Raw genomic sequence first — 43,046 nt, forward strand, 5'->3', positions numbered from 1 at the left:
ACCGAAAATCTTGAATGTGCCCTTACCGTATGCTGTTTTGTCAATCGGGGTGCCGGTAAATCCAATCAGGGTTGCATTGGGGAGAGCTCCTACCATGTAGTTTCCGAGGTCCCTTCCTAAAGACCGGTGCGCTTCATCCACCAGCACAATAACATTATCCCTGGTACAGATACCCTTATCGATTCTCTCAAACTTATGAATCATGGAGATGATCAGCCCGCGGAAATCTGATACAAGTAACTCCCTCAGACGTGCCTTGCTGGTAGCAGGTTCAATGCTAATATCAAATGATTTTAATTCACCAAGTATCCGCTCCACCCATCCAGAAAGCTGTCCTTCAAGCTCATTGCGGTCAATCATCAGAATAACCGTTGCTTTACCGAAAACCTCCTTGTTTGTAAGAATCTGCCGCGCCGCAGTAATCATGGTAAAGGTTTTCCCTGCCCCCTGGGTATGCCACACTAGCCCGGTCTTCTTGCCCCTATCAGCACACCGCTGCACTACCTTCTCAACCGCCCGGGTCTGATGCTGTCGCAAAATTGTTTTTTTCAGCTCATCATCCTTCACATAAAACAGTATCCACTCTTTCAACATCTTCAGGAACCGTTCCCTGTCAAAAAAGTGTTTAACCTTTTTCTCAAAATTTCCCTTCTCTTCATCTTTCCAGTTAAAGATATCCTTGCGTTCAAGGTTCCATGTGGAGCCGTAATAAAAGTCAATTAAGTGGGTGATGTCAAACACCTGCGGAGCAGTAAGCATCTCCGGTGTTTCATTGTGATATTCCCGTATCTGAATCAAAGCCTCCTCAATAGCATTTGCCTTCTTGGCGCTTTTGGTTTCAACAATGGCAACCGGTATGCCATTAATAAGAAACATGATGTCTGCCCGGTTTGTTTCTCTGCCGTTGGCATACTGCCATTCATCAGTAACCTGAAAAATATTTTTCGTAACATCCTTAAAATCAACCACCGTTATATTCCGGCGCCGCTTCTCTTTTTCATCATAGATACTCTGCTCACCCCGCAACCATGATAGGACCTCTGCATTCCCTTCGATGTTGTTACGCACCGCCTCTATATCTCTAACAATTTCAGGAGCGCTTTCCCCGGTCACCAATCCAGGGTTCAGTTTGATAAGTTTATCTTGAATGACGCGGTAAAACAGTGTCCCGTTTTCCCCCATTCTTAATGTAAGGGCATCGTCGCTTGAAACGATCTGCCAACCGATCTCACTTGCATATTTGATGATCGGCTGCTGAACAGTGGATGTTTCGGTACCAAGGTTTACAGGCATCATGATTTAACTCGAATATCTATGTGGCGTTTGAATGTTTTACAAAGTTTATCCTTGCCTTTTCTTGGCCTTTCCACCGTAGGAAACTCTTTGTTCCTTCACCTCAAAACCAATCCTTTTTCTTGGTTTTTCAGGAGGCTGCATTAAGGCGCGGATGGCATCAAAAACAATTTTAAATTGATCGTCATATTTCTTTTCCAGTTCTTTTATTTTAAATTCAAGGTCTTTGTGTACAGTTAACATCTGTCGGAGACTGACGAATGCTCGCATAATTTCGACATTGACATCTATTGCTCGTTCACTTTTTAGCACACTCGACAGCATTGCCACTCCCTGTTCTGTAAATGCTCTCGGCAGTACAGAAGAGTGTTTGAGTCGCCGTAACCGGTCACAATTTGTGACCAGTTCATCTTTTTCCTTTTTTGTCAGCCGAAACATAAAATCTGCTGGAAATCTTCGCGCGTTTCGTGAGACAGCCTGATTTAGAACTTTTGTTGCCACACTGTAAAGGGTGGCGAGATCAATATCCAATATTACTCTTTGTCCACGAATTAAAAAAATTGCCTGCTCAATTATTTTTACTGGGGCTGTCGTACCTTCCGATAGATAATAATTTCATTTTTATTGTCTGAAATCATAATTTAACTCGAATAGCTACGGGGCTTTTGAATGTTTTGCGAAAGACTATCCATATATTTATCTGGCTGGCGTCAAAGCTCACCTACCGCTATGGAGTTCAAGCGGAATAGCGCTCAGGTGGAGCATTCCGGTCCTATTTTAGTTTAGCCAAGTAAATAAATTCCTGGCAGACAGTTCGGAAATCAGGTATCAGCTTATCAATATCCTCCCTGTGGGCGTTGTATCGACGGCTGTGCGCAGATTGATCACCAATGGACTTCAGGCTTGGTAATGCTCTTTTTGTGTTGCGTCCTAGATTCCATAATGGTTCCTGAAGTGCCTTGGAAATAAGGTCAGAAAGGTAGAGAAAATCACCGGTTTTATGATCTTTGATCTTGTGAGCTAGGTTGTGGGCTTCGAAAGACTCGATGATTAGAGTTTCCAGGAGTCTCCGCATCATAACGGCACAGCCATCGAACCAGCCATTTTCATAACACCCATTGATTTGGTCAACTACCCGCTCGATATACCCTCGGGTATTTGTGAACAGAGCGCGTGGGAGAACGCTCTGACTTCGTGGACGCGTTCCTTCTGAGGGAGGAACGTAGGTTACGGGTGCCTCCGATTGGATCTTCTTTGCTATTTCGAGCACTTGGCGAGCGAGTGATGCCATTGGTCATTATTTCCTGTATATATGTTTTGCAATACTCTCAAATATCTTGTCTATCTGGTCTGGCGTCGCGTCTGACGAGATATGAATCTGCAGGTTGATGTTTACTCCCGGCAAGGCGGGAGTATCACCTAGAGAGGGCACGGGATGGATGGCTTGTGAAGTACTCGATGGAGCGGATTTCTTCTTATCGGCTTTGGCAGTACCCTTCCGTGTGGTGGCACGCTCCTTTTGCCTTTCCTTCTGTAGTTTTTTCGATACGTCGCCTTCAGAGATGACTGTATATATTGCGGCCATGCGTTTGACTGCCGCACTTCCAGCGCCGGTATGGTTGGCAAACCATCGTTCTGCGGCGCTGCGATCTATGGACGGATTTGGCACTGCGGCAATTAACTCATCAGGATAAATTTCCTTACGTATCTTTCGGCAGACCTCAGCATATTGCTCATCGTCACGCCACGCTTTCGCCAATTCCTGAGTTTTTCCTTCGTTGTCAATCAGACCCATATCCTTCAAATATGGAAGCACATTAGTGCGGGCAGACATGGGCTGCGTGCTAAGTGCAGTGGCAAGGTAATTATCCGTTACGACGCCGGGCATGCTCTGCCTGAACCGTTCCCGGAGTGTCCACCAGTGCGCAACCGGGAGCATTGGAAATGATTGCGGTTTCTCTTTTGCCATCTTTTCCTCCTTTAGGACTGCCTGCTGGCAATCCTACGTTAATTAATTTTTCTGTTGTCTCTTCTATTTACCCCGTTAGAAAGGCCCAGTGTGAAAGAAATTCCCTCGCAACCTAAAGGTTGCGGCTACCTACTACTACCAATTTTGTGTACTTATGTTGTTTCCCCAAATATGGTAGCCGCAGGCTTGGTAGCCGCAGGCTTCAGCCTGCGGATTCTTCCGATAAATCAACCTCCAAATCCCTCACCCTAATCTCTCCGGTCATCAGTTTGTTCAGCATGGTTTTGAACAGGTCTTGAAGGGCAGATTTCTTTTCCTCGCAAAGTTGTATCTTTTCCTCAAGTGTTTTAAGAATATGAGCAATTTCCAATTGATCGTTAACGGTCGGAAGAGGAACGGCAAATTTTTTTAAGGAAGCCCATGATGTTCTCGGATGATTTAATCCCCCTGTTGTTTGGATAGCATAGTCAAGAAATTTTTGTAAATGCAATAATCCTACAATGAAGACCGCCGGAACATCTTTCGCCGGAGTTAAAACCAAAATATCCGTTGAACAAATGCCATAATTATTAACAACCACAGCTTTATCCAAATAGGGCCGAAGCTTACCGTAAAGTATGTCATTAGGTGCAAACTGATGTTTAGCGCTCTGAACCTCAGATGGTGAGCCGTGTCGCTTCAAGAAAAATCTCCCAGACTCAATGTGTTCCAAGCCAATATAGACTTTGGTTTGACATTCATTAGGAACACAAGTTTCTTTTTTAAGTACACACAATTTCTCCAAAGTACCAACCTCCCAACTCTCCGGTATCCTACCGATCTCCGTCTCCTTGGTTTTTTCACCTCGCAAGCCATAGGTAAAGACATGCTGCATGGTTGATTTTTTCAGTTCTTGCAGGCGCTCGATAATGGATTCCTGAACCTCAATTGCCTGTTGAATTTTAAAAAGAATGGCAGCGATTTTTTGCTGTTCGGGGAGAGAAGGGAGAAGACATTCAAGCTTGTAAACATCTTCTCTGTTTAAACCCGGAATGGTGCTATGCAAGTTCATCTCGCACAATCCAAAGGTGCTCAAGAAAAAAGCCATAAAGCGCCAATCATGATCTTTCCTTAAAGCAACATAATAAGTGGTGTCTATAGGCCAGAAGTCAGATGTTGAGAAATGCACAGCGCCACAGGAACCTTTCCGGCCAACAATAATGCCTGGGCCATTTACTAACGCTTCATTGTGGAACCCAACAACCCCATTCGAGCCAAAAACAGGATGGTCCCCTGCTAACCTGTCATTCTTTGGCAAAGCCTTGCCATATTGCAGCGATATTTCATTACCTAAATAGGTCTTTATCCAGTCAGATCGCATCTCATTATTTCCCTTGCTTAATTCCAATCTTCATTTTATTCAACTTCCCAATACCCGCCTTTATCCGGGCCGATACGTTTTAACCTTCCTTCCTTTTTTAACTTGGCTATGTGAACCTTTATTGTGTTCGGACTTGTACCCAGCAGCGATGCTATATCATGCCTCGTTACTTTTGGATTATTCTTCATCACCGCTATAATTTTCTCGTCAAATGTCATTTTCTGGGTATCTTTCTGGGTGGCCTTGAACACCGTTACCCTGAACCCCTCGACACCGTTCATCCTGAGGTTTATCGAAGGAATAAATAGTGCTCAGGGCAGGCCAGCTACACAGCCTCCTGTGGGGGTTAAGGTGGTGGTCATAGAGGTATTTAATGCTCCGAGTCATAACTGTGTTACAATTCAGATGGTGGCCATAAGCCCTCCCTTTTTACCCTGATTTCGATAACGTCTGTTGAAATTCCAAAAGGTCTACACAACGTTGGCGAAATTCGTGATAATACTGCGTCAGAATCAGTTTTCATAAAGGTGGTTAAATTATTTTTCTTTATGGTTTCATAGGATTTATTTACTTCTACTGCCAGATGCGCGTGGGGCACCAGCAAGCGTCCTGCAAATTCATTGGCCTGCCATTCAAAGCTGCGATATTCATTTTCCGGCACATTGAGAATAAAGTTTTTCCACTCCTCCGGTGATGTAACATCGAGTCTTGTATAGATATCCCTGTGGAGAAAAAGGTGTCCCAGTTCATGGGCAAATGAAAAACGCATGCGGTTTGCAAATTTCTCACTCATATAACAGTCATAATCTACTACGATTCCCGTTAAGTCCATTTTTAAATAGGCGTCTATATCAATCGTAGACAGAAGGTTATGTATTGGTTCGATATCCAGTCTGAGCCCGAACTCCACAATTTTTTCCGTATTGATCGGTAACTTGTTGTCGTGCCAGTATTCTTCTCGAACCCTATCCGCTTTTTCCCAGAGTTCTTTTGAATCAATCCACCTGCACTTGAACTCACTATAATCCAAATTACTCTTTCCCCTTTTTTATCATCTGAATTAATTTTTCTAAGTCTTCCAGGGTAGGTTTTTCACTCCTGAGCGTTCTGAAAAACATGGGCAAAGAATTTAATGCCTTTGTATCAGATAGAATGTCCTGAGGGATAACGCCAGCAGTGATACTTGCCTTGTCTTTCATTTCCCTCCACAAGACCGATTCGAATTCAATATCCAGCGCCAGAGCAATTTTTTTTAATTTTCCCTCATCCTGAGGAGGTGCAAGCACACCGCGCTCCACTTTACTCCAATTGCTGGCATCTACTTCAATCATTTTGCAAAACTCTCTCAGGCCCAGCCCCTTGCTTAGCCTCTTCTCTTTAATAAATTCTCCAAACATGGCCTTTTCTCCCTTCTTTCCCTTTTATTTCTTTTTTATCCGGGATTGTGGTAAATATTTTACCATGTGGTAAAAGTAACACCACAGGGGAGAAAAGTCAAGCCATTATTTTCCGAACCCCATCTTTCTGAAAATCTCTTGGAGCTCCTCATCTGCTTCATCTGCTTTCTTCTCCAGCCCCACAAGTTCTTCCAAAATTGCCGGAATGCTTCGGTAGGCTTCCTTTTCGGTAATATCAACATATCGTGAGGGTGAAAGGTTATAATCATTGTCTGCTGCCTGCTCTCGCGTGATTACCTTTAAAAACCGTTCAATATCCTCACCTTTAATAAAAGCGTCTGCTATTTTACGGATACTTTCATCAGGAATATAGTTCTTTGGCTGCCCTTTCTTGAATTCCCGGCTGGCATTAACCAGGACAATTTTGCCCTTTCGTGCGGGCGGCTTGGCTTTATTGAATACTATGATTATTCCCGCAGCCGTGGTATTATAGAAAAGGTTATCCGGCAGTAAGATAACCCCTTCGATCAAATCATTATCCACAAACCATTTGCGAATCTTTTTTTCTCGGTCCTCGGTCTTACTCCCGCTGCCCCGGGTAACTGCCCCGGTGTCAATGACAACTGCAGCACGGCCATGATCATTCAACGATGCAACTGTATTTTGCAGCCATGCCCAGTCTGCTTTGCTGGTAGTAATACCGCCCTGGGATTCAAAACGGTCAAAAGGATCATTGTCATATACTGCTGTATTAAAAGGCTGATTCCACATAGGATTTGAAACAACAATATCGAACTTCTTCAGGCTTGAATCAGACTGCTTGAATTTGGGATTGGTCATGGAATTGCCGCGAACGATCTCGCCCTCCATGTCGTGGACCACCATATTCATCCGGGCAATAGCATAGCTCGAGCCGGTAAGCTCCTGTCCGTAGAGCTTTAAAGGACGCCGCACCTTGATTTCCCGTTCCTGTAGCGCAAGCTCGCACTTGATCAGAAGCCCGGCCGACCCGCAGGCATAGTCATAAACTTCCTCACCCTGACGCGGCCGCACAATATAGGCCATGAGCCACCCAACTTCTGTCGGCGTAAAAAACTCACCCGCACTCTGTCCCTGCCCCTCAGCAAATTTTCTCAACAGATATTCATAGGCACGGCCAAGAAAATCCGGCTCTACATCATAGAGGCCAAGACGGTATCGGGGGTCAGAAATTGTTTCGATCACACCGGACAATGCAGCATCGCTGATTTCGCGCTCATTGTTGCGGGTTTCATTATAATCAACAATATCGATTACCCCGCTGAGATTCGGGTTATGCTTTGTAATAGCTCGCATGGTTATGGTTAGCTGTTCGCCAAGAGTTTTGGGCTTTCGGTCCCATGACCAGTCAAACTGCTCCCGGCCACTCACTACCGGCCACCGTGCCTCAGGTGGTATAAAGAAGCGCACCAAGCCGTGGTCAGCTTCAATAATTGAGAGGGCTGTCTCTTTGTCTCCATATCTTTCTGCTAACCGTTCAACCTCATCTTCGAATACATCGGAAAGCCGTTTAATAAATATCAGGGGAAGGATATAATCCTTAAATTTGGGTGCATCCTTTTCCCCCCGAATAGAGCAGGCTGCGCTCCAGAGCATCTGCTCCATGGACTTTGTACTTAAAATATCCTCTTTGGATTTCCGGCGACGTCTAGATTGAAAGGTCTGGTTATTTTCACTATTTGTTAGCGCGCTTTGATCAATGCCCGACTGCTCAATTAAGTCCAAAATAGCTTCTCTGGCTTTTCCCCGGGGGATTATCCTCTCGTTTTCCCAGCGGTTAACCGTCGCGAATGAAACGCCAAGTTTTGCTGCAAGCTCTTCCTGGCTCAAGTTCAGCATGACCCTCAGTTCTTTTACAACTTTACTTATGTCACGTATATCAAGCATACCCACTCCGTAATATATGTTATAATGCTATAGCATATATAAAATATCTTGTCAAGCATTTTCTAACATATTCTTATTCCCTCTCTTTCCAAAAACCTCCTCAAAGCAAAAAACCCCACTCTCATTTTGAGAAGCAGGGTTTCTGCTACCGGTATGCCATCTTTACCCTCTTATGGTACCTTCCATCCTGTAGGTTCTGATCTTTGCCAGATCAAAGGAGTAATCATATAAGTGCAGTCCCTTTGAACTGGCAATTATTTCTCCGTCCTCCACTCCAATCTCAGACGCCATATATTCCTTAAGTATCTGGATGGCAGCCAGATTGGATGGAAATCCTGCCCACAAATCCCATGATCTAAAATACAGGGCAAAGTGGAGTTTTCCATCCTTTACTTTTGTGTCGATCAGGCGGAGGCATGGCGGATCCTCTGTTCCGCAATCCTCCGGTCTCCCGATTTCCATTGCTGCCTGGTTTGTCCCATGCCCTTTCTTATACATCTCTATTACCTTCTCGACCTGCTTAAAACCGAATAGCCTTTGACCATAAGTATAGGTCTCATTTGGCTCTACCTTGTCAGTCATGAGGTATGGAAGGTACTGCTCGACGTATTCCATGGTTGTTGGAGGAGGAATGCCAAGCCCGGGAGGGATATCAGGGATAAGCGGTCTCGCCCCAGGGTGTTTTATATGAACGGTGATGTAATCAAACTCCCTTCTGACAGCCCCTTCATAACTTCCCTTTGTGATTTTGTAATTATTCCCGACTTCAAGTATCCGTGCTATACATTGAAACCAGGCATCGGGCAGATCTCTGGCTTCTATTAATACTGGTTTTAGATTCATTCTGCTTCTCCCATAGAATTCTTGCTTTATTCGTGGTAACTGGTGATCTAACCTTTTGTTTTAACAACTCGCTCCGGGTAGTCTGTAAATACCCCGTCAACCCCAAGCAACTCCATGCGTGCGATGTCTTCGGGGTCATTTACGGTAAACACAAATACTTTTAGCCCGCGTTTGTGGGCATCATTGACAAAAAACTCATCTATGAAGTCAATGGACAGGTGTACCGAATAGCAGCCCAGTCTTTCGGCAAATGCTGCATTATCAACAGGGAGACCTACGATAAGTGCACCGGTAAGTACTTTAGAATCAAGCTTCTTCGCATTAAGCAGCTCGCGGTGATTAAACGACGACACTAATATACTTTCATAGCCCCAACCCTGGTCAAGCTGTTTCCTGATTAAAGAGACTACAGGCTTCGTAGTTTGGAATCCCTTCAGTTCTATATTCAAGCCAGCCCTACCATTGACGATTGCGAATACCTCTTCTAGCGTTGGAATCTTCTGGCCTTTTCCAGCGTTGAGTGAACGCAGATATCCGAATGTCTTATCGTTTATATATCCAGTACCATCAGTTGTGCGTTCGAGCCGATTGTCATGAATAACGATTAAGTGGCCGTCCACAAAGCAGACATCTATCTCTACCCACGATGCCCCCAGGCTGATAGCCTTTTCTATCGAAAGAAGGGTGTTTTCAGGTTCGTGTCCCATGGCACCGCGATGGCCTATGCAGAGCAATTCACCTCTCATAACATATCCTTACATAATTTTCCTGGATAATACCATATAGGTACCTTGGTTTGCAAATACAAGTCGACATTTTAAGTAACAACCTTATGGGTTATGAAGCCTGGAATAGATGTCAACATTTGCAATAGCCCTTGCTGCCCGTTCAAAGGTGGGATAGGCAGGTATCCCTGCGTGGGAGAGTGTCCTTTCGAACTCCAATCTTTCTGCAATGACTGAACCATGGGGGGAGAGCAATACAATAGGTTTGTATTTAGTTTTTTTGAAGTTTGCAATAATCTCAAGTGTATCCTGGAATATCTTCTTTGATGCTAACCCGACGAGAAAATCTACCGGGACCTGGATTATGAGAATATCTATAAGGGGGTCATCTAGTACTAATTCTATCGTATTACTGAGTATCTCAGTAATGCCCCCAACGGAACCCATATCTAGGGGATTTCGCAGTATGCTGCCTGCTTTAGGGATGATAGTCTTGAGCTTAGCCCTTGTCTCATCGGTGAAAGGGGGGACCTCCATACCCTGACTGGTAAAGGCATCGCTGGATGTAACGCTTGCCCCACCACCAGCACCGTAGAGTCCGGCGATGACGGCAACACGATTTCCACAAAATCGAGGAAGGTGTAAAAAGGCTAAGATAGTATCAACCAACTCCTCGTGGCTCTCTACCTTAATTGCACCAGCCTGCTTCAGAGCTGCCTTCCATATTATATCGGAACCGGCAAGTGAGGCACTATGAGATGCTGCTGTCTGAGCACCAGCAGGAGTTTTTCCTCCCTTCCAGATAATCAAAGGCTTGGTTTTTGAGATTTCCTTAATCAGTCTAAAGAGGCGTTGGCTATCTTTTGCTCCCTCTAAATAGGCGCCGATGATTTTCGTCTCCGGATCGAGTGCGAAATACTCCAGATAATCACAGTTATCAAGATCACACCCGTTTCCGAAACTGACCACCTTGCTAAAGCAAATCCCCCGTCTTATCCCTTCGTCAATTAGATTACCAGCAACTCCACCACTGTGGGAGATGAACCCTACTGTGCCGGCCTCTGCCGGGAAGTGCATAGGACCATAAGGCATATGGCATGCAGGGGAATACACTCCGATGCAGTTTGGGCCAATAATCCGGAATCCGTTTTCTCTGGCTTTTCTAGCCATCTCTTTCTCCAACCTGCGTCCCTCTTCCTCTCCGGTTTCGGAAAACCCTGCGGTGAAGATCTGAACAGTCTTTACACCCTTTGTTGCACACTCGTCAAGCAAATCGAGTATAAATCTTGCAGGGATTGAGACAATAACGTAGTCAACGTCAGCCGGGATTGATGTGAGTTTAGGGTAACTTCTAAGCCCAAGTATTTTATTCTCAGTTGGATTGACGGGATAAAGCGGTCCTTCAAACCTTGAATCTATCAAGGCTTGAAGGTATCTCGTTCCAAATTTCAGCTTGTCGTTGGAGGCACCAACTACAGCGATGGATCCGGGATAGAAGATAGACTCAAACTCTTCCAGTTTTCTTTGATCCAAGATGCCCTCCTTTTTGAAGGAATTCTATGTAATAAAAGGGAGCCGCTTGTAGTGTGCTATATGTGAAAGATGGTTATATGTCAAGGGAATTTGTTTTTTTCTTTTGACATATCATTGCTTTTATGATAAGTTATCTCAGAATTCAATGTTATATATTGTGAGGTGATGAAGATGTATGGTGTCATTCATAAAAAGGACTGCAGCAAGGTAAAGAAAGACGATGCGGATGAACCTCAGGTAAAACCATGCCCCAAATGCGGGGAAGATTTTGTAAGAATGCATGCCTATGCTTTTAATCCGCTATTAATGCGGACAGGGCCAAGACCCTGGACAGAAAGAAAAGACGCCAATTTCTGAGCTGAGGCAGACGAGAGTGCCAGTATGTGGTACTGTAATTTTTGTGGATATACCAGCGGCGGCAGGCCTGGAGACTGGATGGTATAACCAGCCTGGGATATTGGGTTAAGGATTTCCAAGGGTTTTGCTGGAATTAAGAGAGAAGAGGGGTATTATTCCTTCAGTAACCTACTGGGAGAGGATTAACATCACCCTCCTCGCCATGATTCTATTCCATAGTAAAGGATTCCTTCCAGATAGTCATCCCAGTCCGAGTCTAATTCATTAATTTTGGGTTTGCTAAAAATTCCATCCTGACCTTTATCGGCTGAAGAATTTTCAATTAAATCTTTTTCTTTTTCCATATGTCACGCCTCTTTTACTTCATCAAACTATCCATTACCTCTTTGACAAAGCCCCCTGTATCTGTATCAGGGTTTCATATCCTCTATATATTTTTCAGCAGCAAATGCTGCGGTTGCTCCGTCTCCAACGGCTGTAGCGATTTGCCTTAAAAGCTTTACTCTTACATCCCCTGCTGCGAATATGCCTGGGACAGATGTCTTCATCTCATCATCAGTTATTATAAATCCTCTTTCATCCAGGGCGACACTGCCTTTCAAAAATTCTGTATTTGGTTTAATCCCAACATACATAAAGACACCACCTACCTCTAGCCTGGATAAGGTATTTGTTTTAACATTTCGTAATGATATGGCATTAACCGTTTGATTGCCCTCAATCCTGTCCGGTACAGTGTTCCATACAAATTCTATCTTTTCGTTTTTAAATGCCCTCTCTTGTATAATCTTATCTGCCCTTAACTGGTCTCTGCGATGAACAATATAGACCTTTTTGGCGTATTTTGTTAAAAATATCCCTTCTTCAACAGCCGAATTGCCACCTCCGATTACTGCTATATCCAGCCCACGGAAGAAAGGCCCATCGCATGTGGCACAATATGAAACCCCTCTCCCTCTCAGTTCAATTTCGCCTTTTATTCCCATTTCATTGGGTTTAGACCCTGAAGCTATTATCAATGCCCTGCACGAAAATTCCCTATCACTGAGCTTTATCTGCTTGATATTGCTCTTGTCCGCACTTACACTCTCCACATCCCCGGTCAGTATCTCTAAGCCAAATCTCTTTGCCTGTCCCTCCATGTTCTGTATCAGTTCTGGTCCATTTATCCCATCCTTAAAACCGGGGTAGTTCTCCACCATTTCAGTGGTTACAACCTGTCCTCCAACGACCATTTTCTCAATCATGAGGGATTTTAGTCTTGATCTGCATGTATAGAGCCCTGCCGTTAACCCTGCCGGCCCACCTCCAACTATTATTACATCGTAATCGGTAGTACTCATTTTCGAACCTTCCTGACTTACGCTAACCAAAAAGATTTTGATGGTCTTTCTTTATACACCTGTCCATTACTACCTTAATCCCTGCTTTACGTGCCAACTCGGCTGCTTCTTTGTTGATCACACCTTCCTGCATCCATACTACTTTCGCCCTTTTTTCTATAGCTTCCTTAACAATTTCTAAGACTGCTTCGGGTTTTCTAAATATATCAACTATATCTATTTCAAATGGGACTTCAAGAAGACTGGGATACACCTTTTCCCCCAGGATATCTTTCCCCAGAGGACGTATGGGAATAACCCTGAACCCTTTCGACTGTAAATAATATGCCACCTGATAACTGGGTCTATCCTCCTTTAGGGATAAGCCAACCACAGCAATAGTCTTATAATTCTTTAATATGTCCTTAATTTCCCTGGGAAGAAGATCTCTGTCATTTTCCTTTTGTCCCATTTATCATCCCTCAGCGATTGCAGATTGTGAATTTCAGATTTTGGAATTTCTTTTCCCCTTCCGAAATTAACTTGAGATTTGTTAGTTATAACTTACAACACGCAACTAAAAACGGTGTCCTGACTACAGAGCTTTTTTTATCATCTCCTCGAGCTTTGTTTTAGGGACTGCGCCAACTACCTGATCAATAGATTTGCCGCCCTTAAACATAATCAGGGTAGGGATGCTCCTGATACTGTATTGAGCCGGTGTCTTTGGATTCTCATCTACATTTAACTTGCAAATATTTACCTTTCCATCATACTCCTCTGCCAGCTCTTCCACTATGGGACCTACCATTTTACAGGGACCACACCAGGGAGCCCAAAAATCTACCAATGTAGGCTTATCAGAGTTTATTACCTCTGCATTAAATGAATCATCGGTTAAATGAACTGCTTTCTCTTTTTCAGACATCTTTAAACCTCCATTCTTAGCTCTAACTCTCCCCTCCAGGGACAACTAACATATTATATTGTTATTATTATCATCATTGAATTCTTTTTGTCAAACTATTTTGCCTGCCCTGTAAAACTTAAGGAGCAGCTTGAGAACTGCTCCTTAAGTTAATAAAAGTTTCAGGCAAAATCTCAGGATTGACTACCAGCCAATTCTCATTTATACCCCTCAACCACCCATGGAGGAATCAACTGTATAATCAGCGTCTATAACATCATCATCCCGGTTTCTATCTTTACCATAGCTGTATCCGCCATACCCCTGTTCCGGGGTCTGCTGGTCTCCATAAGAAGCAGCTGATAGAGAATGGGATGCCTGCTGCAAATCACTGGTTAATGCCCGTATCTTTTCTATACCTGCACCCTCCTCTTTCAAAGCACCCCTCAAATCGCCAATAAGCTGCTCTATCCTGGCCTTTTCATGAAGGGGCAGCCGATTCCCGGCACTGGCCAACTCTTTCTCAACAGTATAGGCAAGGGTATCTGCCTGGTTTCTGATTTCAGCCTCTTCTCTCTTTGCTTTATCCTCAGAAGCATGGACTTCAGCCTCCCGAATCATGCGATCAACTTCTTGTTTATCCAGAGAGGTTGATTCTGTTATTGTAATGGTCTGTTCTTTTCCCGTTGTCTTGTCCTGAGCACCGACATGTATTATCCCATTGGCATCTATATCAAATGTAACCTCGATCTGAGGTATCCCTCTGGGTGCCATGGGTATACCTTCCAAGCGAAATCTTCCCAGAACCCGGTTGTCCTTTGCCATTTCCCTTTCACCCTGGAGAACGTTTATGTCCACGCTTGGCTGGTTGTCCTCGGCTGTAGAAAATGTTTCACTCTTTCTGACTGGAATAGTGGTGTTCCTCTCTATAATCCTGGTCATTATTCCACCTAGTGTCTCTACCCCTAAAGAGAGAGGTGTCACATCAAGCAAGAGTACTTCATTAACCTCACCTGCCAAAACCCCTGCCTGAATGGCAGCCCCCACAGCCACAACTTCATCAGGATTTACCCCCTGGTGGGGTTCTTTTCCACCCGTGAGCCGTTTCACCAGATTTTGTACTGCTGGTATCCTGGTAGAGCCTCCTACCAGAACGACCTCATCTATATCCCCTGTGGAGAGTTTTGCATCACTCAGAGCCTGTTTTACAGGTCCTTCACAGCGCTCTATGAGGTCTGCTACTATGCTTTCAAATTTCGCTCTGTTAATTTTCATCTCCAGATGTTTTGGCCCGGATGCATCCGCAGTTATAAATGGAAGACTTATAGTTGTCTCTGTCACTGTGGACAACTCACACTTAGCCTTTTCCGAAGCTTCGTATAACCTTTGAAGTGCCTGTCTGTCTTTGAGTAAGTCTATTCCCCTGTCTTTTTTGAACTCGGCAGCAATCCAGTCTACCAACCTTTTATCAAAATCGTCCCCTCCCAGATGCGTATCACCGCTGGTAGACTTTACCTCAAAGATACCATCGCCAACTTCCAGGATAGAGACGTCAAAAGTACCGCCGCCAAGGTCAAATACCAGAATGGTCTCATTCTTCTTTTTGTCCAGACCATACGCCAGAGCTGCAGCAGTAGGTTCGTTTATTATCCTTTTTACATTTAAACCGGCTATCTTTCCCGCATCTTTTGTTGCCTGTCTCTGGGCGTCATTAAAGTATGCCGGTACAGTTATAACCGCATCCTTTACCTTCTCTCCCAGGTACTTTGAGGCTTCATCTGCGAGTTTTCTCAAAACTATTGCAGATATCTCTTCCGGGGCATATTCCTTTCCCCCTGCCGTAATTCGTACTACACCTCCTTTGCCCTCTTTGACCTTATAGGAAGCCTGCTTTGTCTCCTGGGTAACCTCTGAATATTTTCTTCCGGTGAATCTCTTTACAGATGATATGGTATTTTCCGGATTGAGAACTGCCTGCCTTTTGGCAACTTGTCCTACCAGACGATCTCCGTTTTTTGAAAATGCCACAACGGAAGGGGTTGTCCTTCCTCCCTCAGAGTTTATGATTACCTCAGGTTTGCCACCCTCCATGACAGCTAGAACCGAGTTGGTGGTACCAAGGTCTATTCCAATTGTCTTAGCCATTTTAATCCCTCCTTTTATTCTACACCTGTTAGCAAAAGGTGCTAATTGTGTAGTATTTTTTATCTTTAAATTAAAAGGTAAGTATTAAATCGGTGAAGTCAATAGGTGAGACAACTTTGGAATGGGTTTATGTCCGGCAGAAAGAATGGCAGATTGGGTTACTTTAGATTCCACCTCCACATGTTGATACCACCATCCAGATTCATCACTTTTGTAAAACCTTTTCCATGTAAAACTCTGATGGCATTATAGCTTCTTAATCCCTGGAGGCAGTAGATTATCACTTCCTGATCCGGGTCGAGTTCTCCGATCCTTCCCCGAAGCTCATTGAAGGGTATGTGTTTGGCGCCAGGGAGGTGACCTTTCTTGTATTCTTCATCATCTCTGACGTCCAGCAGAGTAAATCTCTCACCACTGTCCAATTTCCTCTTCAGTTCATCTGCCGGCATACCTTTAAAAAGCCCCAATGACTTATTTGATAAGACATATCCCGCTACTATTACCGGGTCTACTGCAGGTGAATAGGGTGGGGCGTATGCCAGATCTAAACCTTCCAAGTCTCCGAATGTGGCTCTCTGGGCTACAGCAGATGCTATCACATCAATCCTTTTATCTACTCCGCTTTTTCCAATTATCTGTGCTCCCAATACCCGGTTAGACTTTTTTTCTGCTATTATCTTAAAGGACATTTCATGGGCATCAGTATAGTAGTGAGCATGGGAATTGGGGTATATAATAGCCCTTTCTATCTCATAGCCATCTTTTACAGCTTCTCTTTCTGAGATGCCAGTTTTTGCCACAGTGTAGTCGAATACCTTGGCTATCATAGTACCTGATACCCCTCTAAAAAAGGCATCGCCGCCTGCCGCATTTTCTCCTGCCACCCGTCCTTGTTTATTAGCAGTTGAGCCCAGGGGGACCCATGTCGGTTTCCCAGTTATCAAGCTAAACGTTTCTGAACAATCCCCTGCGGCATAAATCTCAGGAATGTTGGTTAGCATTCTCTCGTTAACTTTAATGGCCCTTGTTTGGCCTATGGCAACTCCGGCTTCCTGTGCCAGTTGTGTATTGGGTCTTATCCCGATAGATAGTAATACCATGTCAGTGTCAAATCGGGCATTTTTAGTTATTACCTGCCTTACGCCTGCCTTTGTATCTCCTTCAAAGGCTTCAACTGGATTTTCCTTAGATACTTTCACCCCTTTTTCAATGAGGTGTTTCTCAAGAAGGTATGCCATATCTTCATCTAATGGGGGAAGGACTTGATTCATCATTTCCACTATAGTGACTTCTAATCCTTGAGAAACAAGACTTTCAGCCATCTCCAGTCCAATAAGCCCTGCCCCTATAATGATGGTCTTTCTAAGCTGTTCCCTTCCAATGTAATCTCTTATAGAAGACGCATCTTCTATGGTCTTTATGGTATGAATTTTGGGAAGGTTAACACCTGGTAAAGATGGAACAATGGGCTTCGCCCCTGTAGCAATAATAAGCTTGTCATAATGTTGTATGGTTTCATCCCTTTTCTTCAGATTAGATACCGTTATCTGTTTCTTTTGAGGGTCTATCTTCGTAACCCGATGGTTCGTGTGTACCTGAATATCAAATGGCTTTCTGAAGTCCTCGGGAGTTCTAAGCACAAGATCTTCTCGTTCTTTGACAATCCCTGATGTATAATAGGGAAGGCCACATGCGGCATATGATATATAGTCTTTTTCTTCAAAAACGGTTATCTTGAGATTCGGATTGACTCTCCTTGCCCTGGTAGCCGCCTTCATGCCTGCTGCAACACCGCCTATTATTATTAACTGTTCCCTTTTCATGTTCTCCTCAAGTTATCTATTTCTTTTTCTTGCCGTATCTTTCCCTCAATTCCCTTTTAAGTATCTTTCCTGACGGATTCCTTGGCAATTCATCCACAAACTCTATAGATTGTGGTACAGCATGAACTGCAAGATTCTGCTTGCAAAACTCCAGGATTTCATTTTCATCTGATTTCATTCTTTCTTTAAGTACTACAACTGCTTTTACAGATTCACCAAGCTTTGCATTAGTAACTCCTATTACGGCCGCCTGGGAAACAGATGGGTGTCTATAGATAACTTCTTCCACATCTCCAGGATAGATAGTTTTACCACCAGAGTTAATAATATCCTTTTTCCTGCCAACCAGATATACGTAACCTTCTTCATCCAGGGTAGCCAGATCTCCTGTATGTACATAACCTCCTCTGATAGTTTCTGCGGTTGCCTGGGGCAGTTCCCAGTATCCTTTCATCATATTGTCGCCTTTGACAATTACCTCTCCAACTTCTCCCGGAATTACATCATTATCATTCTCATCTACAACCCTCACTTCTACATTGATCGCCTCTCTACCACAGGATTGCACCCTTTTCAGTACTTCAGGGGGGCCATCGAGTACCAGATCATCCTCATGGAAATAAGTTACTGGTGTTATCTCCATAAGTCCGTATATGTGAGCGAATATATTACCGAATACTCCGATAGCCCTGTTAAGTACCTCTACTGGCATTATCTCACCACCGAATACAATAGAGCGTAAGCTGCTTATGTTATACTGGTCTAACCCCGGATGATTCAGGAGGGAGATGATGAAGGATGGTGGCATAAGAGTGGTTGATACCTTTTCTGTTTCGATTGTCTTCAGGACGACATCGGGATTGAACTCCTTTAAGACGACGATCGTTGAGCCCACGTAGAAATGAGGCAGAATATGGAGAAGCAGAGATGGCCCCCAGTAGAGCGGTATAGTAATCAAATCAACATCGTCTCTTTTTAAGTCCGGCAGAATAACATACTGCGTTACGATTTCAAGCATGCTCCTGTGATTATGCATGACCCCTTTGGGCAAACCTGTTGTACCACTGGTATATAAGAGATAGGCAAGATCATCCTCACCAATCTCCGCCTTTGGTTCATCCGCCGGGTATCGAGAAATGAGCTCTTCGTAGCTTATCATTCCCTCGGCAGGGGTTCCAATGGTGATGAAATGTTTCACTCCTTTTAAATCCCCTCTTACGGAGTTAATGGTATCAATATATTTTTCCCCAAGAAAAAGGGTATTTGCACCAGAATTATTTATAATAAAAGCCAGTTCCTTTCCACTCAACATGTAGTTAAGGGGGACCAGTACAAACCCACCCTTTGGTGCAGCACAGTATAGCTCCACATATTGGTGACAGTTATTCAGCAAGGCTGCTATCCTGTCTCCTTTCTTTACTCCCAGGTCAGCCAGGGTATTTGCCAGCTTATTCACTCTTTCGTTAAACTCTTTAAAGGTGAAAGTGTAATCACCAGACACCACAGCGGTCTTATTGGGATACCTTTTTGCATTCCTAGCAATTAGTTTTCCTATAATCATTTTTACCTCCATTTTAGCGGGAATTTGTCTAAAGCTGCTTCCTCATTTTTATGCCATTAGAGATCGTTATTGAATTCTAACAATGATTATTCTCTGCCCTCGCCGGCATCGTCTTCTTTTTTTTCAGGTTCCTCTTCTTTTTCAGGATTGCGTAGTGCTTTTTCCATTTTCCCCAGAACATTGGCAGTCTTTTCCCGGAGAGGCCCCATGATTGATTCCAGATTATTGATCTGACCTTTAATGTCCTGCAAACCCCCTGTTCGCTTGAAAGAGACTATAGCAAGGACCAGGGCAATAATAGAGATGATTAAAGTTAATGCAGACATATTTGACCTCCTTATATTTTATTTTTCTTTATTTTGTATCTCCCTAACCTCTTTCAATATCTCCCTTCCTTCCTCTGTATCTTTACCATAGTATTCTAATGCCTTATTGAAATGAAATAAAGCAGAATCCAGTTTCCCCTTCAATTTAAAAAATATCCCAAAGTTTTGATGGGCATCTCCGAGGAGTCCTTTTTTACCATAAACTAAGCCCAGATTATAATAAACATCGACAAAGTCTGTATCCAGCCTCTTAACCCTCTGGTATGCCTCTATTGCTTCCTGGAAGTTACCGCTTTCCTGATAAACACGACCGAGATTATACCAGGCGGCTCTGTCTTTTTCATTTATAGCAACTGATTTTTTAAGAAATTTAGCTGCGTCTTCGGTTTTCCCCTCAGAAAAATAACAGATACCCAGCTCTTTTAAAATTTCACTGTTTTCTGGATGGATTGCTAGCGCCATCTTGAATCCTTTGATGGCTTGATCATAATCTCCAAGTTTCTTATTGGCTAAGGCGATGCCATAGATTATATCCAGTCGTTTTGGGTCAGACTCCAGTAAAGATTTAAAGTGGTCCTCTGCATTTTTAAGAAGCCAAGTATCAACTATCACTTTTGCCTGTATAATTCTAAGATTGTCAACATTATTTTTGGACTCTCCCTGTTTAGGTAACCTCATTAGCATGAGGTCGAGGTAATCAATCCTCTTTTCTACCTCCGGGTGAGTTAAAAGGTAGGAAGGCAATTGAGAAGACTCTAGACTATGCCGTTTAATTTTCTTTAAAAAGCCAATTAGCCCTGAACCATCGTAACCAGCTTTTGTTAAATAATTGAGTCCCAATCGGTCAGCCTCTTCTTCGTTTTCTCTGGTATACTTCAAGGAGAGAGTTTGAGCTGTGGCAATTGAAAAGGCTCCCACTGCACCAGATGCCTGCCCGCTGCCTCCGAGAAGTATCCCTGCTAGAATAGCTGCCAATGCCCCAATGTTTAGTTTGCTTTCCTTTTCAATCTTTTCTGCAATATGCCTTGCCATTACATGGGCGATTTCATGGCTTAAAACCCCTGCCAATTCAGCTTCGTTCTCTGCCAAGGTAATTAACCCTGTACTGATATAAATATAACCAGCAGGAATTGCAAAAGCATTTGGGGCAGAGGATTTATATATATAGAAATTAAAGTCGAAGATCTTATGGTCTATTTGTGAGATGATATTTTTACCTACCCGGTCAATATATTCTTGAATTGACGAGTCCTTTATCAATTCCAGGTGTTTATCCAGCTCAAGTTTAAACTTTTTACCGGTTTTCTTTTCTTCCTCTATTGTAAAACTATAGCCGGCTTGACAGGTGCCAACGCCCAAGAATCTCCAATAAAATCCGTTTAGAAGGAAGATGATCAACGTCAAAACAAATATGATTTTTTTATAAAAGGGGTAGCTTTGCTTCATGTTTAAGATGTCCTCGATACAAAAACCTCACTCTTCAGCAAATTCCCTGAGAACCAGCACCCCATTGGCACCACCGAAACCAAAGGAATTTGACAGGGCAGTTCTTACCTTTGCTTTACGTGCCACATTGGGCACATAGTCAAGGTCACACTCCGGATCCGGAGACTCATAGTTGATCGTAGGAGGAATAGTACTATCCCTCATAGCCAGGATAGTGAATATTACCTCCACTGCCCCGGCCGCTCCCCAGAGGTGCCCTATCATCGATTTGTTGGAGCTTATGGGAAACCTCCGGCTGCGTTCCCCGAAGACTTCTTTTATAGCATAGGTCTCTACGCGGTCATTGAGTACTGTAGAGGTACCATGAGCGTTGATATAATCAATTTCTTTAGGGGTAATACCTGCATCCCTGAGTGCCGATTGCATACACCTTATTGCGCCCTCTCCTGAAGGAGAGGTTATGTGGTGGGCATCGTTATTAGCCCCGTAGCCGATAATCTCAGCATAGATCTTGGCTCCTCGCTCCAAAGCCGAATCAAGCTCCTCCACGATTATGATTCCTGCACCTTCGCCAGTCACGAAACCATCACGGTCCTTATCAAATGGTCGACTGGCCTTTTCCGGCTCATCATTTCTGGTAGAGGTAGCCCTCATGTTTCCCAACGCAGCAATTCCCACAGGAGTAATTCCAGCCTCTGAGCCACCAGCAATCACAGCATCACAATCTCCTCTTTGAATAAGTCTTACCGCATCGCCGATGGCATGGGTACTGGCGGCACAGGCTGTAGTAGGGGCAAAATTAGGTCCCTTAGCACCAAAACGGATAGCTACCTGTCCTGCTGCCATGTTGGTTGCAAAACTGGGAATCAAAAAGGGAGAAATCTCATCGGGAGTGCCCTTCAGCCAGAGTTCATGACCCTTTTCCCAGGTAGTAATCCCGCCGGATGTAGTAGCAATGATCACACCGACTACATCTTCATTATCAGAAGAGATATTAAGCCGGGAATCCTCCATCGCCATCTCGGCTGCAGCCAGAGCAAAATGGACATAGCGGTTCATCTTGCGCACGAGTTTCTTCTCCACAAAATCTTGCGCAGAGAACCCTTTCACCTCACCAGCAATCTGTGTACGTAATTTACTCGGATCGAACTTGGTAATCCGGGTGATGCCAGATATTCCCGCGCATAGCTCATGCCAACTCTTCCCTACCCCCGTTCCTAAAGGTGTAACTGTTCCCAAGCCGGTAACTACCGCTCTGCGTTCCCTTGTGCCAATATTTTTTCTCATATTTGTCTCGCCTACTGATGGTCTTGAATTGTTATCTTGCCATCACGATTTTGACTTTTTGCTAGTCCTCTTCTTTGTAACATAAATAACTGCTTATTGCCAACCAAAATGATATAAGCCTGAATAATATGCTGCCAGACATTACTTTTAAACACTTCTTAATCTAAGCCCGCCTCTGGCGGATTGATCCATCTTTTTACTGGTTTTAACATAAGATATGCCGGAAATGCCAAGAAAAAGGTAATAAAAAAATATCCACCGTATCCAAAGAGACTTGCCATCAACCCGCTTGCAGCACCGGAAAAAGAGCGGGTTAAACCAAAGATGGCTGACAGAATGGCATATTGCGTTGCAGCAAACTCCTTTTTGCAAATACACATAAGAAAGGCTAAAAATGAAGCAGTCCCCAGACCACCGCAAAAGGATTCTATAATAGACGCCAGATAGACTCCTAAATGCCCGGTATTGGGATAGGTTGCTACTGTTGCATACCCTAAGTTACTTACTGCCTGAAATATCCCGAGAACCCAGAGTCCGCGAAATATCCCATATTTTGTTGTGAAGCTGCCTCCAACAAGTGCCCCGGTAATGCTTGCAACAATACCGAATGTTCCGGTTATAACCCCAATCTCTGTAGTGCTAAGCCCCCGGTCAACCCAAAAAGGCTTTACCATAGGCCCCATAGCCATATCTCCGAGCTTGAAGGTAAGAATAAACATCATCACCCATAATACATCAGGTCTTTTCACCAGATCAAGGAGAGGTGTAGCTATAGCCCTTAGTCTCCGGGCTGGCCGTTTATAGCCGGTGGAAGGGAGTAGAAGACTTATGCAGGATAGCGAGCCCAAAAAAAGGGCTGTAAGAAAAAAGGTAATATTCCAACCAACCCATCCCCCAATAGCCACTAACAGGCCGCCTGCAACGATGAGCGCTACCCTGTAAGTAGATACTCTGATACCATTGGCTGCTCCCATCTCGCGCTGTTCTAGTATCTCAATGGAATAGGCATCAATGGCTATATCCTGGGTGGCGGAAAGAATTGTGAGGCCAATCATACATGAGAAAAGCAATACCCCTGGTTTGGAAGGGTCAATTCCGATCAGAGCGATAGTCAAAAATGCCATACCAGCCTGTGCTGCTATGATCCAGTACTTTCGTCTACCAATAAAATCGACAGCCGGTGCCCACAGAAATTTTATTGACCATGGCAGGGAGATCAGGCTCATTAGCCCAATATCTTTAAGTGATAATCCATTTAGCCTGAAATAGACAGGTAAGGTATCTATAATTATCCCAAACGGTAATCCCTCAGCAAAATAGAGCAGGCCTATCCACCAAAGCTTTTTACCTGTGGTCGGGTACCGGTCTGATTCTTTTATGCTTTTTATCATGGGAGACCTAAAAATTTATCTAGGTGTTTAGGCTGAAGGTTGAAATGTCCTAACAGTCTTTCACCTTCAGTCTATCTGTAGCCTTCAATTGGATGAATTACCAAATGGTGGTTCATGTGTCAATAAAAACTATAGAAATTGCCGGAAAAGTCATAAAACTGGTGAACGATGAAAGCTTAAAATATTTTAGCTTTTTTCTATTGATTTATGATTCTATAATTGATAGGTTAAATAAGATTCCAACATTTTATTGAATGCATTCAATAGGAAACCTGCTTGTGCGATGCACTCAGACATGCAAGTAATTATTTCTGAGGAGGTGAGTTTATGTTTTCTAGGAAGACCCTTGATAAAGTTAGTGAGATGATGAAGGATTGGGAAAAAGAGGTAGAAGAAGACTATGTAAAAAAGTTGAAATTTGGGTCTCCACAGTACACTTCAGAATCTGGGATACCCCTTAAGTATGTTTATACCCCAGAGGATGTGAAGGATTCAGAGCCGGAGATGCCAGGGGCCTTTCCTTATACCAGGGGGAACAGGGCACTGGGCTATCAATATATGCCGTGGATGATACAGATACTCCATGGTTACGGTACCGGTGAGGAGACCAGAGAGCGTACCAAATACCTTGTGAAAGAAGGGATGAAAGGGTATGGAGATACGCCGGCAGTTTTGTTTGCCGTGGATACTCCCACCCATTGCGGGTTTGATCCTGACAACCCCAAGGCTCGGGGGATGGTAGGATTGGGAGGGGTCAATATAACGACTCTGGATGATATTGATACCCTTCTGAAAGACTATGATCTTCCAAAGACCCGCGTAGCCGACAATATCAGATTTGCCTGTCTTCCTTTTCTTGCCATGTATGTGGCTTATGCAGAGGGAAGGGGACACAAACCGGGAGAGCTGAACGGGCAGAGTCAGAATGGGTTGGGGAACAGATGTATAACCACAAACCTTCCTTCCCCTGTGCCGGATGCCCAGTACAGGCTGGAGATTGAGCTGATAAAGTACAGTTGTCAAAATATAAAGCGATGGAACCACACAAACCTCTGTGGTTATGTTCTTGGAGAGATGAATGCGACACCTGCCCAGGAGTTGGGGATTGTGCTTTCCAAGGCAGTTGACCTGGTGGAGGGGGGGATAAAGGCTGGGTTGAAGCCCGATGAGTTTGTTTCCAGGTTCAGTTCTCAGGTTCATTTGGGCATGGACTTCTTTGAGGAGATAGCGAAACTTCGGGCATGGAGGAGGATGTGGGCTAAGATAATGAAGGAGAGGTTTGGTTGTAAAGATCCCAGGTCTCTTCAGTATAGAATCCATGTTCATACCGCAGGTTCTTCACTTACCTCCCAGCAGCCTTTAAATAATATAGCCAGAGCTACACTGCAGGTATTGGCATGCGTTTTGGGTGGTGTGCAGTCCATGCATACCAATTCTTATGATGAGGCTATCGGTTTACCTTCTGAAGAAGCGGTTCGCACAGCCATAAGGATAAACCAGATAGTTCTTCATGAGACAGGGATACCCTATGTGACAGACCCCATGGGTGGTTCTTATTATCTTGAATCCCTTACTGATAAGGTGGAAGAAGAATCGGAGAAGGTAAGGGCTGAGATAGAGAGTAAGGGAGGCTATTTTGAGTGCATAAAGAATGGGTGGCTACGCCAGCTTTTGGAGAGGCAGAGCATAAAGTGGCGCCAGGAGGTTGATAGCGGAGAAAGAGTCGTAGTGGGTTTGAACAAGTTCAAAATAGAGGAGAAGGAAGAAGTGCCTGCATTTACCTTATATCAGCCTGAGATAGAGGCAGAGGTTATAAAGAAGATGGAAAGATGGAAGGCGAATCGTAACAATACTGAGGTAAGAGATTCGCTGGAGAGAGTAAAAGAGGCTATGTCTGATTATGATAATGTAGAAAAGGCAGGTATTCTTATGCCTAAGCTCATTGAAGCTGCTAGAGCCAGGTGTACGTTAGGTGAGATGATGGAGGCGATAGTGGAAGTCAGTGGAGGCAGGATATATTCTACATAAGGAGGCGGGTATGAGTAATGACCAAGGCAAGAAAAATATTAAGGCTGTAATGGCTCGATTTTCCCTGGATGGGCATGACCGGGGGCTTTTATCTATTATGAGCAATTTTAAGGATGCAGGGATTGAAGTGGTTTTCACCTATTTCAGTGACCCAAGAGAGCTTGCTAAGGTGGTAGAAGAGGAAGATGCGGATGTTTTAGGTATAACCAGTTCTATGGGGCAGCACTTCTATGTTGCGTCCACTCTTTTAGAGGCATTGAAAGAGCGGAGAATAAATACACCTGTTATAATGGGAGGGGTTATACCCACAAGGGATGTGCCTCAGCTTGTAGATATGGGTGTAAAAAAGGTATTTGGACCAGGCTCTGCCCCTCGCGATGCCATCGATTTTGTTTCCATGCTTTCAAAGAATTAAACAAGAAAGGGGTAGTCCTCTGACTACCCCTTATACCTAACCTCTTTGTGTCTTGCTATTTCATGTACATCCCGCCGCTTTGCGCATAGTTTCACCCGCCATATAACTCGATTCATCCGAAGTCAAAAATACTATAGCATTTGCAATATCCAAAATATAACATACCTTTTTAAAAAGCGTCATGCAGCTATGGTAGGGATGATTCTTGAAAATCTATTGTATTTAAAGGGAAGTTCTGATAAATTAAGAAAGTAAGAGCTTTGGGACAGTATCCCTGTTCGCATACATACAGGTATCTTTCAGGACGAACTGATTGTTGCATGGAGAGGGGCATTTTATGGGAGAAAACCTTGTTGAAAAGATAATCAGGGAGCATAAGGTTTCAGGGAACCTTTGCCCGGGTGAGACCGTCTCAATCTCTACAGACCAGGTTCTTACTCAGGATGCCACGGGTACTATGACTTATCTTCAGTTTGAGGCTATGGATATTCCCAGGGTACAGGTGCCTCTTGTTGTATCGTATGTAGACCACAACATGCTACAAACCGATTTTAAGAACCCCGATGATCATCTGTTCCTTCAGTCTACTGCTGCCAAGTATGGGGCTTACTTTTCAAAACCAGGCAATGGAATATGCCATCAGGTGCACCTTGAGAGGTTTGCAGTTCCCGGTCAGGTTCTTCTGGGGACGGACAGTCACACACCAACGGCCGGTGGTATGGGAGTGATAGCCATTGGTGCTGGTGGTCTGGATATAGCTGCTGTTATGGCTCGAGGTATTTATGAGTTCAGGATGCCAAAAGTTATACTAATAAGGCTTACAGGTAAACTCAACCGCCCATGGGTAACGGCAATGGATGTTATCATGGAGATATTGAGAATATTATCGGTAAAGGGTGGGGTGGGAAAGATTATAGAATACGGTGGCCCGGGAGTGGATACATTAAGTGTTACAGAGAGGGCTACTATAGCCAATATGGGGGTTGAGCTGGGAGCTACCACCTCCATTTTCCCCAGTGATGAAAGAACAAAAAGGTATCTTAAGGCACAGAACAGGGATAAGGACTGGCGGCATATTAAAGCCGATGAAGATGCTTCCTACGATGAGGAACTGAACTTAGACCTAAGTAGATTAGAACCATTAGTGACCCAACCCCATAGCCCTGACAATGTGGTGAAAATCAAAGAGTTGAAAGGGACAAGGGTGGATCAGGTATGTATAGGCAGCTGCACTAATTCCTCCTATCAGGTTCTGAAGTCTGTAAGCTCCATATTAAGGGGGAAAACTGTGGCTCCGTGGTGTAGTATGACTGTTAGTCCTGGGTCGAAGCAGGTGTATGAGATGATTGCCAGAGAAGGAGATCTGTCAGATATAATAGCCAGTGGAGCGAGAATTTTGGAACCTGCCTGTGGTCCCTGTATAGGAATGGGGCAGTCTCCTTCAACTGATGGAATATCCGTTAGGTCCTTCAATAGAAACTTTAAAGGAAGGAGCGGGACTGATTCTGCTATGATATACCTCTGTAATCCGCTGGCTGCAACGGCTATTGCCATAAAGGGGACAATACTAGATCCGATGGAGATAGACCTGGACTTTGATGAAATAGAAGAACCGAAGAGATTCTTGATAAATGATAACATGATATTACCGCCTTCACCAAACCCGGAAGATGTGCATATCATTCGTGGACCAAATATAAAAGAGATTCCTGTAAAGGGCCCTCTGGAGGATGATATTTGCTGTACTGTTCTAATAAAGGTTGGAGATAACATAACCACTGACGACATTATGCCGGCATCCTCCAATATACTTCCTCTCAGGTCAAACATACCTGCTATATCAGAGTTTGTTTTTTCAAGGATTGATAAGGATTTTGCTAAAAGAGCAAAAGAGATGGGTGGCGGGGTCATAATAGGTGGGGAGAACTATGGGCAGGGCTCCTCCAGGGAACATGCTGCACTTGCACCCATGTACCTTGGTGTAAAGGCTGTAATAGCCAGGTCTTTTGCCAGAATCCATCGGAGTAACCTGATAAACTATGGGATAGTACCTTTTGAATTCGAGAAGGATGAAGATTATCAAAGGATCGAAGAAGGGAATCTTATAGAGGTTAAGGGGATCAGGGAAGGTCTGGGGGAAGAGAGGAATATTGCATTGTGTAACAAATCTAAAGGCATCAATATCCCTGTAAAGGCAATGCTAACTCTCCGGGAGTCAGAGATTCTGAAGGCAGGAGGGGTTTTGAGATGGCTAAAGATGCATTGATTATAGTAGATGTACAGAACGATTTTTGTGAGGGTGGTGCACTGGAGGTATCCGGTGCTTCTGAGATCATTCCCATAATCAATAGATTGATGGGTAAATTTGTGTTTGTTGTAGCTACCCAGGACTACCATCCTCCCAATCACTGCAGTTTTAGCAAATGGCCCGTGCACTGTGTGGCTGGAACTCATGGGGGAGAGTTACACAAGGGATTGGAGGTTGACAGGATAAAACATTTTGTAAAGAAAGGGACAGAGAAAGACAAGGAGGCTTATAGTGGTTTCCAGGAAACAGGTCTTTCATCCTTCTTGAAATCAAGAGGTATAAAAACTATCTATATCTGTGGACTGGCTACCGATTACTGTGTAAAGGCCACTGCTTTGGATGGCTTAACAGAAGGATTTAAGGTGTTTCTAATAATGGATGCGATAAGGGCGGTGACAAAAGAGACTGGAAAAGCAGCCCTCAAGGAGATGGAAACCCGTGGGGTAGAGTTTGTAGCAAGTGATTCTTTGGAGATTAAGTGAAGAGATATGAACTCATAGACCATACTGCGGATCTGGGAATAGAGGTTTACGGAAGGGACTTGAGAGAACTCTTTCAGAACGCGGGAGTAGCATTGTTTGAAATAATATGTGACACATCTGAAGTAACAGAGTCTCTTGAAAAAAGGGTATATGTAGATGGTGAAGACCTGGAACAGCTAATGGTAGTATGGTTAGGAGAGCTTTTGTATTTATATGATACAGAAAGGCTGCTCTTTAAACGCTTCGAGGTTGAAGATATAGGGGAGAAAAGGCTTACTGCGACTGTTTATGGAGAAGAATTTCAGGAAGGTCATCATACTATTAAAACTGAGATTAAGGCTGTTACTTACCATCAGATTCAGGTAAGGCAGGAAGAGGGTAGATGGATAGCCAGGGTGATATTTGATCTTTAAGAATAATTTTTGACTTTAATTGTCAATAAGTATAATAGTTACAACACGATATACATTCTTTTCAATGATGTTTGCCAGACGATTTAGTAAGGAATTACGTATGTTAATTGTTGAGCTTTTAAAAATACCCTTTATGAATTTTAATCTCGGAGGACAACATGAAGCTTAAAGTCATTCTGGAACCCAGTGAAGAGGGGGGATATACGATCATTGTTCCATCACTTCCTGGTTGTATCTCAGAAGGAGAATCGAAGGAGGAGGCTCTACAGAATATTCGAGAGGCAATTGAATTGTATCTAGAACCGGTAGAAGATGATCAAACCTTTGCACCTAATGCTGAATTGATGGAACTGGCTTTATGAGCAAAGTCCCAAGTCTCTCTTACGATAAGATCATTCGAGCACTTCAGCGAGATGGATGGGTCATAGTCAGATCAAAAGGGAGCCACATTCGTCTTCAAAAACATATAGTGAATGAGACGCTTAAACTGACAATTCCTGCTCATCAGCCGGTCAAGCGGTCTACACTCGCTCACATCCTTAAACAGGCCCGCCTTACTGTTGATGATTTCTTGAATTTAATATGAAAAACCAACTAGGTATTCTATCCGACCGGCTATGTTTGTGACTGAAATTTTTCATTTTTCAGGATGGACTATTAAGTTATTATGCTGAAGAAGGCTGAGTTTAGAGGGCCATCAACGATAGAAGACATGAGACCGGAATACGACTTCTCTACCATGAAAGGAGCAGTGCGAGGGAAATACTGCAAGGCATATCGTGAGGGCCACAAGGTCGAAATCCACAAAGAAGACGGTACCACCTCGGTTCAGTACTTCAAGCTCGAAGATGGAGCGGTTATGCTGGAGCCGGAGGTAAGAAAGTACTTCCCAACCTCGGAGGCAATCAATAAGGCTCTTCGGTCGTTGATTGAAATTATTCCATCAAAGAAACGTGCGTCACATCATACAAAATGACAACTGTCCTGCATACCAGGAAAGGGGAGTAGGGTATATAATGATTTAACATAATTGGCTAAGGTAAATTTGCTTCTTAGTAAATGGTTGGAGATATAGAACATGAGGGTCACTCTATTTGGAGTCTTTGTTCTTGCTGTAGTAGCAATGAGAGTTACTAGGTATTTTAAACTTGAAAAATGGCAAGTTTCCATCGGTTTGCTTGTTTTAGCGGTAGTTCTTTACCTTGTGAACATCGCACTAATTCAATTATTTATCAAGAAACGCACCCCTAACTTTGCCTCCAATGATGAAGTGGTGCCAGATGTTCAAGCATGGGAACTCACAGCAGGACTTGGTATTGTGCCCAAGTGGGTATCATGGATAGGTCTTTTGGCAATATCAGCCTTGATAACCGCTGTTTTGCCTTGGGTGATTGAACTGATAAAGTTGCTATTCTGAGATAAAAAAGTCTCCAACAAAATGCTAGACATGAAAGAAAGGGGGACGACCTTAAATAATTAAATATCTACACTGCTCAATAAAGTTATTTACGAATTTAAGGTCGTCCCCAACCCCCCCAACCCCCCGCACGAGATATGTTCACCCGAAGAACTACTGGAGGTTGACAAATGAAAGATCCTATTGTTGAAGAAGTGCGAAAACAACGAATGGAGCATACACTTAAATTCAAAGGTGATCTTTCTGCAATCTGCGCGGATTTGCGTAACGTTCAAATCACTTCTGGACACAAAGTAATCCGTCTTGCTCCGAGAAAATTAGAGACAACAAAGCACCCCAGCGGACGTGCTAACACCCGCCGCTGAGCTTTATGTTAGCCAGATAGACATATGAAGTATCTGCTTAGTTTCTGTTTATCATTGTTACTTGTATCTGAGGTAGTTGGTATGCCACAATACTTTACGAGAGAGGAAATCATTCCTTGCGTTGTTCACCTGAAGCAGAAACGTGTCAAAAAAATTGAGTTGGAAGGTAAAGAAGCAGAACTTTGGCTTAAAAAACAAGGTGAAAAAGATCCTGAGCCACTTTATGAATATGTAAGTGGAACTGCGTTTATCCTTGCCTCCGATGATCAGAAACTATTTTTAGTTACTGCGGAGCATGTGGCTCGGGAAATGAGTTCTTCAGCATTGGTTATTCTAAAGGGTGAAAAAGGAAATTCTGTTCAACTAAATATCAAAGATCTTGGAAAATTCAAGGACCCATTGCCTTGGTGTGTTCATCCAGAGGCAGATGTAGCTGTCTTACCACTTACACCAAGTCAAAATGTTATGATTAAATTTTTATCAGGTCGCTTCCTCCCTAAATCGCTACTTTCGAATGAAAAACAAGCACCATCTAGGGATACTCCACTCACCGTGATTGGTTTCTTTCCAGAATTGGGTTCGAGTGGTACGTTTTCTCCTTTAACAAAGCAGACATTTGCAGCGAGTGATCTAGTTTCTTTCCCACGAGCAGATAATAAAAAGGTGACCACCTTCTTCGTATTAGAAGATCCTAGTATTGGAGGATATAGTGGGGGGCCGGTGTTTGATGTGTCAGTTTATAAGCTGGGTCAAATGACAACTACTGGTGAAGGAACTCGTTTACTTGGACTAATTCATGGAACACTATCAGATAAAACAGGTGGCAAATTAGCAGCAGTAGTCCCGAGCTTTTTCATCTTAGAAACTATTAAATTGGCATTGTCAAAAGAATAAGCTGGCTAACCATGTGCCGGACACTGACTGGGACTCCGCTAGCGCTTCACTCCAGCCAGGTCAGCACCGTGTTCGGTTTTGGAGAAAGAATGGCAAAATATACGGTATACTGTGTAGGGCTGGATATTCCAGGCGAGGATTTCAGATACATCTCGTTTCACTCTGGAATCTCACTCCTCGATGCTGATATAGTGTTGTTCGAGCCTCAGCTTGAATACGAAACAGATTATCAAAACAGATCCTACCAGGGGAAACCTAATCTCTCTGACTATAGTTCTGTGCAAAACCAAGAAAGTCTTTCACATTGGCGCCACGAGCTTGCAGAAGCGGTTAAGCATGGTGCAACTGTCTTCGTGTTTCTCAAGAAACCCGAAGAAGTTTATGCGGCTATAGGAAGTCAAGAGTTTTCAGGAACAGGTCGGAGTATGAAGACCATTCGCCATGTTGCACCTATTGACAGCTATTCAGCCCTCCCTGTCAAGTTTGAAACTATCACCGCTTCCAAAGGCGAGCTCATCAAACTTAACCAGAAAGGTTCATCACTGATAGGGGCATATTGGAAAGCTCTGAATCCTATTTCACACTACGAGGTTTATTACGACCACGCAAAGAGCATTCCCTTAATGACGACCAGGCACGGTGATAAGACGGTCGCATCATGGCTCAAAGGCAAAAAAGGTAACCTGCTATTTCTTCCTGTTCTTGACTTTTCTCGCGATGATTTCACTTATTATGACAGTAAGAAAAAACAAACTTTTTGGACTGAGGATGCTGTGAAGCATGGAAAGATCCTATTTGCAGCAATCGTTGAACTTCACAAGATCTTAAAAAAAGGGTCAGAAAGATCACCTGCACCGGCATGGGCAACATCTGAAAATTACCAACTTCATATTGAGAATACCATTGGAAAAAAGATTGATAAGATTAATCGTGAAATCGCTGAACTTCGTGATCAGCGAACAATAATGGAAAAGGAGCTTGACCAACAGACCTTGGTTAAGGGTTTGTTGTATGAAAAGGGTAAATCTCTCGAGGTTGCTGTCATCGAAGCACTGCAAACTTTGGGGTTTAAGGCAGGGGGGTATCGAGACGATGATTCTGAATTTGATATCATCTTTGAGTCCGAAGAAGGACGTTTTCTCGGCGAGGTGGAAGGTAAGGATTCGTCGGCAATAAACATTGAAAAAGTTCAACAACTTGAGAGTAATATTCAGGAGGATTTCGCTAAAGAGCATGCGACAGAGTACGCTAAAGGTGTTCTTTTCGGTAATCCCCATTGTCTTACTGAGCCTAGCCAAAGAACGAATTTGTTCACTGCCAAAGCCATCTCTGCAGCCCAGCGCTCGGGGTTCGCATTAGTCCATACTGCGGATCTTTTTCCAATTATTCAATATCTCAAAAACAAGAAAAACTCTTCCTTTGCACGAAAGGTACGAAAGTGCTTCGCAACTACAAAAGGGGAAATTATAAGGTTTCCATCAATACCTGTTAAAACAAAAAAGGTGATCACCGAACCAGAGAATGCACCTGACAAGGATTAGATGAAGGGGAATCGTTATATTTTGACGTCGGTCGGTTATTGTGGAGGATAATGCTATGAAAACATGTCCATTCTGTGCAGAAGAAATACAAGACAAAGCTGTAAAATGTAAGCATTGCGGTGAGTGGTTCAGCACAAAACCGGAATCTATAATAACCAATATGGATGTTCCCGTGGTGCCGCCCAACAAAAGAAGGGACATGTTCCTCATTGGAATTATGATAGCAGGAGTTATAATTGAAAACTTATCATTTATGGGGCCTGCAAAACCAAATCTGGCAGGTTTATTTTGGGGAATAATATTAGTGGTGATACCGACCTATAAATTGTGCCAGCACTTAGAGTTTAGTACAGTCAAGCAACTAGTTGTTTGTTTTGTCAATATGAGCTTGGGGATAAATATATTTATGACCATTGGGTTGATCATAGAATATCGTAAGAAAACGAAAAGAATCAAATTCGCATCATCGTAAATGCTGTTAATAAACTGGTGATTCAAGTCATAACCAGACAATCCAGCCGATCGCTGCGCTCCGGCTGATTTTTTCGTTATATTTACTGGAATGAAGTCAAAGATTAACGAAGAGAGGGCAGAGATGGAGGTAGAAAATTCGGGAAAGAATAGGGACGTTGTTTCTAAATAGTAAATTACTTGACAGGCAGTCGGTTCTTCTGGGGTAAATATCAGGGGACTATCTCATTAGCTTTACGAAGGCAATCGAGAGGGCTGAACAGTGCAGAAAGGATGAAGCTTTTCCTGCAGATTCCCTCGGCATAACAAAATGATGGAGAATAATTATGAAAGTAATGAATAATGAATGATCCAGATATGCTGGAAGAGTATGATTTCAGCAAGGGGGTAAGGGGCAAGTATGCCAGGAGATATGCTGAAGGGACAAATGTAGTTTTAGTTGATCCTGATGTAGCTGAATTTTTCCCCGATCACGATACAGTAAATGATGCCCTACGCTCATTAATCAGGATTATAAAGAAAAGACAAAATCGGTTTGCCAAACAAGTAGATGGACGTTGACAGGCGTTTCTCTGCTGCCCAATACCTGCCTTTTCCAAAATTGACTTGACAAGCATACGTCATTGACGTATAGTAGGTCATGCGCTTTATTGAGACATCAATCTTCACAAGAGAGGTTTGTAACTTCTTTGAGGATGAAGAGTACCGTGCTCTGCAGTTTGCTTTGCTCCTTCGCCCTGAACAAGGGATTATAATTCCTGGCACTAATGGACTTCGTAAACTCCGATGGGGATTAAAAGGAAAAGGTAAACAAGGTGGTTGTCGGGTCATTTATTACTGGGATAAAAAGGATGAAGCTTTTTATATGCTGTTTGTGTACTCTAAGAGCAAGCAAGATGACCTCACACCAGTGCAAATAAGGGTGCTGAGCAAGTTGGTTCAGGAGGAGTTCAAATGAAAAAACAAGATTTCGATAACCTTACAGAGAGTATTAAACAGGCTGGAAAAATCAAGCGTGGAGAAATGAAGGCTGGCAGAATTTTCCAATTTGACCCCACTGACATTAAAGGCATTCGCCTTCGATTACAAAAGTCACAGTCAGAATTCGCCATGATGATTGGTGTAAGTGTGTCAACTCTTCAGAATTGGGAACAAGGTCGGCGTAGCCCTGAAGGCCCTGCTCGTGCCTTACTCAAGATAGCAGCCGAAAACCCCGAGGCTGTTATTGAAGCACTAAGCATCTGAAGGGAGAGCAAATGAACTACGATGAGGATAAGATAGACGATTACACCCTGGCACTCCTACTTGGTCACTCATGAAAGGCATGAGGAGATGGGTGCAAGAGCCTGGAAGGGATTTGACTGGGATACTTTGAACAGGCTCCATGATAAAGGATTCCTATCAAACCTTATAGGTAAGGCAAAAACGGTTGGAATGACCGAGGAAGGCTTTCTCAAGGCTAAGGAGCTTTTTGAACGGTATTTCGCGAAGGGAGAAGATGATGCCATACCTTTAGCGAAGTTCACACCAGCCGCAAAGAAGCGATGGAAATAGGTACCTAAGTGGTCGAGAAACGACCCTTTAAATTCTTGACTTTTAAGGTTTATGTAATTACAATGTGAATACTACTTTGGTTAAGGAGGTAAGAATAATGAGAGCACGTGTTGTAAAAATTGGTAATTCCCAAGGGATCCGTATTCCAAAACCTCTACTTGAACAAACTGGAATTATGGATGATGTTGAGCTTGAGGTAGAAAAAAGCCAAATCATTATTCGTCCCATCTCAAATCCGAGGGCAGGTTGGGATAATGTTTTCAAGTCAATGGCGGAAAAGGGTGATGATGCGCTGATAAACGGAGAAGAAAACATTTCACATTCTTGGGATGAAGAAGAATGGCAATGGTAGTAAACCGATTCGATGTATATTTGATAAATCTTGATCCTAATGTTGGCTCTGAAATTCAGAAAACCAGACCCTGTTTGGTTGTTTCGCCTGATGAAATGAATCGACATATCCGCACCGTCATAGTTGCTCCAATGACTACAGCCGGGAAAAAATATCCAACACGTGTAACATGCAAATTTAAAAATAAAAAGGGGCAAATCGTTTTAGATCAGATACGAACGATAGATAAAATACGACTTGTGAAAAAACTTGGCACTATTGATTTAGAAACCCAGTTGGAGGTTATTTCTGTTTTACAACGGCTATTTGCATTTTAAGGCTACCCAACCTGTAAGTCCACCTGATCGAGGGGAGTAGTAGCGATGGAATTTTCAGGTAACTGTATATCATTTTTTATCTGAGCTTGGATTGAATGTTTTGAAACCTGACAGAGTCATTCTACGTATATTTTTCAGATTAGGACTAATTTCCAATATTGATGATGCAAAAGGTGCCATAACTGTGTGCCGTAATTTCCGAGAGGCAACCGGGAAACCTATTAGGCGTAAACATGAAAGTAATGAATAATGATCCAGATATGCTGGAAGAGTATGATTTCAGCAGGGGGGTAAGGGGCAAGTATGCCAGGAGATATGCGAAAGGGACAAATTGAATTGACAAAACGTACGTTATGGCGTATTGTATGATATAAATCCACTTTGTAAATAAGAGGTAAAACATGCCTACTTTAACAGCGACTGAAGCAAGAGCGAAACTGTATAAGCTTATAGACGAGACTGCTTCCGCTCACGAACCTATTCTAATAACGGGCAAGCGTGGCAATGCGGTTCTTGTATCAGAGGAAGATTGGCGTGCAATACAAGAGACCCTTTACTTATTGAATACACCTTGCATGCGAGAATCGATTCGCGAAGGTTTGGCTACGCCAATTGAGGAATGCTCAAAGGACGTTGAGTGGTGAGCTTGCAGGTAGTCTTTACTAAACAGGCTCAAAAAGATGCCAGGAAATTGTCTGTTGCAGGTCTTCGCAAAAAAGCCGGGGAACTTTTAGAAATTCTAAGTGATGATCCTTATCAGAAACCTCCACCGTTCGAAAGATTAGTAGGCGAATTATCAGGAGCCTATTCCCGCCGGATAAATTTAAAGCACCGCTTAGTTTATCAGATTCTTGATGAGGAGAAGGTGGTAAAGGTGATACGAATGTGGACTCACTATGAGTTTTGACAACGCCCCTCCAGAAGAGAGTTTACGACTATGAAAGAAGAAATCTCTATAGAGATTCAAAAGATAGATGACTATCGTTGGAGGATACCCAAGACCGGCAAGATGAAGACCGATGGGGTAGTCTATACCGATGAGAAGATGTTGAGGGATATAAGGAATGACCAGAGTCTTCTACAGGTTTCCAATGTAGCATGGCTTCCTGGAATAATAGGGAGCTCTCTGGCAATGCCGGATATCCACTGGGGATATGGGTTCCCCATTGGTGGCGTGGCTGCCTTTGATTTAAATAAAGGTATAGTCTCCCCCGGGGGAGTGGGATACGATATCAACTGCGGGGTAAGGCTGATGAGTTCAGGACTTAGCCGCAAAGACATCAAAGGCAAGATAGATATCCTTATAGATGCCCTTTTTGCCAACATACCTTCCGGGGTAGGGTCCCGCCGCAAGGATCTGAAGTTGAACAGGGAAAAAGAGAAAAGGGTATTTTTAAAGGGGGCTAAGTGGGCTGTGGACCAGGGGTATGGTAGCGTAGAAGACCTGAAACATATTGAGGAGAGAGGATGTATACCCGATGCAAACCCGGACTTTGTCTCCGAAAGGGCTATAGAACGGGGTATGAACCAATTAGGAACCCTGGGATCGGGAAACCACTTTGTTGAAATAGGTTTTGTGTCGGAGATATATGACCATAAATTGGCCAGTGCTTTGGGGCTTCAAGAGGAACAGGTAACCATTATAGTCCATACCGGATCAAGGGGATTGGGACACCAGGTATGCGACGATTATATAAAGATTATGATGCAGGCCTCTAATAAATACGGCATTGAACTTCCCGACAGGCAGCTTTGTTGTGCCCCTGTGGACTCTGAAGAAGGAAGACAGTATCTTGGCGCCATGGCTTGTGCTGCCAATTATGCCTTTGCCAACCGTCAGATGATAACCCACTGGGTTAGAGAGACGATGGGGCAGGTATTGAGGATGAGTCCAAAAGATCTGAAGCTTGATCTGATATACGATGTGTGCCACAACATAGCCAAAATTGAAGAGCACCGCATTGATGGTAAAAAGAAGAAACTCTGTGTCCACAGGAAAGGGGCTACCCGGGCATTTCCTCCGAATCATCCTGACATACCGGGGTGTTACCAGGAAACAGGTCAGCCTGTATTGATTCCAGGTGATATGGGCAGGTATTCTTATGTCTTGGTTGGGACTGAAAGGGCATTAGAGGAGACCTTTGGTAGTACATGCCATGGGGCAGGCAGGGTAATGAGCAGGCATCAGGCAATGAAGGCAGCCAAAGGCAGGGCTATTGTCAGAGAGCTGAAAGATCATGGGATAACAGTCCGTTCAGCAGGCAGGGCTACTATTGTGGAAGAGATATCTGATGCATATAAGGACGTTACTGATGTAGTAGAGGTGGTTCATAATGCAGGTATCAGTCGAAAAGTAGCAAAGCTAGTGCCAATGGGAGTAATTAAAGGTTAATGGCTTCGTAAGAAGTCGAAAAACTCCCTCTCCCTTGATGGGAGAGGGTTGGGGTGAGGGTGAAAAGTGACTTTTTACGAGTCTGTCAAGGTTAGTGGTTTGAATGATAATGAATACATAGGAGTAAGTAAGTGGGTTATATAGATTTGCATGTACATACAACTGCATCTGATGGTACCCTGACCCCTTCCGAGCTGGTAAGATACGCCAAGGAAAAGGGATTAAAGGCAATTGCAATAACCGATCATGACACCATAGATGGGAACATGGAAGCCTTAAATGAGGGGGCTAGAATTGGGCTTGAAGTCATTCCTGGCGTGGAGATAAGTGTTGAATGCCCTTATGGCACTATGCATTTATTGGGCTATTGTATTGATACAGGGAACATCTTCTTAAAAGAAAGATTGGAATTCTTACAGAGGGCGAGAGCGGACAGGAACTCAAAGATACTCAATAAGTTAAAAGCTTTAGGAGTAACCATAGACTATAATGACGTTCTTCAGGTTGCAAGAGGGGGGCAAATAGGAAGACCTCATTTTGCTCAGACTATTGTGAGAGGAGGATATACTGAGACATCTCAGGAGGCATTTGACAGATTTCTAAAAAAGGGTGCCCCTGCCTATGTTGACAAGTTCCGTTTTGGGCCTGAAGATGCCTTTGGTCTTATTTCAAACTCTAAAGGTATCCCCGTGCTGGCTCATCCTTTTACTCTGGCTGGTTTAGGCACAGGGGAACTTGAAGACTTTATAATGCAGCTTATTGGATGGGGAATGAAGGGGATAGAGGTATATTACCCTGATCATACAGATGAGCAAGTTGCCTATTACAGATACCTGGCAGAGAAGCATAGGGTTTTAATTACCGGAGGTTCAGACTACCATGGCAACAACAAACCAGGTGGAAATATAGGGGTTTATAAGGGTAACACGAAGCTTTCTCTTTCACTTGTTGAGGAGATAAAGAGGCTAAGGGACAATATTTAATTTGGTAAGAAAATGGAAACCTCACTGGGCACCAATAAAGAAGAAATAATCAAAAGTGGCTACAGTAAAGAAGCTAAAGAAGAGGAACCTAAGGGAACTTCTTTAATCCCTTTTGATCCCTTACAGCGATACCTGGCAGAAATAAGACGCTATCCTTTGCTTACCAGGGAAGAAGAACGCAAGCTTGCCATAAAGTATAGAGAAGAGAATGATTTAGAAGCAGCTTACATATTAATTACAGCAAACTTAAGGTTGGTTGTGAAGATAGCGCTTGAATTCCAGAGATACTGGATGATGAATCTCCTTGATATCATACAGGAGGGTAATATTGGGTTGATGCAGGCTGTTAAAAAGTTTGATCCGTATAGAGGGGTTAAGCTCTCGTATTATGCATCCTTTTGGATTAAGGCTTACATCTTAAAATTCATAATGGACAACTGGAGATTGGTGAAGATTGGTACGACTCAGGCTCAAAGAAGGTTATTTTTCAACCTGAGTAAAGAGAGAGAAAGGTTAGAATCCCTTGGTTATGATGTGGGGCCAAAATTATTAGCGGAAAAGCTGGACACCAAGGAAGAAGAAATTATAGAGATGGAGCAAAGAATGGGAAGCTGGGATGTCTCGCTGGAAAGCCCGGTTAGAGATGATTCTGACAGCACTCATATGGACCTATTATCCTCCGGGGATGTATCTCAGGAAGAGGTACTGGCCGAGTCTCAAACACAAGATATATTCCTTGAGAAATTAGAGGAGTTCCGTGAGACACTACGGGGTAAAGAATTATATATCTTTGAGAAACGACTGCTCTCCGACTCCCCGTTAACTTTGCAGCAAATTGGAGATGAGTATGGGCTTTCAAAAGAAAGGGTGCGACAGATTGAAAAAAGGCTCATGGAGAAGATCAGGAACTTTTTTAAGAAAGAAATCCCGGACTTTGATGAGTACGATTTTAGATTCGGGGAATGATTTCAACTAAGTGCATGAAGCATATGCCAATACGTCTGTTAGATGCGCCTATTCAATTGACTTGCAACTGCTTGATTTAGCGCTTTCTGAGCCCCGATAAGTTTTTTATACTTTGACTCTATTTTCTCGATATTCCTGGATAGGATAGCCTTCAACAAATCGCCTTCTATCTCAGCAACCTCAATTCTGCGATAGTAATCCATAGTCTCCTTAAGATGGGCAACAACAATCTTACCTGTTAATAACGGATGATTGTTCGTTACGTTTGCATCTTCAAACCGTGTGCCGTGTTCGAGTTCAACCTCCAAACCCATTCGGAAATCCTCAAGGGGAATTTCCATCGATCTTGTATTTACAATTTTAAGGATAATGGATGCTTCCTCCTCCGTAACAGTCGGGTCGGTTTTTTCAGACCAATCACTCACCCCGATTGCTTTGCAAACTTTTTTTACCTCTTCAACAGTAACATATTCAGGCAGTTTCATTATTCTTCTCCTTTCTTTAAGTCCAATAAAGCAAAATACCAAGACATATTAAATAGTCGAGGCTAAAGGTACTTTTTCATGTTGTATTTTTTGGCTAAAGCAATCCTATCTTCATCTTTAAGCGACCTCATGTAAGACTTCCATCCTGGGCACCAACTGGCATGCCATCTCCAGAGTTTTCCGAGAAAGGACTTGGGATTTTTATCATATTTTGCCCTGAATGCACAATCTTCACAACTTTTATTATGCATATAAAACCTCCTTATAGATAGAGGATAGTCATGTTAAATTAAACATGACAGGTAAGCTTCTCTGATTTTTTAGTTAAATAAGGTCTTTGACTGAGCAAGTGAAGAATTTTCAGTTTTTCTGAGTTGATCATACAATATTCCGATGTTGATTGCCATATACAGAGCTAGCTTCGGAGTTTCACCAGTTCATCTGTTGAATCTGGCTGGTTAGGAGCTTTTCCAAGTTCTTATATCGTTGAAAACAGTGGAGACACCCCATTCCAAACGGCATCGGTCTTCTTCCGGACGATTTCAATAGTGTTAGAGGGTAAAGTCCCGAGGTCAAAGCTGGTTTGTAGAGAATATGCCATTTCTTCAAGGGGGTTGTTTCGATATCCGAATTGCATAAACCCCGCGCCGTAAGCAAGCAGGAGATTATCTAAGCCCAGCCTATCCCACTGAATAACATGAACCAGTTCGTGAAAATAGAGGCTCTCTGTTTGATGGGAGTGACTGACAAAGAATGTGTCCTTAAAGGTAATTCCTGCCATCTGCATATTTTCCATTTCCGAGAATTCAGGTAGACCCATGTGGCTGAGAGGGGGGAATGGCATCTTTCCGTTGATGACCACTGCCTTTGCTCTGGTAAGCAAATCGAAGGGGAACACCTTGCAAAGACGAGGGAAAGAGAGGTTGATCACCGAAACAGCATTGGGTCTGTATTCTTCTAACGTTTTTTCAATCCATTCTCGAACCGCAGGCAGAGTTGCATGTAACCTGTGTATAAGGTCAAGTTTCATATTATTTTATTCCTGATGGGCGAAAAATAGTGATAAGCTCTCCCTATTTATACAACACATAAAAATCAGAACATTATAGGGTCTATACGCATTAAGACTTCATGGAGTAATTCTTCCGGGCATTTGCTAATGTAGGACGCATTTCTAGCTCTGTAATCAAGCGAACGCAATTGATCTGCCATTATCACCCCCGAAACTTTTTTACCTTTGGGGATGGCTACATAAAATGGATTTTTACGTTCTGTGTTGCTGATGGGACAAACAAAAACGAACCCCATTTTTTCATTAAAAGCGCTATGACTTACGACTAGAGCAGGCCTGCTTCCCTTTTGTTCATGTCCAGCTTGTGGGTCGAAATTAAGACGGATAAAATCTCCGCGTTTTGGAATATAGCCTACCAAACTTCCCCTCCTTCAGGTTTGCCCCATGAAACTTCCACGCCTGGCTCTTGTACTTCGGCAAGCAACGCTTCTAATGTGTATTTCTTTTTGTGAGACAAGGGCTTTAAAATCAATTTTCCGTCCTCTAATGAGCAGCTTACCCGATCTTTTACACCCAGATGGAGTGATTCTAACACATGCTTTGGAAGTCGAATACCAAGAGAATTCCCCCATTTCCCAATTTGTAACTCAATATTATCTTGCATATTTATGCCTCCTTACATATATAAATATACATTGTATATCCGCAATGGGAGAATGTCAATTTAAAAATTGGTTTACCACCCCACCCAGAATGCCCCGTGCGGAAGCACGGGGATGAATGGGTATATAATTATCAATATCTCTAAGAATGCCCCACCCGGAAGGGTGGGGTGGTTTACTGTAATAACGTTAGATGCCTATCATTCCTGCGAACCCCGTATCAAATACGGGGCAGGCGGTTATTAATCCTTGGTGATTGTAAAAGATTTGGCACCATAATATAATGGTGTCATGGACATAAAGTCATTCGAACATACCGTAAAGACTGAGAATATAGCTCGGCGGTTTTTAGTAAAGTTGTGTTGGAAAAACTACCGT

The 43,046-nt window shown here is 43.3% G+C and carries 54 protein-coding genes (1 of these 54 running past the window's edge); 26 read left to right on the forward strand and 28 right to left on the reverse strand.

The window, feature by feature from the left end; translation table 11 throughout:
- The 12 genes from AB1401_04135 to AB1401_04190 all read right to left on the reverse strand — a co-directional run.
- A protein-coding gene (locus AB1401_04135; GenBank protein MEW6614636.1) for an HsdR family type I site-specific deoxyribonuclease crosses the window boundary here: on the reverse strand, positions 1 to 1,296 show its beginning. It extends 1,623 nt beyond the left edge of the window; only the first 1,296 of its 2,919 coding nucleotides appear in the window; its start codon is at positions 1,294 to 1,296; its stop codon lies beyond the left edge, outside the window.
- Between the two features lie 45 nt (positions 1,297 to 1,341).
- On the reverse strand, positions 1,342 to 1,869 hold the full coding sequence (locus AB1401_04140) for an ORF6N domain-containing protein (GenBank protein MEW6614637.1): 528 nt from the start codon (positions 1,867 to 1,869) through the stop codon (positions 1,342 to 1,344).
- A gap of 196 nt (positions 1,870 to 2,065) precedes the next feature.
- Positions 2,066 to 2,584: a DUF4145 domain-containing protein gene (locus AB1401_04145; protein MEW6614638.1), complete on the reverse strand. Its 519-nt coding sequence runs from the start codon at positions 2,582 to 2,584 to the stop codon at positions 2,066 to 2,068.
- Between the two features lie 6 nt (positions 2,585 to 2,590).
- Positions 2,591 to 3,232, reverse strand: a complete 642-nt coding sequence (locus AB1401_04150) for a DUF5343 domain-containing protein (GenBank protein ID MEW6614639.1) — start codon at positions 3,230 to 3,232, stop codon at positions 2,591 to 2,593.
- Positions 3,233 to 3,464: 232 nt separating this feature from the next.
- Positions 3,465 to 4,622 carry a restriction endonuclease subunit S gene (locus AB1401_04155; protein MEW6614640.1) on the reverse strand — a complete coding sequence of 386 codons (1,158 nt, stop codon included), beginning with the start codon at positions 4,620 to 4,622 and terminating at the stop codon, positions 3,465 to 3,467.
- A 35-nt stretch (positions 4,623 to 4,657) separates the two neighbouring features.
- On the reverse strand, positions 4,658 to 4,903 hold the full coding sequence (locus AB1401_04160) for a winged helix-turn-helix transcriptional regulator (GenBank protein MEW6614641.1): 246 nt from the start codon (positions 4,901 to 4,903) through the stop codon (positions 4,658 to 4,660).
- A gap of 113 nt (positions 4,904 to 5,016) precedes the next feature.
- Complete coding sequence (locus tag AB1401_04165; protein MEW6614642.1) at positions 5,017 to 5,652, reverse strand: ImmA/IrrE family metallo-endopeptidase; 636 nt, start codon at positions 5,650 to 5,652, stop codon at positions 5,017 to 5,019.
- A 1-nt stretch (position 5,653) separates the two neighbouring features.
- The gene (locus AB1401_04170) at positions 5,654 to 6,019 is read right to left on the reverse strand and encodes a helix-turn-helix transcriptional regulator (GenBank protein MEW6614643.1); all 366 of its coding nucleotides are present in this window, start codon (positions 6,017 to 6,019) and stop codon (positions 5,654 to 5,656) included.
- A 105-nt stretch (positions 6,020 to 6,124) separates the two neighbouring features.
- Positions 6,125 to 7,945: an N-6 DNA methylase gene (locus AB1401_04175; GenBank protein MEW6614644.1), complete on the reverse strand. Its 1,821-nt coding sequence runs from the start codon at positions 7,943 to 7,945 to the stop codon at positions 6,125 to 6,127.
- A gap of 162 nt (positions 7,946 to 8,107) precedes the next feature.
- The gene (locus tag AB1401_04180; GenBank protein MEW6614645.1) at positions 8,108 to 8,788 is read right to left on the reverse strand and encodes a thymidylate synthase; all 681 of its coding nucleotides are present in this window, start codon (positions 8,786 to 8,788) and stop codon (positions 8,108 to 8,110) included.
- Positions 8,789 to 8,835: 47 nt separating this feature from the next.
- Positions 8,836 to 9,534: a glycerophosphodiester phosphodiesterase family protein gene (locus AB1401_04185; protein ID MEW6614646.1), complete on the reverse strand. Its 699-nt coding sequence runs from the start codon at positions 9,532 to 9,534 to the stop codon at positions 8,836 to 8,838.
- Between the two features lie 84 nt (positions 9,535 to 9,618).
- On the reverse strand, positions 9,619 to 11,046 hold the full coding sequence (locus AB1401_04190) for a CoA-binding protein (GenBank protein MEW6614647.1): 1,428 nt from the start codon (positions 11,044 to 11,046) through the stop codon (positions 9,619 to 9,621).
- A gap of 171 nt (positions 11,047 to 11,217) precedes the next feature.
- Between AB1401_04190 and AB1401_04195 the strand changes: the two genes are divergently transcribed.
- The gene (locus AB1401_04195) at positions 11,218 to 11,403 is read left to right on the forward strand and encodes a hypothetical protein (GenBank protein MEW6614648.1); all 186 of its coding nucleotides are present in this window, start codon (positions 11,218 to 11,220) and stop codon (positions 11,401 to 11,403) included.
- A gap of 188 nt (positions 11,404 to 11,591) precedes the next feature.
- Here the strand turns inward: AB1401_04195 and AB1401_04200 are convergent, their stop codons facing one another.
- From AB1401_04200 to AB1401_04250, 11 genes are all read right to left on the reverse strand, one after another.
- Complete coding sequence (locus tag AB1401_04200) at positions 11,592 to 11,747, reverse strand: hypothetical protein (protein ID MEW6614649.1); 156 nt, start codon at positions 11,745 to 11,747, stop codon at positions 11,592 to 11,594.
- A gap of 66 nt (positions 11,748 to 11,813) precedes the next feature.
- Positions 11,814 to 12,746 (reverse strand): thioredoxin-disulfide reductase, encoded by a 933-nt coding sequence (gene trxB, locus AB1401_04205; GenBank protein ID MEW6614650.1) that lies wholly within the window; start codon positions 12,744 to 12,746, stop codon positions 11,814 to 11,816.
- A gap of 22 nt (positions 12,747 to 12,768) precedes the next feature.
- Entirely contained in the window at positions 12,769 to 13,197 is a 429-nt protein-coding gene (locus tag AB1401_04210) for a CoA-binding protein (protein MEW6614651.1), read from the reverse strand.
- A gap of 123 nt (positions 13,198 to 13,320) precedes the next feature.
- Positions 13,321 to 13,653, reverse strand: coding sequence for a thioredoxin (gene trxA, locus AB1401_04215; GenBank protein MEW6614652.1), 333 nt, complete (start codon positions 13,651 to 13,653; stop codon positions 13,321 to 13,323).
- Between the two features lie 210 nt (positions 13,654 to 13,863).
- Entirely contained in the window at positions 13,864 to 15,777 is a 1,914-nt protein-coding gene (gene dnaK, locus AB1401_04220; GenBank protein ID MEW6614653.1) for a molecular chaperone DnaK, read from the reverse strand.
- A 158-nt stretch (positions 15,778 to 15,935) separates the two neighbouring features.
- Positions 15,936 to 17,600, reverse strand: coding sequence for an FAD-dependent oxidoreductase (locus AB1401_04225; GenBank protein MEW6614654.1), 1,665 nt, complete (start codon positions 17,598 to 17,600; stop codon positions 15,936 to 15,938).
- Between the two features lie 16 nt (positions 17,601 to 17,616).
- Complete coding sequence (locus AB1401_04230) at positions 17,617 to 19,161, reverse strand: long-chain-fatty-acid--CoA ligase (protein ID MEW6614655.1); 1,545 nt, start codon at positions 19,159 to 19,161, stop codon at positions 17,617 to 17,619.
- A gap of 86 nt (positions 19,162 to 19,247) precedes the next feature.
- A complete protein-coding gene (locus AB1401_04235; GenBank protein ID MEW6614656.1) occupies positions 19,248 to 19,487 on the reverse strand; it encodes a hypothetical protein in 240 nt (79 codons plus the stop codon).
- Between the two features lie 18 nt (positions 19,488 to 19,505).
- On the reverse strand, positions 19,506 to 20,933 hold the full coding sequence (locus AB1401_04240) for a M48 family metalloprotease (protein ID MEW6614657.1): 1,428 nt from the start codon (positions 20,931 to 20,933) through the stop codon (positions 19,506 to 19,508).
- Between the two features lie 27 nt (positions 20,934 to 20,960).
- Positions 20,961 to 22,220 carry a beta-ketoacyl-ACP synthase II gene (gene fabF / locus AB1401_04245; protein ID MEW6614658.1) on the reverse strand — a complete coding sequence of 420 codons (1,260 nt, stop codon included), beginning with the start codon at positions 22,218 to 22,220 and terminating at the stop codon, positions 20,961 to 20,963.
- A gap of 158 nt (positions 22,221 to 22,378) precedes the next feature.
- Positions 22,379 to 23,611, reverse strand: a complete 1,233-nt coding sequence (locus tag AB1401_04250; protein ID MEW6614659.1) for an AmpG family muropeptide MFS transporter — start codon at positions 23,609 to 23,611, stop codon at positions 22,379 to 22,381.
- A 327-nt stretch (positions 23,612 to 23,938) separates the two neighbouring features.
- On the opposite strand from AB1401_04250, the gene AB1401_04255 reads away from it, so the two are divergent.
- The 24 genes from AB1401_04255 (at position 23,939) to AB1401_04370 (ending at position 40,509) form a co-directional block, all read left to right on the forward strand.
- Positions 23,939 to 25,639 (forward strand): acyl-CoA mutase large subunit family protein, encoded by a 1,701-nt coding sequence (locus AB1401_04255; GenBank protein MEW6614660.1) that lies wholly within the window; start codon positions 23,939 to 23,941, stop codon positions 25,637 to 25,639.
- 10 nt (positions 25,640 to 25,649) lie between these two features.
- On the forward strand, positions 25,650 to 26,054 hold the full coding sequence (locus AB1401_04260; protein ID MEW6614661.1) for a cobalamin-dependent protein: 405 nt from the start codon (positions 25,650 to 25,652) through the stop codon (positions 26,052 to 26,054).
- Positions 26,055 to 26,391: 337 nt separating this feature from the next.
- On the forward strand, positions 26,392 to 28,320 hold the full coding sequence (locus tag AB1401_04265; protein ID MEW6614662.1) for an aconitate hydratase: 1,929 nt from the start codon (positions 26,392 to 26,394) through the stop codon (positions 28,318 to 28,320).
- Positions 28,302 to 28,844: a nicotinamidase gene (locus tag AB1401_04270; GenBank protein MEW6614663.1), complete on the forward strand. Its 543-nt coding sequence runs from the start codon at positions 28,302 to 28,304 to the stop codon at positions 28,842 to 28,844. The genes AB1401_04265 and AB1401_04270 overlap by 19 nt, the downstream gene beginning before the upstream one ends.
- Entirely contained in the window at positions 28,841 to 29,257 is a 417-nt protein-coding gene (locus AB1401_04275; protein MEW6614664.1) for an archease, read from the forward strand. Before AB1401_04270 ends, AB1401_04275 begins: the two co-directional genes overlap by 4 nt.
- 158 nt (positions 29,258 to 29,415) lie before the next feature.
- Positions 29,416 to 29,619: a type II toxin-antitoxin system HicB family antitoxin gene (locus tag AB1401_04280; protein ID MEW6614665.1), complete on the forward strand. Its 204-nt coding sequence runs from the start codon at positions 29,416 to 29,418 to the stop codon at positions 29,617 to 29,619.
- Complete coding sequence (locus AB1401_04285) at positions 29,616 to 29,843, forward strand: type II toxin-antitoxin system HicA family toxin (protein ID MEW6614666.1); 228 nt, start codon at positions 29,616 to 29,618, stop codon at positions 29,841 to 29,843. Before AB1401_04280 ends, AB1401_04285 begins: the two co-directional genes overlap by 4 nt.
- A 126-nt stretch (positions 29,844 to 29,969) precedes the next feature.
- The gene (locus AB1401_04290; GenBank protein MEW6614667.1) at positions 29,970 to 30,233 is read left to right on the forward strand and encodes a hypothetical protein; all 264 of its coding nucleotides are present in this window, start codon (positions 29,970 to 29,972) and stop codon (positions 30,231 to 30,233) included.
- Positions 30,234 to 30,335: 102 nt separating this feature from the next.
- Positions 30,336 to 30,674, forward strand: a complete 339-nt coding sequence (locus AB1401_04295; protein ID MEW6614668.1) for a hypothetical protein — start codon at positions 30,336 to 30,338, stop codon at positions 30,672 to 30,674.
- A gap of 170 nt (positions 30,675 to 30,844) precedes the next feature.
- Positions 30,845 to 31,039: a hypothetical protein gene (locus AB1401_04300; GenBank protein ID MEW6614669.1), complete on the forward strand. Its 195-nt coding sequence runs from the start codon at positions 30,845 to 30,847 to the stop codon at positions 31,037 to 31,039.
- An 81-nt stretch (positions 31,040 to 31,120) separates the two neighbouring features.
- Positions 31,121 to 31,933 carry a trypsin-like peptidase domain-containing protein gene (locus AB1401_04305; GenBank protein ID MEW6614670.1) on the forward strand — a complete coding sequence of 271 codons (813 nt, stop codon included), beginning with the start codon at positions 31,121 to 31,123 and terminating at the stop codon, positions 31,931 to 31,933.
- An 89-nt stretch (positions 31,934 to 32,022) separates the two neighbouring features.
- Positions 32,023 to 33,474 (forward strand): hypothetical protein, encoded by a 1,452-nt coding sequence (locus AB1401_04310; protein ID MEW6614671.1) that lies wholly within the window; start codon positions 32,023 to 32,025, stop codon positions 33,472 to 33,474.
- Between the two features lie 55 nt (positions 33,475 to 33,529).
- Positions 33,530 to 33,946 carry a hypothetical protein gene (locus AB1401_04315; protein ID MEW6614672.1) on the forward strand — a complete coding sequence of 139 codons (417 nt, stop codon included), beginning with the start codon at positions 33,530 to 33,532 and terminating at the stop codon, positions 33,944 to 33,946.
- 341 nt (positions 33,947 to 34,287) lie between these two features.
- Positions 34,288 to 34,506 carry a hypothetical protein gene (locus AB1401_04320; protein ID MEW6614673.1) on the forward strand — a complete coding sequence of 73 codons (219 nt, stop codon included), beginning with the start codon at positions 34,288 to 34,290 and terminating at the stop codon, positions 34,504 to 34,506.
- 79 nt (positions 34,507 to 34,585) lie between these two features.
- Positions 34,586 to 34,903, forward strand: a complete 318-nt coding sequence (locus AB1401_04325) for a type II toxin-antitoxin system RelE/ParE family toxin (GenBank protein MEW6614674.1) — start codon at positions 34,586 to 34,588, stop codon at positions 34,901 to 34,903.
- Entirely contained in the window at positions 34,900 to 35,190 is a 291-nt protein-coding gene (gene nadS / locus AB1401_04330; GenBank protein MEW6614675.1) for a NadS family protein, read from the forward strand. Before AB1401_04325 ends, nadS begins: the two co-directional genes overlap by 4 nt.
- 87 nt (positions 35,191 to 35,277) lie before the next feature.
- Complete coding sequence (locus AB1401_04335) at positions 35,278 to 35,499, forward strand: DUF6429 family protein (GenBank protein ID MEW6614676.1); 222 nt, start codon at positions 35,278 to 35,280, stop codon at positions 35,497 to 35,499.
- 97 nt (positions 35,500 to 35,596) lie between these two features.
- Positions 35,597 to 35,851 (forward strand): AbrB/MazE/SpoVT family DNA-binding domain-containing protein, encoded by a 255-nt coding sequence (locus AB1401_04340; GenBank protein MEW6614677.1) that lies wholly within the window; start codon positions 35,597 to 35,599, stop codon positions 35,849 to 35,851.
- The gene (locus tag AB1401_04345; protein ID MEW6614678.1) at positions 35,839 to 36,168 is read left to right on the forward strand and encodes a type II toxin-antitoxin system PemK/MazF family toxin; all 330 of its coding nucleotides are present in this window, start codon (positions 35,839 to 35,841) and stop codon (positions 36,166 to 36,168) included. Before AB1401_04340 ends, AB1401_04345 begins: the two co-directional genes overlap by 13 nt.
- 401 nt (positions 36,169 to 36,569) lie before the next feature.
- Positions 36,570 to 36,812, forward strand: a complete 243-nt coding sequence (locus tag AB1401_04350; protein ID MEW6614679.1) for a type II toxin-antitoxin system Phd/YefM family antitoxin — start codon at positions 36,570 to 36,572, stop codon at positions 36,810 to 36,812.
- Entirely contained in the window at positions 36,809 to 37,075 is a 267-nt protein-coding gene (locus AB1401_04355) for a Txe/YoeB family addiction module toxin (protein MEW6614680.1), read from the forward strand. The genes AB1401_04350 and AB1401_04355 overlap by 4 nt, the downstream gene beginning before the upstream one ends.
- Positions 37,076 to 37,105: 30 nt before the next feature.
- Positions 37,106 to 38,560: an RtcB family protein gene (locus tag AB1401_04360; protein ID MEW6614681.1), complete on the forward strand. Its 1,455-nt coding sequence runs from the start codon at positions 37,106 to 37,108 to the stop codon at positions 38,558 to 38,560.
- 131 nt (positions 38,561 to 38,691) lie between these two features.
- A complete protein-coding gene (locus tag AB1401_04365; GenBank protein MEW6614682.1) occupies positions 38,692 to 39,543 on the forward strand; it encodes a PHP domain-containing protein in 852 nt (283 codons plus the stop codon).
- A gap of 12 nt (positions 39,544 to 39,555) precedes the next feature.
- A complete protein-coding gene (locus AB1401_04370) occupies positions 39,556 to 40,509 on the forward strand; it encodes an RNA polymerase factor sigma-32 (GenBank protein MEW6614683.1) in 954 nt (317 codons plus the stop codon).
- Positions 40,510 to 40,547: 38 nt separating this feature from the next.
- Here AB1401_04370 and AB1401_04375 read toward each other — a convergent pair whose 3' ends face one another.
- The 5 genes from AB1401_04375 to AB1401_04395 form a co-directional block, all read right to left on the reverse strand.
- Entirely contained in the window at positions 40,548 to 40,994 is a 447-nt protein-coding gene (locus AB1401_04375; GenBank protein ID MEW6614684.1) for a DUF5661 family protein, read from the reverse strand.
- 62 nt (positions 40,995 to 41,056) lie between these two features.
- On the reverse strand, positions 41,057 to 41,245 hold the full coding sequence (locus tag AB1401_04380) for a hypothetical protein (GenBank protein MEW6614685.1): 189 nt from the start codon (positions 41,243 to 41,245) through the stop codon (positions 41,057 to 41,059).
- Between the two features lie 227 nt (positions 41,246 to 41,472).
- Entirely contained in the window at positions 41,473 to 42,024 is a 552-nt protein-coding gene (locus AB1401_04385; GenBank protein MEW6614686.1) for a hypothetical protein, read from the reverse strand.
- A 65-nt stretch (positions 42,025 to 42,089) separates the two neighbouring features.
- Entirely contained in the window at positions 42,090 to 42,425 is a 336-nt protein-coding gene (locus tag AB1401_04390; protein MEW6614687.1) for a type II toxin-antitoxin system PemK/MazF family toxin, read from the reverse strand.
- The gene (locus tag AB1401_04395) at positions 42,419 to 42,670 is read right to left on the reverse strand and encodes an AbrB/MazE/SpoVT family DNA-binding domain-containing protein (protein ID MEW6614688.1); all 252 of its coding nucleotides are present in this window, start codon (positions 42,668 to 42,670) and stop codon (positions 42,419 to 42,421) included. Before AB1401_04395 ends, AB1401_04390 begins: the two co-directional genes overlap by 7 nt.
- Before the next feature lie 112 nt (positions 42,671 to 42,782).
- On the opposite strand from AB1401_04395, the gene AB1401_04400 reads away from it, so the two are divergent.
- Positions 42,783 to 42,914: a hypothetical protein gene (locus tag AB1401_04400; protein ID MEW6614689.1), complete on the forward strand. Its 132-nt coding sequence runs from the start codon at positions 42,783 to 42,785 to the stop codon at positions 42,912 to 42,914.
- Positions 42,915 to 43,046 lie beyond the last annotated feature (132 nt).

This window comes from Thermodesulfobacteriota bacterium (genome assembly GCA_040757775.1).
Taxonomy (GTDB): Bacteria; Desulfobacterota; UBA8473; order UBA8473; family UBA8473; genus UBA8473.

Excerpts from the sequence above, each read along its gene's own strand:
- AB1401_04170 (MEW6614643.1), bottom strand. The coding sequence starts at position 6,019 with ATGTTTGGAGAATTTATTAAAGAGAAGAGGCTAAGCAAGGGGCTGGGC.
- AB1401_04175 (MEW6614644.1), bottom strand. The coding sequence starts at position 7,945 with ATGCTTGATATACGTGACATAAGTAAAGTTGTAAAAGAACTGAGGGTC.
- AB1401_04325 (MEW6614674.1), top strand. The coding sequence starts at position 34,586 with ATGCGCTTTATTGAGACATCAATCTTCACAAGAGAGGTTTGTAACTTC.
- AB1401_04310 (MEW6614671.1), top strand. The coding sequence starts at position 32,023 with ATGGCAAAATATACGGTATACTGTGTAGGGCTGGATATTCCAGGCGAG.
- AB1401_04335 (MEW6614676.1), top strand. The coding sequence starts at position 35,278 with ATGGGTGCAAGAGCCTGGAAGGGATTTGACTGGGATACTTTGAACAGG.
- AB1401_04300 (MEW6614669.1), top strand. The coding sequence starts at position 30,845 with ATGAAAGATCCTATTGTTGAAGAAGTGCGAAAACAACGAATGGAGCAT.
- AB1401_04240 (MEW6614657.1), bottom strand. The coding sequence starts at position 20,933 with ATGAAGCAAAGCTACCCCTTTTATAAAAAAATCATATTTGTTTTGACG.
- AB1401_04280 (MEW6614665.1), top strand. The coding sequence starts at position 29,416 with ATGAAGCTTAAAGTCATTCTGGAACCCAGTGAAGAGGGGGGATATACG.
- AB1401_04200 (MEW6614649.1), bottom strand. The coding sequence starts at position 11,747 with ATGGAAAAAGAAAAAGATTTAATTGAAAATTCTTCAGCCGATAAAGGT.
- AB1401_04305 (MEW6614670.1), top strand. The coding sequence starts at position 31,121 with ATGCCACAATACTTTACGAGAGAGGAAATCATTCCTTGCGTTGTTCAC.
- AB1401_04185 (MEW6614646.1), bottom strand. The coding sequence starts at position 9,534 with ATGAGAGGTGAATTGCTCTGCATAGGCCATCGCGGTGCCATGGGACAC.
- AB1401_04210 (MEW6614651.1), bottom strand. The coding sequence starts at position 13,197 with ATGGGACAAAAGGAAAATGACAGAGATCTTCTTCCCAGGGAAATTAAG.
- AB1401_04385 (MEW6614686.1), bottom strand. The coding sequence starts at position 42,024 with ATGAAACTTGACCTTATACACAGGTTACATGCAACTCTGCCTGCGGTT.
- nadS (MEW6614675.1), top strand. The coding sequence starts at position 34,900 with ATGAAAAAACAAGATTTCGATAACCTTACAGAGAGTATTAAACAGGCT.
- trxA (MEW6614652.1), bottom strand. The coding sequence starts at position 13,653 with ATGTCTGAAAAAGAGAAAGCAGTTCATTTAACCGATGATTCATTTAAT.
- AB1401_04150 (MEW6614639.1), bottom strand. The coding sequence starts at position 3,232 with ATGCTCCCGGTTGCGCACTGGTGGACACTCCGGGAACGGTTCAGGCAG.
- AB1401_04315 (MEW6614672.1), top strand. The coding sequence starts at position 33,530 with ATGAAAACATGTCCATTCTGTGCAGAAGAAATACAAGACAAAGCTGTA.
- trxB (MEW6614650.1), bottom strand. The coding sequence starts at position 12,746 with ATGAGTACTACCGATTACGATGTAATAATAGTTGGAGGTGGGCCGGCA.
- AB1401_04350 (MEW6614679.1), top strand. The coding sequence starts at position 36,570 with ATGCCTACTTTAACAGCGACTGAAGCAAGAGCGAAACTGTATAAGCTT.
- AB1401_04195 (MEW6614648.1), top strand. The coding sequence starts at position 11,218 with ATGTATGGTGTCATTCATAAAAAGGACTGCAGCAAGGTAAAGAAAGAC.
- AB1401_04155 (MEW6614640.1), bottom strand. The coding sequence starts at position 4,622 with ATGCGATCTGACTGGATAAAGACCTATTTAGGTAATGAAATATCGCTG.
- AB1401_04370 (MEW6614683.1), top strand. The coding sequence starts at position 39,556 with ATGGAAACCTCACTGGGCACCAATAAAGAAGAAATAATCAAAAGTGGC.
- AB1401_04160 (MEW6614641.1), bottom strand. The coding sequence starts at position 4,903 with ATGAACGGTGTCGAGGGGTTCAGGGTAACGGTGTTCAAGGCCACCCAG.
- AB1401_04180 (MEW6614645.1), bottom strand. The coding sequence starts at position 8,788 with ATGAATCTAAAACCAGTATTAATAGAAGCCAGAGATCTGCCCGATGCC.
- AB1401_04255 (MEW6614660.1), top strand. The coding sequence starts at position 23,939 with ATGTTTTCTAGGAAGACCCTTGATAAAGTTAGTGAGATGATGAAGGAT.
- fabF (MEW6614658.1), bottom strand. The coding sequence starts at position 22,220 with ATGAGAAAAAATATTGGCACAAGGGAACGCAGAGCGGTAGTTACCGGC.
- AB1401_04260 (MEW6614661.1), top strand. The coding sequence starts at position 25,650 with ATGAGTAATGACCAAGGCAAGAAAAATATTAAGGCTGTAATGGCTCGA.
- AB1401_04320 (MEW6614673.1), top strand. The coding sequence starts at position 34,288 with ATGAATGATCCAGATATGCTGGAAGAGTATGATTTCAGCAAGGGGGTA.
- AB1401_04340 (MEW6614677.1), top strand. The coding sequence starts at position 35,597 with ATGAGAGCACGTGTTGTAAAAATTGGTAATTCCCAAGGGATCCGTATT.
- AB1401_04345 (MEW6614678.1), top strand. The coding sequence starts at position 35,839 with ATGGCAATGGTAGTAAACCGATTCGATGTATATTTGATAAATCTTGAT.
- AB1401_04230 (MEW6614655.1), bottom strand. The coding sequence starts at position 19,161 with ATGATTATAGGAAAACTAATTGCTAGGAATGCAAAAAGGTATCCCAAT.
- AB1401_04265 (MEW6614662.1), top strand. The coding sequence starts at position 26,392 with ATGGGAGAAAACCTTGTTGAAAAGATAATCAGGGAGCATAAGGTTTCA.
- AB1401_04400 (MEW6614689.1), top strand. The coding sequence starts at position 42,783 with ATGAATGGGTATATAATTATCAATATCTCTAAGAATGCCCCACCCGGA.
- AB1401_04270 (MEW6614663.1), top strand. The coding sequence starts at position 28,302 with ATGGCTAAAGATGCATTGATTATAGTAGATGTACAGAACGATTTTTGT.
- AB1401_04225 (MEW6614654.1), bottom strand. The coding sequence starts at position 17,600 with ATGAAAAGGGAACAGTTAATAATAATAGGCGGTGTTGCAGCAGGCATG.
- AB1401_04235 (MEW6614656.1), bottom strand. The coding sequence starts at position 19,487 with ATGTCTGCATTAACTTTAATCATCTCTATTATTGCCCTGGTCCTTGCT.
- AB1401_04295 (MEW6614668.1), top strand. The coding sequence starts at position 30,336 with ATGAGGGTCACTCTATTTGGAGTCTTTGTTCTTGCTGTAGTAGCAATG.
- AB1401_04360 (MEW6614681.1), top strand. The coding sequence starts at position 37,106 with ATGAAAGAAGAAATCTCTATAGAGATTCAAAAGATAGATGACTATCGT.
- AB1401_04290 (MEW6614667.1), top strand. The coding sequence starts at position 29,970 with ATGAGACCGGAATACGACTTCTCTACCATGAAAGGAGCAGTGCGAGGG.
- AB1401_04250 (MEW6614659.1), bottom strand. The coding sequence starts at position 23,611 with ATGATAAAAAGCATAAAAGAATCAGACCGGTACCCGACCACAGGTAAA.
- AB1401_04145 (MEW6614638.1), bottom strand. The coding sequence starts at position 2,584 with ATGGCATCACTCGCTCGCCAAGTGCTCGAAATAGCAAAGAAGATCCAA.
- AB1401_04375 (MEW6614684.1), bottom strand. The coding sequence starts at position 40,994 with ATGAAACTGCCTGAATATGTTACTGTTGAAGAGGTAAAAAAAGTTTGC.
- AB1401_04285 (MEW6614666.1), top strand. The coding sequence starts at position 29,616 with ATGAGCAAAGTCCCAAGTCTCTCTTACGATAAGATCATTCGAGCACTT.
- AB1401_04395 (MEW6614688.1), bottom strand. The coding sequence starts at position 42,670 with ATGCAAGATAATATTGAGTTACAAATTGGGAAATGGGGGAATTCTCTT.
- AB1401_04380 (MEW6614685.1), bottom strand. The coding sequence starts at position 41,245 with ATGCATAATAAAAGTTGTGAAGATTGTGCATTCAGGGCAAAATATGAT.
- dnaK (MEW6614653.1), bottom strand. The coding sequence starts at position 15,777 with ATGGCTAAGACAATTGGAATAGACCTTGGTACCACCAACTCGGTTCTA.